We start from the raw sequence: 55,521 nt of genomic DNA on the forward strand, positions 1-55,521 counted from the left end.
ACCATCCCGCAGCCCCTTTTCCCATGTGATTCACCATGACCCGTTTCCTGCTTCGGCGCCTCGCCATCCTGCTGCCGACACTGGTGTTCGTGTCGATCATCATCTTCGGGCTGCAGCAACTGCTGCCCGGCGATCCCGCCATCGCCATGGCCGGCGAGGAACGCGATCCCCAGGCGATTGCCGAGGTGCGGGCCAAGTACAATCTCGACAAGCCAATCTGGGTGCAGTACGGCCTGTGGATCGGCGGCATCCTGCATGGCGATTTCGGCGAATCGATCCGCATCCAGCTGCCGGTGTCGCAGCTGCTGCTGGAAAAGCTGCCGGTCACCATCGAACTGGCGGTCCTGTCGATGCTGGTGGCGCTTGCCATCGGTTTGCCCGCGGGTGTCATTTCAGCACTGCACAACGGCCGCTGGCCGGATTACGTCGCCAATGTCATCGGCCTGTGGGGCCTGTCGACGCCGAATTTCTGGCTCGGCATCATGATGATCCTGTTTTTCTCGGTCGAGCTCGGCTGGCTGCCGGCATCGGGCTACGTCCCGCCGACCGAAGACCTCTGGGCCAACCTGCAGGCGATGATCATGCCGGCCTTCGTGCTGGGCACCGGCATCGCCGCCGTCTTCATGCGCCACACCCGCAGCGCCATGCTGCAGGTTCTGGCCAGCGATTACATCCGCACCGCACGCGCCAAGGGCCTGTATGAGCGCGTGGTGATCGGCAAACATGCCTTCCGCAATGCCGCCGTACCGGTGATCACGCTGGGCGCGCTGGAATTCGGCCAGCTGCTGTCGGGCGCGGTGCTGACCGAGCAGATTTTCTCCATCCCCGGTTTCGGCAAACTGATCGTCGATGCGGTGTTCAACCGCGACTATGCGGTCGTTCAGGGCGTCGTGCTGTGCACGGCCACTGCCTATATCCTGCTGAACCTGCTGGCCGATATCGCCTATTTCCTGGTCAATCCGAGGCTGCGCGCATGACCGCTGTTGAATCCGGCGTCGTGCCGGCTGCTGCTGCTGCCATGCCCAAGACCGAGGAAAGTCCGGCACGACGCGCCTTCCGCCGCCTGCTCAGGCGCAAGGGCGCCGTGGTCGGGCTGGCCGTGGTGCTGACCTTCATCTGCTTCGCGCTGCTGGCCGATTTCGTTGCCCCCTACAGTCCCGTTGAAGCCGACTGGAGCGCCTTGCGCGGCGAACCGACGCTGGAGCATCCCTTCGGCGGCGACGAACTGGGCCGCGACGTGCTGTCGCGCGTGATCCACGGCGCCAGGGCATCGCTGTTTGCCGGGGTCGTCTCCGTCATTCTCGCCCTGCTGATCGGCATTCCGGTCGGGCTTCTGTCTGGATATGCCGGAGGACTTGTGGATGGGGTGATCATGCGATTCACCGATGCCATGCTGGCCGTGCCCTTCCTGATTCTCGCCATTGCCATGGCGGCGTTTCTCGGCCCCAGCCTGACCAATGCAATGATCGCCATCGGCATCGCCGCTGCCCCCATCTTCGTGCGCCTTACACGGGCCCAGGTGCAGTCGGTCAAGATGGAAGACTATGTCGAGGCCGCACGTGCGGTCGGCAATTCGCCGCTGCGCATTGCCTTCCGCCACATCCTGCCCAATATCTGGCCGGCGCTGATGGTGCAGGCCACGCTCACCATCGCCTCGGCCATCATCGCCGAAGCCAGCCTCTCCTTCCTCGGGCTGGGCCAGCAGCCACCGGAACCGAGCTGGGGCAGCATGCTGAATTCGGCCAAGGATTACCTGACCCAGGCCCCCTGGATGGCGGTCTATCCCGGCCTGTCGATCTTCATCGTCGTACTGTCCTTCAACCTGCTGGGCGATGGTCTGCGCGATGCGCTCGACCCGCGACATCGGGAGTGAGACAGTATGGTATGTCGACGACTCGTCCATATGCCGCACTCCTTTTCCTGTTGTTGCCGCTTCTGGCCTTCCTGGCCCTTGCGAACCGCTTTCCGATCCAGGAACCGCTGCTCCAGACGGACTCGGAAGGCTACCTGACCTTCTCCAGTATCCGCACCGGTGGATACCCATTCTTCCTGGCCCTGCTGAAGCCTTTCGTCAGCGATCTGTCAGGCTATATCCCGATACAATTGGCGCTCTACGGCTTCGCCTGCTGTGCATTCGCCTATGTTTTCTGGCGAGCCTATGGCGCAATCCTTCCGGCGCTTCTGGCCGAGATCGTCTTACTCGGGAATCCCCTGGCAAATGCCTTCCATTTTACCATTACGACAGAGTCGCTGTTCCTTACCGTCTCCGTGCTTTTCTTCGCTGCCTCTTTCAGCGCCTTGCATGGCCGCCATATCACCCCCCTGATCTGCGCCAGCCTTCTGGCCGGCATTGCCGTGACAATCAGGCCAACCGGACTGGCCTTGCTGCCAGCGCTTGCAGTGTTGCCATTCATGCTGCGTTCGGATGGCCTCGGGCGGCGCTGCCTCTTCGCCGCGATGCCGTGCCTGGCGGTGCTGGCACTGGAGGCGACCTATTACCGCGCCCATAACGGCCCGGACCGTCAGAGCCTGCTGCCCATCGTTCTGCTGGCCAAGGGCGGCATGGTGTCAGTGCCGGATGCCGACGCCATCATCGCGGCCGCGCCCGAAACGCGGCGCGCCCTCGACCGGGCGCTGGAGACCGATCTGGCCAAGGTGCGCCAGCTGATCGCGGAATCTCCCAACCTGCCGGCAACATGCAGGCTGATCGATGGATATGAGCCGTATATCCAATATCGTTTTGCTCTCACCGAACGAGCAACGGCACAGGCTGCCGGTGGCACGCAGGCCCTCAAGGATGCCGCCATCGCGCGCATGCTTACCGCCCCAACGAGCTACATGGAGAATGTGTGGCAGCACTGGCTTTGCCTGTGGACGCTCTGGGCTGCAACGGGTGCCGAGAAGCAGGCGTTCCGCGTCTATCTGGAACAGAACCAACCGATTCCATACATTCCGGAAATACTCGATCAAATGCGACCCGGTGATACCCTGCCTTTCACACGTCTAGTCATCGCGCTGCTGTGGATGGTTGCGGCGGGCCTGGCCGCGGCGGGCGGTGCCGCGGTCTATGCCGCCTTGCGCGGTCGCTTCGATGCCGGCCTGGCAACGGCAGGGCTGGCCGGGATAGTGGCGCATGGCGCACTGGTCATGACGGCGGCCATGGGGGTCAGCATCCCGCGCTATACGGTTGGGTTCTGGCCCGCCCTTGCCATCGGTGCTGGCATGCTGGTCTGGTTTGGCCTAAAAAGATTTTACCGGCCATCTAGTCAGCCTCTGTATTGATCAACCGTCCGTCACACGCGTCAGGAGCGTCCCCATGACCGACCACCACCACACCGACTGGAAACATGACGGCGTGCGGGTGATTCCGGGCGACCAGCTGGACCCGACTACGGCGGGGCAGACGAGCGGTATGAACCGCGCCACCGCGATCAATTTCGCCCGCGCCGGCGCGCAGAAAATCTGGGCCGGCACCGTGCATATCCACGCCAGTGCCAAGACCGGCGCGCATCACCATGGCGACCTGGAAAGCGTGATCTACGTGGTGAAGGGCAAGGCGCGCATGCGCTGGGGCAACGCCCTGGAATTCGTGGCTGAAGCCGGGCCGGGCGATTTCATCTTCGTGCCGCCCTATGTGCCGCACCAGGAAATCAATGCCAGCAGCGACGAGACACTGGAATGCGTGCTGGTGCGTTCGGGCCAGGATCCGGTGGTGGTGAATCTCGACATCGAGCCGGTCGAGAAGCCGGAAAACGTGCTCTGGGTCGATCCGATCCACGCCGCACCCAAGACATGACAGCCGGCCCCGGCATTCATGCTCTATAACCGGCTGTTCGGCACCGGCAACCGCCGCGGCATCATTTCCTTTTCGCTGGCCGTCTTCCTCTTCGTCATCAACGAGGCGCTGTGCAAGCTGGTCTACGGCGATGTGCCGGCGAGCCAGATCCTTGCCGTGCGCGGCCTGATCGCCACCGTCATCATCCTCGCCATCGCCCATCTGCTGGGCGCCACGCGCCGGATCGCCGCGCTGCTGGACCGGCGGGTCGTCGCCCGCAGCGGGATCGACCTGCTCGGCAGCTATGCCTATATGGTTGCCCTGTTCCATATGCCGATCGCCAATATGACCGCGATCAACATGGCCTCGCCGCTGATGATGACCGCCGTGGTGGCGGTGGTGCTGCACGAACCGGTCGGCTGGCGCCGCTGGAGCGCCATTGTCGCCGGGTTTTTCGGCGTGCTGCTGGTGGTGCAGCCCCAGGCGAGCAATTTCAACGCCTATTCGATCCTCGGCGTCGGCGCCGTCACCTGCATCGTGCTGCGCGATCTGGTGACGCGACGCATCGATGCGGCAATCCCTTCGATCATGGTGACGCTGACCAATGTCGGCATGATGGCTGCTGTGGCGCTGGCCTTCGCCCTGGTCGAGGGCTGGGTGGCGATGGCCTGGGGCGATCTCGGCTTCCTGGCGCTGGCGGCGCTGTTCATCGCGGCCGGCTATCAGCTCGCCGTCGATGCCTTCCGCCATGCCGAGGTGCCGGTGATCGTGCCGCTGCGCTATACCGGCCTGCTCTGGGCGCTACTGATCGGCTATCTGGTCTGGGGTGACGTGCCCAACAGCCTGGCAACCGCCGGAATCATACTGATCGTCGCCAGCGGCCTGTATGTGGTGCATCGCGAACGCGTGCGCGGCAGAGCCATGCCGCCGGTCGAACCGCAGCCCTGATCAGCCCGGCTGCGCGGCGTCTTCCAGCACGAACTGCACGCGCTTTTCGCCGCGCCAGTGATTGGTGCGCAGATGGCCGCCGATATGCAGTGCCGAACCGGTCTGGCGCGCCTGCATCAGCGCCGGGCCAAGATCGGCCTCGACCGAGCGGAAGGCAATCGCAGCCAGCCGCGGCCCGCTGCCATCGCCCGCAGTGATCAGGCAGCGCACATGCTTCTCGCCCACCACATCGGCCTGCACGACGTGGGCGCCGGCGAGTGCGAAACGCGGTTCCGGGTTGCCTGAGCCGTAGGGACCGAGCAGCTCCAGCTTGTCGCAAAGCTCGGCGTTGGCGCCACCGATGCCGAGCGCGCCATCGAAACCCATCGAGGCCGAAGCGCCGGCCTTTGCCACTGCAACTGCCAGCCGTTCGTTGAGGAAGGCCTTCAGCTCGTTCAGCTTGGCGGTTTCCACCGTCAGGCCGGCCGCCATGGCATGGCCGCCGCCATTGACCAGCAGGCCGGCCTGCCCGGCCGCCACCACGGCGGCGCCGAGATCGACGCCGGGGATCGAACGGCCCGAGCCTTTGCCGATCCCGTTCTCATCCAGCGCGATGACAAAGCTGGGACGGCCGGCGGCCTCGCGCACGCGGGCGGCGACAATGCCGATCACGCCGGGATGCCAGCCCTGCCGCGCCACCAGCGCCAGCGCGGCGGTATCGGGCACATGCTCCAGCTCCTGCATGGCCTCCAGCAGCACGCCGGCCTCGATCTCCTGGCGCTCGCGGTTGTAGCGGTCCAGCTCGATGGCGATCTGCTGGGCCAGCCGCGCATCGTCAGTGGAGAGCAGCCGGGTGCCGAGATCCGCCTGGCCGACGCGGCCGCCGGCATTGACGCGCGGTCCGAGCAGGAAACCCAGGTGATAGGCGCCGGGCGGCTCGGCCACGCCGGCGATATCGGCCAGCGCCGCCATGCCGACATTGCTGCGGCCGCGCAGAATCTTCAGCCCCTGCCCGACCAGCGCGCGGTTCAGGCCGGTGAGCGGCACCACGTCGCAGACGGTGCCCAGCGCCACCAGATCGAGCCAGCCCATCAGGTTCGGTTCCGGCCGCTCGCTCGAATAATACCCCATGGCGCGCAGGCGACGGTTGATCGCCACGATCAGCAGGAAGGTGACACCGACCGCCGCAAGCTGGCCGAAGCCGGGCGTTTCGTCCAGGCGGTTGGGATTGACCACCGCGAGCGCCCTGGGCAGTTCCGGCTCGGCGAGATGATGATCGGCGACGATCACGTCCAGGCCAACGCTGGCCGCTTCTTCCAGCGGCGCAAAAGCCAGCGTGCCGCAATCGACCGTCACCACCACTTTCACGCCGTCCTGCGCCAGCCGGCGCAGCGCCGGCGCATTGGGGCCATAGCCTTCCTTCAACCGGTCCGGGATATAGACGCGCAGATCGCGGCCGACCGCTGTGAAGAAGCGGCTGAGCAGCGCCGTCGAGGTGGCGCCGTCGACATCGTAGTCACCGAAGACGGCGACGCTCTCGCCCTTCACGATAGCATGAGCCAGACGTTCTGCCGCCGCATCCATGTCGCGGAAACGCGAGGGATCGGGCAGCAGGCGCCGCAGCGACGGATTGAGATGGTCTTCCAGGTCGTCGAGGCCGATGCCGCGGCCGGCCAGCACGCGGCCGAGGATTTCCGGCAGCCCGGCCTGCTGCGCCAGCGCCAGCGCCAGACGGTCATCGGTGTTGCGCAGACGCCAGCGCCGCCCGCCGATCGAACGGGTCACGCCCAGAAACGCAGGCGCGGAATCGGTCAGCATGTTCAACTCTGGTGTGGAGGACGGATAACAGCCGCGATGCGGCGGATCGTGCCGGTCTGCGAGCGCATGACGATCGAATTGACCATGAAGCCGCCGGGCACCCGCTTGACACCATGCAGCAGCGAGCCGTCGGTGACGCCGGTGGCGGCGAAGATCACATCGCCCGAGGCAAGATCGGCCAGGCTGTATTTACGGTCGAATTTCTCGATGCCGAGCCGGCGGGCGCGGCTGCGCTCGTCCTCATTGCGGAACAGCAGCCGGGCCTGCATCTGGCCGCCGATGCAGCGCAGCGCGGCGGCCGCCAGCACGCCTTCGGGAGCGCCGCCCGAGCCCATATAGATATCGACGCCGGTGGCGGGATCGGTGGTGGCGATGATGCCGGCCACGTCGCCATCGGAAATCAGCGCGATGCGGGCGCCGGTGGCGCGCACCTGGTTGATCAGATCCATATGGCGCGGCCGGTCGAGGATGCAGGCCGTGAGCTCCGAGATCGCGATGCCCTTGGCGGCGGCCAGACGCCTGAGATTGTCCGCCGGCGGCATATCGAGATCGACGACGCCCTCGGGCAGTCCGCCGCCGACCGCGATCTTGTCCATGTAGACATCCGGCGCATTGAGGAAGCAGCCGGCATTGGCGAAGGCGATCACGGTGAGCGCGTTGCTGCCGCCCTTGGCGGTGATCGAGGTGCCTTCGAGCGGGTCGAGCGCGATATCGATGCGCGGCCCCTTCCCGGTGCCGACCTTCTCGCCGATATAGAGCATCGGCGCTTCGTCGCGCTCGCCCTCGCCGATCACGATGGTGCCGTCGATATTGAGGTCGTTGAGCGCCGTGCGCATGGCGTCGACAGCGGCCTGGTCCGCCGCCATTTCGTCGCCCAGGCCGGTCAGCCTGGCTGCCGCGATGGCAGCCGCCTCGGTCACGCGCACGACTTCAAGAGTCAGATTGCGTTCGACCGAGAGGCTGTCAGCCACAACCGCCGTCTTTTCCGGCTTGGCCTTTTTCGCGCTCACTGTCTTGCCTGGCGCCATGATCTGCCTCAGAGCGGTTCGATGCGGATCAGCGCCGGCGCCTGCAGCACCGAACGCAGCTTGCCGATCTTTTTCATTGCCCGGGCCATATCGGCCTCGCGCGCCTCGTGGCTGATCAGCATGACGGCGACCGGCTGGTTCTCGGCTTCCGAACGGCCGCGCTGCACCAGGCTTTCGATGGAAATCTTTTCATCGCGCAGCACGGCGGAGACATCGGCCAGCACGCCCGGCTGGTCGCGCACGATCAGGCGGATGTAATAGCGACCGACATGATCGGCCATCGGGGCGGCCTTGAGCGGCTGCAGCTTCACCGCCGGCACGCCGAAGGCATGCAGGCGACGGCCGGCGGCCAGATCGGCCAGATCAGCCACTACGGCAGATGCGGTCGGGTTGCTGCCGGCGCCGCGGCCCTCGAACATCATGCGGCCGACATAATCGCCTTCGGCGGCCACGGCATTGAACACGCCGTCGACATGGGCGATCGGCGTATCGGCCGGCACCATGCAGGGATGCACGCGCTGCTCGATGCCGCGCGGCGTCCGGCGGGCAATCGCCAGCAGCTTGATGCGGTAGCCGAATTCCCTGGCGAAGGCGATATCGACCGCCGAGACATGGCGGATGCCCTCGACATGCACGGCCTTGAAATCGACCTGGGTATTGAAGGCCAGCGAGGTCAGCACCGCCAGCTTGTGCGCCGCATCGATACCATCGACGTCGAAGCTGGGATCGGCCTCGGCATAGCCGAGCTGCTGGGCTTCCTTCAGCACCACGCCGAAATCGCGGCCGGTCTGGCGCATTTCGGTGAGGATGTAATTGCAGGTTCCATTCAGGATGCCGGTGATGCGCTGGATACGGTTGCCGACCAGGCCCTCGCGCAGGGCCTTGAGGATCGGGATGCCGCCGGCCACCGCCGCCTCGAAGGCGAGCGGCGCATCTTTCGCTTCGGCCATCGCGGCAAGCTTCGCACCATGCATGGCGAGCAGCGCCTTGTTGGCGGTGACCACGCCCTTGCCGGCCTTCAGCGCCGCCTCGACCAGCGCCCGCGCCTTGCCCTCGGAACCGCCGATCAGCTCGACCACCACGTCCACCTCGGGGTCGCCGACCAGATCGAGCGCATCGGCATACCAGCGCCAGCTGCCCTTCGGCATGTCGCGTTTCTTGCGCTTGTCGCGCGCCGACACCGCCACCACCTTGATCGGCCGGCCGGCGCGGGCCGCCAGCATGCCGGCCTGCTGGTCCAGCAGGCGCACCACGCCGGCGCCGACCACGCCCAGACCCGCGATACCCACTTTCAGCGGCGGCGCGGATTTCACATAAGCCTTAACCATGGGCAACTGCCTTATCAGCCTGATCGGAGAGATTGGATGGCGACGCGAGCAGTTTCTTGATGTTCTTCACCGCCTGCCGGGTGCGATGCTCGTTCTCGACGAAAGCAAGGCGCACGAAATTGTCGCCATGCTCGCCAAAGCCGATGCCCGGCGCCACGGCCACCTCGGCCTCGCGCAGCAGCAGCTTGGAGAATTCCACCGAGCCGAGATGGGCATAACGCTGCGGGATCGGCGCCCAGCAGAACATCGACGCATTCGGCATCGGGATGTCCCAGCCGGCGGCATTCAGGCCTTTCACCAGCACGTCGCGGCGCGACTTGTAGGTCTGGCGGATTTCCTCGACGCAGTCCTGCGGGCCGTTCAGCGCCGCGGTGGCGGCAACCTGGATCGGCGTGAAGGCACCGTAATCCAGATACGATTTCATGCGCGCCAGTGCGCCGATCAGGGTGGAATTTCCGGCACCGAAACCGATGCGCCAGCCCGGCATGTTGTAGGTCTTGGACAGCGAGGTGAATTCGATGGCGATATCCCTGGCACCCTTCACCTGCAGGATCGAGGGCGGCGGATTGCCGTCGAAATAGATTTCCGAATAGGCCAGGTCGGAGATCACCCACATGCCGCGCTTCCTGGCGAAATCGACCACGGCCTCGTAGAAGGACAGATCAACCGTCATCGCGGTCGGGTTGGCCGGAAAGCTGACGATCAGCGCGATCGGCTTCGGGATGCTGTGCTGATAGGCGCGATCCAGACCGGCGAAAAAGTCGATGCCCGGGCCGATCTGCACGCTGCGCACATTGGCGCCGGCAATGATGAAGCCAAAGGCATGCATCGGATAGCTCGGGTTCGGCACCAGCACGGTGTCGCCCGGCGCGGAGATCGCCATGGCCAGGTTGGCAAGGCCTTCCTTCGAGCCGAGCGTGACGATCGCTTCTTTCTCCGGGTCGAGCTCGACGCCGAAGCGGCGGCCGTAATAATTCGACAGCGCCTTGCGCAGGCCCGGCACGCCGCGGCTGGAGGAGTAGCGGTGGGCCTTCGGATTCTGCGCCGCCTCCACCAGCTTGGCGACGATATGCGGCGGGGTCGCATTATCCGGGTTGCCCATGCCGAAATCGATGATGTCCTCACCGCGAGCTCGCGCCGCGGCCTTCATACGGTTCACTTCCTCGAACACGTAGGGCGGCAGGCGCTTGATGCGGTAGAACTCGGTATCCATGGTCTTTGGTCCAGTACGAATGAAAAAGAAAACAGGGCCTCAGTTACGCGAAAGCGCGGCAGCTTTTCGCCCCGCGCCTCCGCCGCCGTTCTGCTGAAATCCGTTTAGTTCACGAGATAGATTTCAACCCGGCGGCTATAGTCATCGGTAGCGCCGGCGGCATAGGCGGCCGGTGGCGCGGCGGTCGTCGCGGCAATCTGCGCCGCACCATGCTTGCGCAGTTCGGCCGTGACATTGTCGGTCCGGCGCTGCGCCAGGCCGGTGGCAGCCGGGCCGGCATAGGTGACAACCTTCAGATTGCCCTTGTTGCCCACGCCTTTGTAATACTCGGCCACTTTCTTGATCAGCGCCTTGTCGTCATTGCCAAGACCGCTGGCGCCATTGCCAAACCGCACGATGGCCAGCAGCTGCTGCGCACCGGGCAGTGCGACCGGGCTGTAGCCCGTGCCCTGCGGCTGTGCCAGGCCGGCCGGCAATGCATTGGCCCCGGACTGCGCCAGGCTCTGAGAGTAGGTGTCGGTCATATTGGCGCGTGCACCCTGCGCCGGCGCCTGTTGCATCGGGGCCTGCTGCTGCATCGGGGCAGCCTGGCCGGCAGTGGCCTGACCCGACTGGGCCACCGCCCGCGGCTCGGTGGCGCCGCGCGGCAACGGCGCCTGATTGGCATTCGGCAACTGGGTGACCGGCGCGCGCGGCGACGGCGGCGGCGTATTGCTGTCGGCCGGGCGGGCGCGCAGCTCCTCATCGGTGTAGCGGGCATTGGTGCGGTCGGCGGCCAGATTGTCGATGGCCTGGCGGCGTTCGCTGTTGGCCGACATTTCCACCGGACGCGGCGGGACCCGGGCCAGATTGGGGAAGCGATCGGCATTGGCCCCGGCGTCCCGGGCGATATTGCCGCTCGGCACCGGCGCCGCCGCCTCATCCTCCCCACCGAACAAGCCGGTCGGGTCAGACCATTCCGTCGGGTCGGCCCAGGTGCCGCAGCCGCCAAGCCCCAGCATGGCGGCCAGCAGCGCCGCCGCAGTCATACTGCGCAGCCCGAAACCGCCCGACGCCATTGCGCTGGCGGAACTCTTGCCGATCCGAACCATCCGTAACCCCCTCAACACTCAAAAACCGGCCGATCGCCTGCCGGCGGCTTGTCGGCCTTGCAGGGCGATTCCCTATCCCGTAACCTCAATTCGCAGCGTGAAAATCCGGCCGAAAACCGGAATCGCGCGGCGAGGAAACGGCCCCGAGAATAAGGACTGTCGGATGGCGAAGCAACCGGACAGTGGCAAACCGGATACCGACGTCAAACTGCCCGATCCGGCGGTCTGGGCCCGGAACTGGGCCCGGATTACCGAGCAGAGCCAGAAAATGCTGGCCGAGTTCGCCGCCAAGCAGCAATCCGAGCCCGGCCCAGCCCCGGCCGGCCCCCTCCCGGCCCCGGTGAACCCCGATCCCCTGAATATCGGCGGTGCCTTCATGGAAATCGCCGCCAAGCTGATGGCCGACCCGGCCAAGCTGGCCGAGGCCCAGACCAGATTCTGGCAGGATTACGCCACGCTGTGGGCCAATACCGCCGACCGTTTCCTGGGCCGGGAGGCCCCCCCGCTGGTGCAGCCCGACAAGGGCGACAAACGCTTCAAGGACCCGGCCTGGCAGGAAAGTGCTGTTTTCGACTACCTCAAGCAGTCCTACCTGCTGACGGCGCGCTGGGTGCAGACCACGGTGCAGAGCGCCGAAGGGGTCGACCCCAAGGTGGCCCGCAAGGCCGAGTTCTACACCAAGCAATTCGTCGATGCCCTGTCGCCGTCGAACTTCGCCCTCACCAATCCCGAAGTGGTGCGTGCCACGCTGGACAGCAACGGCGAAAACCTGGTCAACGGCCTGAAGAACCTGCTGGAGGATATCGAGCGCGGCAAGGGCAAGCTCAACGTCAAGATGGTGGATGCCAAGGCCTTCACGGTGGGCGAGACCATCGCCACGACGCCGGGCAAGGTGATCTACCAGAACGACCTGATGCAGCTGCTGCAGTTCGAACCGACCACTAAGCAGGTGTATCGCCGGCCGCTGTTCATCGTGCCGCCCTGGATCAACAAATATTACATCCTCGATCTCAAGCCGCAGAATTCCTTCATCCGCTGGATGGTCGCCAGGGGCTACACCGTCTTCGTCGTCTCCTGGAACCAGCCGGACGAAACCACGGTGGACAAGACCTTCGAAAGCTACATGCGCGAAGGCATCCTCGAAGGCCTCGATGCCGTGAAAAAAGCCACCGGCGAGGACGAGGTCACCGCCATCGGCTACTGTATCGGCGGCACGCTGATGGCCTCGACTCTGGCCTGGATGGCGCAGAAGAAGGACGAACGCATCAAGGCGGTCACCTTCTTCGCCGCCCAGGTGGATTTCGCCGATGCCGGCGAGCTCAGCGTCTTCACCGACGAGGACACGCTGAAATACCTGGAAAATCTGATGTCGGAAAAAGGTTATCTCGACGGCGGCGAGATGGCGACCACCTTCAACATGCTGCGCGCCAACGACCTGATCTGGTCCTTCGTGGTGAACAACTACCTGCTGGGCAAGGAACCTTTCCCCTTCGACCTGCTGTACTGGAATTCCGACTGCACGCGCATGCCGGCCAAGATGCACGGCTTCTACCTGCGCAACATGTATCAGAAGAACCTGCTGTCGCAGCCGGGCCAGCTCGAACTGGCGGGCGAGAAACTCGACCTGCGCAAGATCAAAATCCCGGTCTATTTGCAGGCCAGCAAGGACGATCATATCGCGCCTTACAAGTCGGTCTACAAGGCGACACAGCTCTATGGCGGGCCGGTGCGTTTCCTGATGGCCGGCTCCGGCCATATCGCCGGCGTGATCAACCATCCCGATGCCAGGAAATACCAGCACTGGCGCAACGACACCGCGACCAATCCGGCCAATGTGGAAGACTGGATCAAGGGCGCCAGGGAATATCCGGGCTCCTGGTGGGACGACTGGGATGCCTGGCTGTCGGAAAAATCCGGCGACAAGGTGCCGGCACGCAAGCCCGGCGACGGCAAGCTGAAGGTGATCGAGCCGGCACCGGGCAGCTATGTGAAAAAGCGGATCGTGGATTAGGAGAGCATCTCATTGCCCCACAAGTGTCATGGCCGGGCTTGTCCCGGCCATCCACGTGTTAGGGTTCTCCTGATCGCTGCGGCGAAAAGGCGTGGATGCCCGGGTCAAGCCCGGGCATGACAAAACTAAAGGACAAGGGACAATACAATGCTCGCTCTTATCGACGTCACCTTCAATTTCACCACGCTGGGCGACAAGGCGCAGCAGCTGGTGCGCGCCGAATGGGACGAGGAAGAGCGGCTGCTGGCGAAGGGCCAGTTTGTCGGCATCTGGCGCAAGGCCAATGGCATGGGCACGATGTTCATCCTTGATGTGCCGAACAACGAGGCGCTGGGCAACCAGGTGCGCGCCATGCCGCTCTATCCCTGGTTCACCGATGTGAAGGTCACGCCGCTGATCAGCCATCCGAACTTTCCGCAATTCGCGCGTGGCGCCAGAGAGCATGAGAAGCCGGATACCAAGCCGAAGCCGGACAGCAACCTGTTCCTCTGCGACGTGCGGATCGAATACCTGCGCGCCGGCGACAAGTTCAAGGAACTGGTGCAGGCCGAATGGCGCGAGTCCGAGGCGATGCTGGCCAAGCGGCAACTCGTTGGCATCTGGCGCCGCGCCAATGCGCTCGGCACCTTTGTGCTGTGGAACCTGCCCGATGCCGATGCGGTGGCAACCACCCTGCGCGGGATGCCGCTCTATCCCTGCTTCACCAAGGTGGACGTGATCCCGCTGGCGCTGCACCCGAACTTCCCGCAATTCGCGCGGCCCGCCGAGACGCACGAGAAACCGGCAGCGTAATTTGGCTCCCTGCCCCTGCCAGTCCGGCCAGCCCTTCGAGACCTGCTGCGGCCCGATCCTGGCCGGCACACCGGCGCCCACCGCGCTGGCGCTGATGCGCTCGCGCTACACGGCCTATGCGCGCGGCGATGTGGCGCATCTGGCGCGCACGCTGGCGCCCGAGCAGCGCGCCGGCTTCGATACGGCCGATGTCAGCGCCGGCATGAATAGTACGCAGTGGCTCGGGCTGGAGATCCTCGATACGGAAGCCGGCGGCACGGACGACAGCACCGGCATCGTGGAATTCGTCGCCCGCTTCCAGGCGCAAGGGCAGACCCGCGCATTGCACGAACGCTCGCGCTTCCGCCGCGACGCGACAGACGGCGGCTGGGTCTATATCGATGGCGATACCGATGTTCAGCCGGTGAAAAAGCCCGGCCGCAACGAACCCTGCCCCTGCGGCTCAGGCAAGAAGTTCAAGCACTGCTGCGGGCGAACCTAATAATCAATCTACACTTCACGCATTCCGCCGTTCTCCACGCAATGTCGGCAGACCAATGCCCGTTGAATCAAACCCGCCATCCACGCACAGCACCTGCCCGGTGACATAGCCGGCCTGGTCGCCGCAGAGAAAACAGATCGCATTCGCCAGTTCGGTCTCCAGCCCGTAGCGGTTGAGCGGGATATGGTCGTGATAGTCGGCGCGGATTTCCGGCGTGTGCACCGCCAGCGCCATGGCGGTATCGACCGGGCCCGGCGCCACCGCATTCACCCGGATGCCATACTGGCCGAGTTCGGCCGCCTGCTGCTTGGTCAGATGCGCCAGCCCGGCCTTGCTGGTGCCATAGGCGACCCGCAGGGTCGAGGCACGCAGCCCCGAGATCGAGGTGATGTTGACGATGGCGCCGCCGCCCTGGTCGCGCATGACCGGCGCCACCGCCTGGGTCATCAGGAAAGGGCCGGTCAGGTTCACCGCCATGACGCGCTGCCAGTCGTCCAGCGTCACCTCCAGGATCGGCTTGAAGATGGCGATGCCGGCGTTGTTCACCAGCGCATCGATGCGGCCGAAATGATCTTTCGCCTGTTTCACGGCCCGCTGCACGGCAGCCGGATCGGAGACATCGGCTTCCAGGGTCAGTGTCATACCCGGTCGATCGAGCGATGCTGCCGCCGTCCGCACCGTGTCGCCCAGAATGTCGAGCATGGCGACCTGCCAGCCCTCAGCGAGGAATTTCGTGGCTGCCGCCAGCCCCAGACCGCGCGCCGCGCCGGTGACCAAGGCTACTTTGTTCGATGTACTGGCCATCCTGACGACTCGCTCCCTGCCATTTTCTCAGGCAAGGCTAGCGTGTCCGGTAGCAGTCGGGCCAGTGTTCGCGACAGGATTACGCCCGGCAGACATAGCCGGCCGGGCGTTCCCCGTCTCAGCCACCCATGCAGCTCTTGCCGAGTTTCTGCCCCGCCTCGGCACCCACCGCCTGTGGGTTGCCCTTGATCTTTCCGGCCATGGCCAGGGTCCGTACCTGGGCCGAAACCGCTGACGTGATGCCAGCCGGTCCGCCTTTGCACACATTCGGATCGGCCGCCTTGGTGGCAGCGACAACGGCGTCGACTTCAGCAGGATTTTCCGCTGCCTGCGCCACCTGCATGGTCAGTGCGAGTGCCGCAGCGCCGATCAGTAAACCGAGTTTCATAATGCTGTCTCCCCATCATGGATCGTTATGTCCGCGCCATTCATCCGTGGACGGCGCATGACCCGCCTGATCAGCCTGCCGGAGCGCACGCAGCCGCGCATCGCCCGAACGAGGTATGGGCATAAAGTTCATGTACACGCAGCAGGCGTGCCGTGTTTAGATGGCAGTGGCAGGAAAGAACCGCATCAGACGGTTTGGGGGACGCATGGAGTTACGTCAGTTCTCTGTGTTGGTGGAAGGCCTGTACGAAGCCGCGCTGAATCCGGAAGGCTGGCGTACCATGGCTGCCGACCTCGCCCGTGCCTTTCATTCCGGCAGCTGCGCCATCCAGCTGCGCGATCTGGCGGCCGGACAGACCGTCGTTCTCACGAACACCGCCAATTATGACACCAAGGCAATCGCCGATTACGAAGCGCATTTCCATGCATCGGATATGTATGTTGAAGGCGCGATGAAGATCGGTGTGGGTGTTCCGCTGCTCGGCAGCCAGATCGTCGACGACAACAAGCTGCTTAATTCGGAATACTACGCCGACTGGCTGAAGCATGTCGGGATATTCCATCTCACCGGCGGGATGATGGCCGTCGACAGCAGCGCCATCGCCGGTATCGGCATCCATCGTGCCTATGGCAGCGAAAACTACGATCTTGCCGACCGCGAGGCGATGGGCCTTCTGCTGCCGCACCTGACCCGCGCGCTGCAGATGTACCGCAAACTGAGTGGTCTGGAATGCCAGGGGCAGATCAGTCTCGCCGCACTGGAAGCGCTCAGCCTCGGCGTCATCGTCGTCGATGCGGCGGGCCGGTTGCTGTTCGCCAATACCGTCGCCGAAAGACTGCTGCAGAAAGGCCAGGGCATCACCGTCAGCCATGGACACCTGCGCGCCCAGTTCACAGACCGCAACCTTGTGCTGCAGCATACGATTCGGGAGGCTGTGGCCGGTTTTTCCGGCCGGTCGTCGCATACGGGTATGCTGGTGATGCCGCGACGCGATGCCCTGCCGCTGTCGCTGCTGGTCTGTCCGGCGCCAGGCGACCGGCTGGGCAGCGACCGGCTGAAAGCCGCCGCGATCATCTTCGTGAACAACCCCGACGACCGCATCACGCCGACGGAAGCTTCGCTGATCGCACAATTCCACCTCACGCCGGCTGAAGCCCGCCTGACCGCCGCGCTGCTCGACGGCGAACATGTTGACGACTACGCCCTGCGGACCGGGCTCAGCCTGCATACGGTGAAGACCCAGCTGAAACATGTCTTCGCCAAGACCGGCAGCACGCGGCAATCCGATCTGATCCGCATAGTCCTAGCAAATCCGGTATTGCGCATGTGTCGCGCCGGCTGACAACCCCTGCCTTTTGCGGTATCCTGCGGCGAAACATACCGGATGTTGGGTCGGCATCCGGGTCTTCGCGACTAAGAGTGGTAAATTGGGGGGTAGTGAAACAGCCGCATGGGCCTGATGCTGGAAGGCGCGCCGCAACTGACGCTGGAGACGCTCCGGGCCCTGTATGCCTACTGGGCCGGCAAGCGTGCTGGCCGCGCCCTGCCCGACCGTGCCGATATCGACCCGATCGAGATGAAACCCTGGCTCGGCAACCTGATGCTGGTCGAGCGCAAGGAGGACGGCGACTATTTATACCGTCTCTACGGCTCGACCTTCGTGAACCAGTTCAAGGTCGACATGACCGGCAAGCGGGTCAACGAGCTGCCGGCCCAGCAGGCCGACCTGCTGCGCAGCGAATATGACGCCGTGGTGCATAGCGGCATCCCGATGTCGCGCCGCTACACCGCCACTTTCGACTACACCTCGCGCGACAAGCGTTCCACCTGGCAGGTCGAGCGCAGCTGGGAACGGCTGGCCCTGCCGCTGACCGCCGGCGGCCCGGAAGTGAAGATGCTGCTGGTCGCCGCCTTCCCGCTGGAACCGGCCCCGGAAGACCGCCTGTCGTAAATAATTCCGTAAAATCAATATCTTAATGGAATGTCGCGCCGGTCGGGTTTGACAAGGCGGATTCCATCGCCCATGTTCCGCCTGCCGCGCCGTTCGGGACTCCGCCCAGAACCGGCCCATAACCGGTAAGTGTGTCAGTGTCATTTTTGTTGGAAAACCGAGCATTATGAAAGTCGTTGTCGTCGAGAGCCCGGCGAAGGCAAAGACCATCGAGAAGTATCTCGGCCCAGGCCATACGGTCCTGGCCTCCTTTGGCCATGTCCGCGATCTGCCGGCCAAAGATGGCTCGGTAGAGCCCGATAAAGACTTCATGATGCATTATGAGATGTCCGGCCGCGGTTCGGAATCGATCCGCGCCATCGCCGGCGCGCTCAAGGATGCCGATACCCTGATCCTGGCGACCGATCCGGATCGCGAGGGCGAGGCGATCTCCTGGCATGTGCTGGAAGCCCTGAACAACCGCAAGGTCGTGAAGAGCAAGACCGTGCGCCGGGTGGTGTTCAACGAGATCACCAAGACCGCCGTGCTGGATGCGATGGCGCATCCGCGCGACATCGACATGGACCTGGTCAATGCCCAGCAGGCCCGCCGGGCGCTGGATTACCTGGTCGGCTTCACCCTCTCGCCGGTGCTGTGGCGCAAGCTGCCGTCGGCCAAGTCGGCCGGCCGCGTGCAGTCGGTGGCTTTGCGCCTGATCTGCGAGCGCGAGACCGAGATCGAGGCCTTCCGCGCCCGGGAATACTGGACCATCGGCGCCGATTTCCGCACCCCGCAGAACCAGACCGTGACCGCGCGCCTGGTCGAGCTGGCCGGCAAGAAACTCGACAAGTTCGACATCAACAATGAGGCGGCGGCCAAGGCTGCCGTGGCCAAGCTGGCGGGGCTGAGCTACGCCGTCACCGACGTCTCGATCAAGCCGGCCAAGCGCCATCCCTCGCCGCCCTTCACCACCTCGACCCTGCAGCAGGAAGCCGCGCGCAAACTCGGTTTCTCGGCGCAGATGACTATGCAGATTGCCCAGCGCCTGTATGAAGGCGTCACCATCGGCGGCGAGACCACCGGCCTGATCAGCTATATGCGTACTGACGGCGTCAGCATGGCCGATGAAGCCATCCGGGCCGCCCGCGACGTGATCGCCGAGGATTTCGGCCGCGAAGCGGTGCCGGAAAGCTGGCGCGTCTACAAGACCAAGCAGAAGAACGCGCAGGAAGCCCATGAGGCAATCCGCCCGACCGATTTCCGCCGCCGGCCGAAAGCCGTCGCGCGCTATCTCGACGAAGTCCAGCTCAAGCTCTACGAACTGATCTGGGTGCGTGCGCTCGCCAGCCAGATGGAATCCGCCGAACTGGAACGCACCACCGTCGATATCGCGGACGCCAAAAAGACCGGCATGTTCCGCGTCACCGGCACCGTGGTGCTGTCGCCCGGCTTCCTCAAACTTTACGAAGAAGGCGTCGACGACAAGACCGCCGACGATGAGGAAGGCGCCCGCCTGCCGAAGATGAGCGTCGGCGAGGCGATGAAGGAAGAAGGCGTCAAGCCGGAACAGCATTTCACCGAGCCGCCGCCGCGCTATTCGGAAGCCAGCCTGGTGCGCAAGCTGGAAGAGCTCGGCATCGGCCGGCCGTCCACCTATGCCGCCATCCTGGAAGTCCTGAAGGCCCGCTCTTACGTCAAGCTGGAGAACAAGCGCTTCACGCCGGAAGATGCCGGCTGGCTGGCCTATGCCTTCCTGGTCTGCTTCTTCGAACAGTATTTCGCCTACAGCTTCACCGCCGGGCTGGAAGAAAAGCTCGACGAGATCGCCGAGCATAATCTCGACTGGAAGAAGGTGCTGACCGACTTCTGGCAGGATTTCAGCCAGCACGATCCGAAGGAGCCGAACTTCTCGTCGGTCAAGGATGCCGTCACCCGCATCGACGAGAAGATGGGGCGGCGCGGCGAAGTGCTGGATGCCATCAACGCGCTGCTGGAGCATCATTTCTTTCCGGCGCGCGAAGACGGCAAGGATGCCCGTCTCTGCCCGGCCTGCAACAAGGGCCAGCTGGCGATCAAGGCCGGCCGTACCGGCGCCTTCATCGGCTGCTCGGACTATCCCGAATGCAGCTACACCCGGCCGCTGAGCGCCGGTGGCAACGGCCACGGCGATATCGCCATCTCCGGCCCGCAGGAACTCGGTGCCGATCCGGCCACCGGCCAGATGATCACCCTGCGCCAGGGCCCGTTCGGCCCCTATGTGCAGCTCGGCGAAGCGGAAGGCGAAGGCAAGGCCAAGACCAAGCCGAAGCGCGCCTCGCTGCCCAAGGGCGTGACACTGGAAGACGTGACGCTGGAAATGGCGCTGAAATTACTGGCGCTGCCGCGTGTCGTCGGCATGCATCCCGATACCGGCAAGGAAATCCTCGCCGGCCTCGGCCGTTTCGGACCCTACCTGTTGCATGATGGCGCCTATACCAAGCTGAAGGATGCCATGGAGGCGCTGGAAATCGGCATCAACCATGCCGTCCAGAAGATCGCCGAGGCCGATGCGCGCCGCAAAGGCCCGCGCCAGCGCGCCGAGCTGAAGGTGCTGCGCGAAGTGGGCAAGCATCCCGATGACGGCGAGGCGATCCAGGTGATCGACGGCCGCTATGGTCCCTACATCAAGCACGGTGCCACCAATGCGCCGATCCCGCGCGGCACCGAGGTCGATGCCGTGACCATGGATATGGCGATCCTGGCGATTGCCTCGCGCGCCAAGAAGGGCGGCAAGGGCAAGAAAAAAGCCGCTGCGCCCAAGAGCGCGCCAAAGGCGAAGAAGGCTGCGGCGCCCAAGGCTGAAAAGTCAGGGGCTGAAAAGTCAGGGGCTGAAAAGCCTGTCGCCAAGAAGGCAGCGAAGAAAGCGGCTCCGAAAAAGAAGGCCGCAGCCAAGAAAGCCGCCGCGGCGTAAGCGACGTGGCAAAGAAGAAAATCGTCGCCGGCCTGCCGTCCAAACAGGACATCCTGAAATACATTGCCGACAATCCCGGCATGGTCGGCAAGCGCGAGATCGCCAAGGCCTTCGGTGTCGGCCCGGAGCTGCGCGTCGCGCTGAAAGGCCTGCTGCGCGAACTGAAAGCTGAAGGCGATATCAACCAGGGCCATGGCAAGCGCATGGCGCCGAAGGACAGCCTGCCGGAAGTCACTCTCGTCGATCTGGTCAAGCTCGACCGCGATGGCGACCTGATGGGGCGCCCGGTGGAATGGACCGGCGACGGCGAGGCGCCGCGCATCATCTTCGAGACCGGCGGCAAGGCACGCCGGCGCGAGATGGCCGATGTCGGCGTCGGCGATCGTGTGCTGGCGCGTGTGACCCGCGCCGGCCGTAACCGCTATGTCGGCCGCGTCATCAAACGGCTGGAAAAAGACGAACAGCCGGTGCTGGGCGTCTACGCCCAGACCGAAGACGGCGAAGGCCGCCTGCAGCCGACCGACAAGAAAGTGCGCCACGAATACGTGATCGCACAGGAACACCGCAACAACGCCAAGCCCGGCGAGATCGTGGTGGCGCAACCGATGCAGGGTCGCCGCTTCGGCCTGAAGACGGCGAAAGTGATCGAGGTGATCGGCAGCAGCACCGATCCCAAAGCGCTGAGCCTGATCCCGATCTTCAGCCTCGGCATCCCGACCAAATTCACCGAAGCCGCGCTCCACGATGCCGAGAAAGCCAAGCCGGTCCATCTTGGCCAGCGCGAAGACTTGCGCCCGATTCCGCTGATCACCATAGATCCGGAAGATGCCCGCGACCATGACGATGCGGTATTCGCCGAACCCGACGAAGACCCGAGCAATAAAGGCGGCTGGCATGCCATCGTCGCCATCGCCGATGTGGCGCATTACGTGACACCGGGCGGCGCGCTGGATCATGATGCGCGCCAACGCGGCAACTCCACCTATTTCCCCGACCGCGTGGTGCCGATGCTGCCCGAGGCGCTGTCGGCCGACCTGTGTTCGCTGGTCGAACACAAGGACCGCGCCTGCCTGGCCGTGCATCTGTGGTTCGATGCCGATGGCAACAAGCGGCGGCACAAATTCGTGCGCGGCCTGATGCGCTGCGCCGCCGGCCTGAATTACCGCCAGGTGCAGCAGGCGATCGATGGCGAGCCCGATGAAACCGCCGCTCCCTTCCTCGAAACCGTGCTGAAGCCGCTCTATGCCTGCCATGCTGCTGTGAACAAGGCCCGCGAGGCGCGTCAGCCGCTGGCGATCAACGCGCCGGAACGCCGCGTCGTGATGGGCAAGAACGGTCATATCGCGGCCATCAAACCGCGCGATCATATGCTGAGCCATCAGGTGATCGAGGATTTCATGATCGCGGCCAATGTGGCCGCAGCGGAAGAGCTGGAAAAGCGCAGGCAGCCCTGCATGTACCGCGTGCACGAGCAGCCATCGGACGAGAAGATCGACTCGCTTCGCAAATTCCTCAACACGCTGGATTACAAACTGGCCAAGGGCCAGGGCCTGCGGCCGATGCATTTCAATGCGATCCTGGAAGCTGCCAAAGGCAGCGAGCATGAGCGCCTGATCAATGAGGTGGTGCTGCGCAGCCAGATGCAGGCCACCTACTCGCCCGACAACAAGGGGCATTTCGGCCTCAACCTGCACAAATACGCCCACTTCACCTCGCCGATCCGCCGCTATGCCGACGTGCTGGTGCATCGCGCGCTGATCCGCGGCCTCGGCCTGGGCGACGACGGCCTGCCGCCGGCAGACGATGTGGATTTCGAAAATATCGCCGAGCATATCTCGCTGACCGAGCGGCGCTCGATGCAGGCCGAACGCGACGCGATGGACCGTTTCGTCGCCGCCTTCATGTCCGAGCATGTCGGTGCCCAATTCGACGGCCGCATCACCGGCGTCACCCGCTTCGGGCTTTTTGTCGAACTGGATGAGACCGGCGCCGATGGCTTCGTGCCGATTTCCACCCTGGGCGACGATTTTTACGAGCATGACGAGGCGCATCGCGCGCTGGTCGGCAAGCGCGGCCACAAGCGGTTCCGGCTTGGCGATGGCGTCACCGTGCGGCTGGCCGAGGCCACGCCGGTGACCGGCGGCCTGCGCTTCGAGATCATGGGCGGCGATGGCGCCAGCACCAACACACGACGCGGCGGCACTGGTGGCAAACCCACCATCAAGAAGCCGACCAATCGCGCACCATGGTCGAAGCATCGGAGCAAGAAGCGGAAATGAAATCCGCGATCCTGACGATGGCTCTCATGCTGGCGGCAGGTCCCGCCTTCGCTTTCGACCTGCAGGGCCATCGCGGCGCCCGCGGCCTGGCGCCGGAAAACACCCTGCCCGCTTTCGCCACGGCGCTGACGCTGGGCGTCACCACACTGGAATTCGATGTCAACCTGAGCCGCGACGGCAGGCTGGTGGTCGGCCATGACCCGGTGCTGCTGCCGCATCTGGCACGGCTGGACGGCAAGTGGATCGCCGCTCCCGGCCCGGCAATCTGGCACAGCACGCTGGATGCGCTGCAGCGCTACGACGTCGGTCGTCTCGATCCGGCCAGCCGTTACGGCCAGACCTATCCCGAACAGAAGCCGGTCGACGGTACGCGCATGCCGCTGCTGGAACAGGTCTTCGCCCTGGCGGCGAAAAGCGGCAACGCGGATGTGCGTTTCAATATCGAGACCAAGCTCAGTCCGCTGAAACCCGACGAGAGCGCACCCCCTGCACAGCTCGCCCAGGCCCTTGTACAGGCGATTCGTCAGGCCGGCCTCGGCCATCGCAGCAGCATCCAGTCCTTCGACTGGCGCACGCTGAAGGAAGCCGCGAAGCTGGCCCCGGAGATCCCGCGCGTGCATCTCACCATCGAAGGCACCGGCAGCGACAATGTGCAGCGCGGCCGGCCCGATGCCAGCCCCTGGCTCGGCGGGTTGGATGCCGATGATTTCACTTCCACGCCGGCCCTTATCAAAGCCGCCGGTGGCCAGGTCTGGTCGCCGTTCTGGCGCAATGTCACACCGGCCCTGGTGACTGAGGCGCGGCAACTGGGCCTGCAGGTCATCCCCTGGACGGTGAATGATCCGGCCATGATGGAGCAGCTGATCGCCATGCAGGTCGATGGCCTGATCTCTGACTATCCCGACCGCTTGCGCGCTGTCATGCAGGCCCGCGGCATGGCCCTGCCCAGGGCCACACCGGTATCGCCATAAAACGGCCGTATCCCGCAGGCAGTATCATCTGAGGTAAAATCGCCGCAGGTGAGTTTCAGGGCTTCCCAGGCCCGGCTTCCGGGGCTACAAGGGCGCCGCGCTGCACCGCCGGGGCAGCGCCGGACTATCAGGGACGGCCAGCATGATCACTGCCTACCTGCCGCAAGGCGGCCAGCTGCAACGTATCGAGCTTACCCCCACCTCGACCCTGCCCGAAGGCGTCGTGTGGATCGACCTGCTCGAACCGAGCCAGGCCGAGGAGAAGGCCATCGAAACCCTGCTCGGCATCGAAGTGCCGACGCGCGAGGAGATGCAGGAGATCGAAATCTCCAGCCGTCTGTACCGCGAGGGCGATGCCAGCTTCATGACGGCGAATATCCTGTATCATGCCGAGACGCCGCAGCCGCGGACCACGGCCGTCACCTTCATGCGCACGCCGCGCGCCACCGTGACGCTGCGCTATGCCGATCCGCAATCCTTCCGCCAGTTCGTGGCCCGCGCCCAGCGCCAGCCCGCCCTGCTCGCCTCGCCCGATGCCGCGCTGTGCGGCATCCTCGATGCCGTGATCGATCGCGCCGCCGATGTGCTCGAGATCGGCAGCAAGGACCTCGACACGATTTCGCGCAACATCTTCGGCTACGACAAGACGCCCGATACCCAGCCCGACGATGAATCCGATCTGGAAGACGTGGTGCGCAAGCTCGGTCATATCGAGGATCTGAATTCGCGCATCCGCGACAGCCTGCTGTCGCTGACCCGCCTGATCGCCTTCCTGACCCTGACCATGGCGGAGCAGCGCGGCACCAAGGAAAGCCGCACCTGGCTGAAGACGCTGGCGCGCGACGTGCAGTCGCTGAACGAGCAGGCCGCCTTCCTGGCGCATAAGGGCAATTTCCTGCTCGATGCGACGCTGGGCCTGATCAACATCCAGCAGACCAAGATCATCAAGATCTTCTCGGTGGCCGCCACCGTATTCCTGCCGCCGACGCTGATTGCCAGCATCTATGGCATGAATTTCCAGCATATGCCGGAGCTGAGCTGGCCGGTCGGCTACCCGCTCGCCATCCTGATGATGATCGCATCCGCCATCCTGCCCTACTGGTGGTTCCGGCGAAAAGGCTGGCTGTGATCCCCTCCAGCCTCGACGATCTGACGGAACGTCCGACCGGCGAGGCGATGTGGCGCGGCTGGCGCCAGCGCTGCCCGCGCTGCGGCACCGGCCGTATGTATGGCCGTTATCTGAAAGTCAACGAGGCCTGTGCCTCCTGCGGCCTGGAACTGGCCGGCCACCGTGCCGACGATGCACCGCCCTATTTCACCATCCTGATCGTGGCGCATGTGATCGTGCCGCTGATGCTGATGCTGGAACAGCATTTCTCGCCGCCGGAATGGCTGCATATGGTGCTGTGGCTGCCGCTGACGGTGCTGCTCTGCCTGTGGCTGCTGCCGCGCATCAAGGGCGTGCTGATCGGCCTGCAATGGGCCCGGCGCATGCACGGTTTTGGCAGCGAGCCGCATTAGGCGTATTTGTCCTATACTGGGTCGATGGGAAACGCCGAATCGCCCCCTGCCAAAAAGCTGCCTCAACCGATCAGGGATGCTGCCACGCTGGTGCTCTGGCGCCGGCGCGCGGGCAAGCTGGAAGTGCTGATGGGCGAGCGCCACGGCGCCAGCGCCTTCATGCCGAACCGCTATGTGTTTCCCGGCGGCCGCCTCGATCTCAACGATTACCGCATCCGCCCCTCGGTTGCCCTCAACCCGGTCAGCACGGCGCGGCTCGGCCGCTGCAAGGGCACCGGCCCACGCAAGGCCCTCGCGCTGGCCCTGGCGGCGATCCGCGAGACCTTTGAGGAAAGCGGCCTGCGCATCGCCGGGCCGGCCCAGCACACAAAGGCGCCGCCGCCCAGCTGGGCCGCTTTCTGCGCCGGCGGGCTGGCCCCCGATCCTTCAGCCCTCCTGTACATCTGCCGGGCCATCACGCCGCCGGGCCGGCCGCGCCGCTTCGATGCCCGCTTTTTTGCCGCCCCGGCCGAGCTGGCAAGCGGCGATCTGGTTCCCTCGGCCGAACTCGACAAGCTGAGCTGGGTGACCCAGGCCGATACCGAGGGCCTGCCACTGCCCGGCATCACCCAGTATGTGATCGCCAATCTGGAGCACTGGCTCAACGCGGCACAGGCCGGTGACCCGGCCCAGCGCGTGCCCTTCCATCGCATGCTCCGGGGCGAACGGCAGGTGGACTGGGAGTGACGCCGCCTGTGAAGTCCGCTGTGAAAGCCAGGGATGCCGCCAGCCTGGTGCTGGTGCGGCAGACGGCGGCGGGACCGGAAGTGTTGCTTGGCCGCCGGGCCGGCAAACACCGCTTCCTGCCCAACGTTTATGCCTTTCCGGGTGGTCGGGTCGATTTATCCGATAAATCAGAAATCCCGCTCAAACCATTAAATTTCATTAGTAAACCCCACTTCGAAGCCCTCGCGATTGCTGCCGTGCGGGAAACCTGGGAGGAAACCGGGATCCTGCTCGGCGCGCTCGAAAACGGGCGGCTGCGGCCAGACCTTTCAGGCCTGCACTACCTTTGCCGGGCGATCACCCCGGCCGAAAGCCCGATCCGCTTCCATGCCCGGTTTTTCCTGCAGGATGTCAGCGGCCTGCCGCTCAGCCTGGGCGGCTCGGGCGAACTGCTCGATCTGGCCTTCCGGCCGCTGGAAGCCGCCCTGCGGCTGCCACTGGCCGACATCACCGAGTTCGTCGTCCGGCTGGTCGGGCAACTCGGCCCCAGCCTCACTCCGGAACAAGCGGCGTTCTGGCGCTATCGCCGGGGTAAACCCATGATCCGCTGGCATAATCCTTAAGCGTTGACATCCCGGGGCGAATCCCTATGCTGCGCCGCCAATCCCAGCCGCACGCATTTTTGGAACCGAGTCATGGCCAAGCCGACTACCCTCAAGATCAAGCTTCTGAGCACCGCCGATACCGGCTTCTTCTACGTGACCAAGAAGAACCCGCGCACCAAGACCGAGAAGTTGTCGTTCAAGAAGTACGACCCGGTCGCGCGCAAGCATGTCGAATTCAAGGAAACCAAGATCAAGTAAGGTTTCCCGCGCCGGCATTCCGTCGCCAGGCTGCAGACACTAAAAAGCCCCGCTCGAAAGCGGGGCTTTTCGTTTTGGCTATCCGCTCAGGATCAGGATGCCGTCCGGTAAATGATCCGGTTGCGACCGCCGTTCTTGGCCTCGTACATCGCATCGTCGGCGCGCTTGAGCAGGCTGTCGGCGGTATCGCCGCCCTGCGACGAGGTGCAGCCGATCGAGCAGGTCACCGTCAGGTCGCCGGCGCGCGTCGTCACCGGCTTGCCGCCGATCGCCTGCAGCAGGCGATTGGCCACCACCTCCGAGGATTCCAGGTCAGTATCGGGCATCAGCACGACGAATTCTTCGCCGCCGAAACGGCATGCCATATCGATGCCGCGGATGTTGCGCACGATGCGGTTGCCCACTTCGCGCAATACCTCGTCGCCCACCGGATGGCCGTGGGTATCGTTCACCTTCTTGAAGTAGTCGAGATCGAGGATCGCCACGGCCGTACCATGCTGGCTGGCGCTCTGCGCCAGCAGGGTGGCCAGATGCGAGGCCATGTAGCGGCGATTGTAGAGCCCGGTGAGCGGATCGGTGACCGCCATCTCCATGCTCTGCTGGTAATGCAGGCGCAGGCGATCCTGGTAGCGTTTGCGGCGCACCTGGGCGCGCAGACGGGCGATGAATTCGTTGCGGTCGATCGGCCGCACTACATAGTCGGTGACGCCGATTTCCAGGCCCTTCACCAGCTGCTTCTGGTCGTCCGGCCCCACCAGCAGCAGGATCGGCACATTGCGCGTTTCCTCGGTGGTGCGGAACTGCGAGCAGAGCCGCAGGCCATCTGGATTCTGCAGGCCCAGGCTGACCACGACGGAGTCATATTCGACCTGGCGGGCACGATGCAGCGCTTCGAGACCATCGGCGGTCATCTCGGTACGGAACTGGCCTTCGATCATGCGCTGCAGGCGCAACTGGTCGCGCGGATTGTCTTCCACCAGCAGGATCTGCGCTGCGGCATAGTCCTCATCCAGACTTGGTACTGGCGGCGAAATCACGCCCAGCGAGGCCGAGGTGCGCTCACGCATGCGCAGTTCGTCGAGCATGAGCTTCACGCGCAGCAGCGAGCGCACACGCGCAAACATCGCGATATCGTCTACCGGCTTGGTGAGGAAGTCGTCGGCGCCGGCGCTCAGGCCCTGCACGCGATCCTCGGGGTCGCCCAGAGCCGTCACCATGATCACCGGGATATGTGCGGTGTCAGGGTCGCCTTTCAGGCGGCGGCAAACCTCAAACCCGTCCATGCCCGGCATCATCACGTCGAGCAGGATCAGGTCAGGCTTCAGGTTTACGGCTGCTTCAAGCGCCTCCGGCCCGCTACTGGCGGAGATCACCTCGTAGTATTCACTGGTCAGCTTTGCTTCCAGCACCTTGATGTTGGTGCGGATGTCGTCGACGACCAGAATGCGCGCGGTCATCGGATCACTCGGATGCTAGAGCTTAGGCCTTGGGCTCAAGAAACTGCTTCACCGTCTCGATGAATTTGCCCACCGAGATAGGCTTGGCAATATAGGCGTCACAGCCGCCTTCGCGCATCTTTTCCTCATCGCCCTTCATGGCGAAGGCCGTCACGGCAACGACCGGGATGCTGCGCAGGTTATCGTCTTCCTTGATCCACTTGATCACTTCCAGGCCGGAGACCTCCGGCAACTGGATGTCCATCAGGATCAGGTCCGGCCGGTGCTTGCGCACCATGGCCAGGGCTTCCATGCCATCCTTGGTCTGCAGGGTCTGGTAGCCATGGGCATCCAGCAGGTCGTGGAACAACTTCATATTGAGCTCGTTGTCCTCGACGATCAGTACAGTCTTGCTCATCAGCCCCCATCCCCGGATAGTATCTGCGGCCGTACGCGCCGTTTTCCCTGCGTATCCAGTATTTTGTAGCACCCCCTATCGGCCGGGCCAAGCCGTTTACCATGACATTCCAGCACCAGATGAGCCCCAAATCCCCTGATCCGACTGCGCTTCCCGCCCCGGTAGCCGAGCAACTGGCCGCCCTTGCCCTGAGACGAGGCCGTCCCCTGCTGATTGTCGATGCCGACGAGGTGCTGTTCTACTTCATGCGCGGCCTCGAACGCTTCCTGGAAAGCCGCAATCTCTACTTCGACTGGGCCTCCTATGCCCTGCACGGCAATATCCGCCAGCGCGCGGATAACGCCCCTGTCGCAGCGGAAATCCTCCACCCCCTGCTGCAGCGCTTCTTTGCCGAGGCAACGGAGGAGCTGGAACCTGTGGATGGCGCCGCGCAGGCCCTGGCCGTCCTGAGCGAAACCGCGCAGGTTGTGGTGCTCAGCAATGTGCCGATGCCGGCACGCGCCGCACGCCTTCGTGCGCTGGCCCGCCACGGCATGGATTTTCCGCTGATCGCCAATACCGGCCCGAAAGGCCCGGCAGTGGCCGTGCTGCTGCGGCAGGTAATGGCTCCGGCAGTCTTCATCGACGACATTCCGCACAATCACAAATCCGTGGCCGAGCTGGCGCCGGCCACCCACCGCCTGCATTACATTGCCGATACGCGCCTCGCTGCCCTGCTCGGACCGGCGCCCGACTGCCACCACCGCGCCGAAACCTGGCCCGATATGCAGCAGCATATCCAGGCCCTGTTGACGCAAACGTGACCGGAAGCGCCATGCGTATCGGCATCGATCTGGGCGGCACAAAAATCGAAGCCATCGCACTCGACCGTGATGGCGCGATCCGCGCACGCCGTCGCGTGCCGGCGCCGCGCGGCGACTATGCCGCGACACTCACTGCGCTCCGCGATCTGGCGCAGGCCGTGCAAAGCGAAGCCGGCGCCACCGGACCGATCGGCGTCGGCATTCCCGGCACGATTTCGCCAGCCACCGGCCTGATCAAGAATGCCAATTCGGTCTGGCTGATCGGTCATCCGCTCGACCGCGATCTGGCAGACGCGACCGGACGGCCGGTACGGCTGGCCAATGACGCCAACTGTTTCGCGCTGTCGGAAGCCAGCGATGGCGCAGGCGCCGGCCATGCCGTGGTCTTCGGCGCCATCCTCGGCACCGGCTGCGGCTCGGGCATCGTTGTCGATGGCCGTGCGCTGACCGGGCCGAATGCGATTGCCGGCGAATGGGGCCATAATCCCCTGCCCTGGCCGCAACCCGACGAACTGCCTGGTCCGCTTTGCTATTGCGGCAAGCGCGGCTGCCAGGAGACCTTCCTGTCCGGCACCGGTCTGGAACGCGATTTCCGCGAGCAGACCGGCCGTGACCTGAACGGTGCCGCAATCGTTGCGGCATCCGAGGCCGGCGATGCGCAGGCCGAAGCGGCGTTGCAGCGCTACGAACACCGGCTGGCGCGCGGCCTGGCCACCATCCTGAACGTGGTCGATCCCGATGTCGTGGTGCTGGGCGGCGGCCTGTCGAATCTCGAGAGGCTCTATCGCAATGTGCCGAAACTCTGGGGCGCCTTTGTGTTTTCCGATACCGTCAGCACCCCGCTGGTGAAGAACCGGCATGGCGACAGTTCCGGCGTGCGCGGTGCAGCCTGGTTGTGGCCGCCTGAATAGGGCTAGCAGGCGTCGCGCGGTTTGAGTTCCAGCAGCTTCAGTGTGGCGCGGATCGCATAGTCGCCGTAATCGAAGACGATATCGTCGGCCACGCCGTTTTCATACAGGCGATAGGCGATCTCGTAATCGGGGGTGTCCTGCGTCTTGTCCGAGGTGAAATAGGCCAGCCGGATGCGCCATGAACGCTGGCCCTTCAGCGGCGCCACAATCTCATTGGTGCCGGTTTCCACCGGCAATTCGCTGCCGATAAAACCGCCTACTTCGCTATATGCATCGGCCGAGGCGCCATCATAGACGCTGGCCTGCAACCAGTTGCCGCCGCTGCGCGCCAGCGCCAGCAGGCTCACGGTATGTTCGGTGGGAAACAGCGTCATCGGCGGCAGAGCCAGGTCGGTATCCTCAGGCAGCGTGAAATGCACATTGCCGCCATGGCTGTTCATTTTACCTTCGCCATTCAGCTCCTGCTCGACATCGCCGTTGACTTCGTCCCGCATCTTGAAGCGGAAGCTCTTGCCATCGAGCGCTTCCCAGGAATTCAGCACCATGTTGTTGAGGATCGAGCCATCATCGGTGGTGGTTTCGATCACGAAGCGCTGGTTCAACACGTAGCCGTCGCAGGCATGCACGAATTCCAGGCTGAGGCCGCCGGCGATGCCGCTGCGGTAATTGCGCGGATCGAGCCGGGCGACCGACAGGGTGTAGAGCGCGCGATGACTGACCAGATTGCGGGCAATGGCCTGCTTCTCGGCGCTGTCGACCGCATGGGAATTGCCACCCGGCACGGCAACAAGGCCAAGCAGCAGCAGAACCAGCGCCACGCGATACAGCGGGAATACTCGAATCCGGGCCATCATCCTGCGGCTATACCTGCCTGAACCTGGGGTGGGCAAAAAACGGTGTCCCAGAATAGCCTTAGCCGGAATGGAAAGGAACCGGTCGCTCCGTGTAAGATGGACTCGGCATTTGCTGGAGGTTGCATGGCCCGGCCGGTTGTATTCGTCACCCGCAAGCTGCCTCCCGCCGTGGAGGCCCGTGCCGCGCGCGATTACGACGCCCGGCTCAATGCCGACGACCGGATTTACACGGCCGACGAACTGGCCGCCGGTGCCCTGGGCGCCGATGCGCTGCTGATCTGCACGTCAGAGAAGATCACCGCCGGGCTGGTGGCACGCCTGCCCGGCAGCGTGAAAGCGGTTTCCACCTTCTCGGTCGGGCATGAGCATATCGATGTCGCTGCCTGTCGCGCGCGCGGCATCGTTGCCGCCAACACCCCCGGCGCCATGACCGAGGCGACGGCGAATATTGCCATGCTGCTGATGCTGGGTGCCGCCCGGCGCGGCTACGAGGCGCAGCAGATGGTGCGCCGGGGCGAATGGAGCGGCTGGACCTCGACCATGCTGCTGGGTGTCGATTTCAGCGGCCGGCGGCTCGGCATTTTCGGCATGGGACGGATCGGCCGGGCGGTGGCGCAGCGCGCCCGTGGCTTCGGCCTGACCATCCATTACCACAACCGCCGCCGTCTGCCGGCCGGGGAGGAACAGGGCGCGATCTTCCACGACAGCCTCGACGGCCTGCTGGCGGTCAGCGACATCCTGTCGATCAACGCGCCTTCCTCGGCTGAGACCCGCCATGTCCTGAACGCTGCCGCCATCGCCCGGCTGCCGGACGGCGCCATCGTGGTGAACACCGCCCGCGGCGACATGGTCGATGACGCCGCCCTGATCGCGGCACTGAAATCCGGCAAGCTGCGCGCCGCCGGCCTGGACGTGTTTGCCGGCGAGCCGCAGCTGAATACCGCGTATCTCGACCTGCCCAATACCTATCTGCTACCGCATCTGGGCAGCGCCACGGTGGAAACCCGCGACCGGATGGGCTTCATGGCGCTGGATAATATCGATGCGGTCCTGCAGGGCCGCCCGGCACCGCATGCCCTGTAAAAGCGGCGCTGCCGCGATTCGGCCATCCCGGTAACCATAAATATCCCCGGCAGGCCGGCAATTTCTGCCTCCGGCTTTTATCAATATTGTCAGTTTTCTGCCGTTTATACTCTGGCATATGCCTTGCTAAGTCATAGGCGAGGAATGATTGCCATGATGCCCGCTAACGATACACCGCTGCCAAACTGGACCCTTCCGGCTTCCGCCGGGCAGGCCAACAGCACCGCTCAGTCTGCCGGCCAATCGGCTGGTTTTGCCAGCCTGGTGCTGCGGCTGCGGCTGGCGCTTCGGCGCGACCCCGATCCGCTCAAGCGCAATCTGGTTGAGCAGATTCTCACGGCAGCGGCCGAGAGCGAACAGCAACTGATCGACCAGGCCGACCGCATCGCCGAGCTGGAAGCCCTTTCCACCACTGACGAACTGACCGGCCTGCCGAACCGCCGCGCCTTCGAAAGCTTCATGACCAGCGACCTGGCCCGCGCCCGCCGCGACGGCCATGGCGGCACGCTGGCCTTCCTTGATCTCGACCGTTTCAAGGCTATCAACGACCGTCACGGCCATGCCGCCGGCGATGCGGTGCTGTGTCAGATCGCGCTGCGCCTGCACCCGATCGCCCGCACCACCGATTGCCTCGCCCGTCTGCATGGCGACGAGTTCGTGCTGGCCATGCCCGGCGCGGCCCGCGAACAGGCGGAAACCCGTCTGGCCGAGCTGGCCATGCGCGTGGAACGGCAGCCGCTGCGCTTCGGCGATGCCCTGATCCCGGTCGGCATCAGCTACGGCCTTGCCGGTTACGACGGCAATACCGAATTGCAGACCCTGCTGCGCGAAGGCGACCGTGCCATGTACCTGCGCAAGCAGGATCGCCGCCGCGACTGACCCCTCCTCGACGACCGCTGCGCGTTGCCAGCCGCGCGCCATCCGGGCTAGACAGTATCATCCGTACTGCTCCACCCCAGGATAGCGCCAAGGACTGCCACCATGAGCCACGACGCCCGCCTCGCCGCCCTCAAGATCGACCTGCCCAATCCTGCCGCGCCGGCGGCCAATTACGTGCCGACCGTGATCGCCGGCAACCTGCTGTTCGTGGCCGGCCAGATCACCATCTTCAACGGCGAGGTGCGCCATATCGGCAAGCTGGGTGCCGGCCTCGACGTGGAAACCGGCAAGCAGGCGGCACGCCTGTGCGGCCTCAATATTATTTCGCAGGCCCGCAACGCCCTGGGCGGCAGCCTCGACCGCATCAGGCGCTGCGTGAAGGTTGGCGGTTTCGTCAACTGCACGCCCGACTTCATCGACCACCCGCAGGTGATCAACGGGGCCTCCGATCTGATGGTGGAAGTGTTCGGCGATGCCGGCAAGCATGCGCGCTTTGCCGTCGGCGCCGTGTCGCTGCCGCGCGGCGTGGCCGTGGAAGTCGACGCCATCTTCGAGATCGCCTGAGCCGATGAACGGTATGGTCGCCGCCCGGCTGCATGCCAGCGGCCTGAGCCTGCCGCCGGCGCCGCCGCCGGTGGCGACCTATGTCGGTTTCGTCACCGTCGGCAAGCTGGTGCATGTCGCCGGTGTCGGCCCGACCTGGGGGCCGGAGATTCGCTATCGCGGCAAAGTCGGGCGCGAACTCAGCTTCGAGCAGGGTTATGCCGCGGCACGACTCACTGCGCTGAATCTTTTGGCCCATATGGAGGTGGCCTGCGGCGGTGACCTTGACCGCATTGCCTGTTGCGTCAAACTGCTGTGCCTGGTCAACACGGTGCCGGATTTCATCGACGCGCAGAAGGTCGCCAATGGCGCCACCGACCTGCTGACCGATCTGTTCGGCGTCGAGAACCGGCCGGCGCGGACCACGACGGCAGCCCCTTCGCTTCCCTTCGACATCGCCTTCGAGGCCGATGCCGTTTTTCTTCTGCATTGAGAGCATCGCATGCCACGCATGGATACCCCGAAATGGCTGACCAAAACGCCGGTGGCGCACCGCGGCCTGCATGACATCGCCAAGGGCGTGCCGGAGAATTCGCTGCTCGCTTTCCGCAAGGCGATGGAAGCCGGCTACGCCATCGAGACCGATGTGCGCATCACCGGCGACAAGCAGGTGGTGGTGTTCCATGACCCCGACCTCAAACGGCTTTGCGGCCGCGATGGCATCGTCTGCCGGATGCCGCTGGCCGATCTGAAGCCGCTCACGCTGCTCGGTACCGCGGAAACCGTGCCGAGCTTCCGCGATCTGCTCGACCTGGTGCAGGGTGCTGTCCCGCTGGTGGTGGAGATCAAGAAGGACAAGGGCGAGCCGGTCGGTCCGCTGGAAACCAGCGTCGCCCGCATGCTGCAGCATTACCCCGGCCCTTTCGTGGTGCAGTCCTTCAATCCCCGCACCGTGAAGTGGTTCGAGAAGCATGCGCCGCAGATCGTGCGCGGACAGATCTCGACCGACCTTGCCAATATGACCAAGGGCCTTAACTGGTTTACCCGGATGCAGCTGAAACGCGCCCTGATGACCGGTTACGGCAATCCTGATTTCCTCGCCTATGACGTGCGCGACCTGCCGTCGGAGATCACCGCGGCAGCGCGGCGGCGCGGCCTGCCGATCCTGAGCTGGACGGTGCGCACGCCTTCCGAACGCGCCCGGGCCGCCGCCCATGCCGATAATGTGATCTTCGAGGATTTGTCGACCCAGGCATGATTGTATTGGCATGACAGGTCGCGCAGCGGGGGCAGCAAGAAAAATCACGGTTCGGGCGCTGGGGCAGATCGCCGAACTGCCGGCGGCCGACTGGGACCGCTGCGCCGGCGACGAGAATCCCTTTGTCGCCCATGCCTTTCTCGATGCCCTGGAACAATCGCGCTGCGTCACGCCGCGCACCGGCTGGCAGCCCACGCATCTGGTGGCTGCGGATGAAGCGGGCTGCGTCATCGGCGCGCTGCCGCTCTATATCAAGGGCCACAGCCAGGGCGAATACATCTTCGATCACGGCTGGGCCGAAGGCTATGCCCGTGCCGGCGGACAGTATTACCCCAAGCTGCTCTCGGCCGTGCCTTTCTCCCCTGTCACCGGACCGCGGTTTCTGGTCGCGCCGGGGCAGGATTTCGCCAGCGTGGCCGGAGCCCTGCTGCAAGGTGCGCGCGAGATCGCCACGCGCTATGGCCTGTCGTCGCTGCATGTGAATTTCCTCACCGAGCGCGAAGCCATCTGGGCCGAAGGCAATGGCCTGCTGCTGCGGATCGGCGAGCAGTTTCACTGGAACAACGACTCTTACGCCGATTTCGATGCATTTCTGGCGCAGTTGGCCTCGCGCAAGCGCAAGGCCATCCGCAGGGAGCGCCGCGAGGCGATCGAGACCGGTATAGAGATCCAGGCCCTGCAGGGCGATGCGCTGACCGATGAGCACTGGGATGCGTTTTTCGACTTCTACATGGATACCGGCAGCCGCAAATGGGGCCGCCCCTATCTGAACCGCGATTTCTTCCGCCGCCTCCATGCCACGATGGCCGACCGTATCGTGCTGGTAATGGCGCGGCGCAAGGGGCACTGGATCGCCGGCGCCTGGAACATGCTGGGCCGCGATACGCTCTATGGCCGCAACTGGGGCTGCATCGAGTATCACCCCTGCCTGCATTTCGAATGCTGCTATTACCAGGCCATCGACTATGCGATTGCGCATGGCCTCGCCCGCGTCGAGGCCGGCGCCCAGGGCGAGCATAAACTGGCGCGCGGCTACCTTCCCGTGCCGATCCATTCGGTGCACTGGATGGCCGAGCCGGCCTTCCAGGAGGCCGTCGCCCGCTTTCTGAAGGAAGAGCGCGCCTACATGACCGGCATGATTGCCGCACTGGACCAGCATTCACCCTTTCGTCAGGTGACGGAGCCTCAGGAAAGCGAATAGTCTGTCCCCCGGACCCGGGATAACATCGGGCAATGGCTGGGAGGAACAGGACATGGCGGGATTACCGCACGACGGCGGCTGCATCTTCTGCAAGATCGTCCGGGGCGAGGCCCCGAGCTTCAAACTCTACGAAGACGATCTCAGCTTCGCCATCATGGATATCAACCCGTTCAATCACGGCCATGCGCTGGTGCTGAGCAAGGGCCACTTCCCCAATCTGTTCGAGGCCAGCGACGAAAGCGTTGCCGCCGTGGCACGCACCGCCAGGAAGATCGCGGTCGCCGTGGCCGACGCGGTGACCAACGACGGCATCAACATCGTGCAGGCCAACGGCCCGGGTGCGGCACAATCGGTGCCGCATTATCACGTCCATGTGCTGCCGCGCCGGCTCGGCGACAATGCGAAATTGAACTGGAGCCTGGCACCCGGCGACCACGAGGCCATCGCCAGGCAGGCGGCGGATATCAGGGCCAGGCTCTAGGCGCGCCCCGTGATGAGGGACGCGCCGTGAAACTCCGGCCGCTTCTGGTGCTGCCGTTCCTGCTGCTGACTTTGCCCGCGGCAGCCGAAGATTATGCCGCGCTCTGCCGCGAGGAGGCGCAGCGCGGCCTGACCAAAGCCTGCCAGAAAGCCATTGCCGCCAGCCCGCGTGACCCGGAACTGCATGCCCTGCTCGGCCATGCCTATTTCGCCAGCGGCTTCTACGCCGAGGGCCTGCAGGCCCTGCGCGATGCGGTCGCGGTCTCCAATGGCGCAGCGGCCTATCGTTACCGCTTTGCCGGCTTTGCCGCGCTGATCAACGAATATCCGCAGGCCGCGCAGGAACTGGAACTGGCAGTAGCCGATGAGCCGGGCAACCTGAAGGCCTGGACCCTGCTGGCCGACTGCTATCGTTATATGAAGGATCAGAAGCAGGCCCTGCGCGCCGGCCGCAAAGCCGCCGAGCTGGGCGATCCGGCGGAGGCGTATGTGCTTGCCAGCCGCTACAGCAGCGGCGATGGCGTGACCGCAGATCCGGCCCAGGAACTGCGCTGGCTGGAGCGCGCCGCCAGGGCCGGCTATGTGGCGGCGATGCAGGATCTGGCCCGCCTCTATGCCGATGGCCGCTCCGGCATCCCGCCCGACGCCGACAAACGCAAATACTGGGAAAAGAAAGCGCGCAAACTGGAATGACGCCCGGCGCGGGCGTCAGCCCTAATGCGCGTATTCGGGTACCTTGCCGTCCGGCGCGCCGTCGGTGCCGCCGCCGCCTTTGGCGCCCTTTTCAGCAGTAAATTCGAAGGTCAGCTTGTCGTCCTCGACCTTGACCTGGACGTGACCACCCTTGGCCAGCTGCCCGAACAACAGCTCGTCGGCCAGCGGCTTCTTGATATGCTCCTGGATCACCCGGCCGAGCGGACGCGCGCCATAGAGCTTGTCGTAGCCGCGCTCGGCCAGCCAGGCGCGGGCCTCGTCGGTCAGCGCGATGGTGACGTTGCGGTCGGCCAGCTGGCCTTCGAGCTGGGCGACGAACTTGTCGACCACCTTGTTGATCACTTCCGGTGCCAGCGCCGCGAAGGGGATCACCGCATCCAGACGGTTGCGGAATTCCGGCGTGAACATCTTCTTGATCGCCTCTTCGTCCTCGCCTTCCTTCATGCCGCGACCGAAGCCGATGGCATTCTTGGACATCTCGGACGCACCGGCATTGGTGGTCATGATCAGGACCACATTGCGGAAGTCGACATGCTTGCCGTTATTGTCGGTCAGCTTGCCGTGGTCCATCACCTGCAACAGGATGTTGAACAGGTCGCCATGGGCCTTTTCGATCTCGTCGAGCAGCAGCACGCAATGCGGATGCTGGTCGACCGCATCGGTCAGCAGGCCGCCCTGGTCGAAGCCGACATAGCCCGGCGGCGCGCCAATCAGACGGCTCACGCTGTGGCGTTCCATATATTCCGACATGTCGAAGCGGATCAGCTCGACCCCCATGATCTGGGCAAGCTGGCGCGCCACCTCGGTCTTGCCGACGCCGGTGGGGCCCGAGAACAGGTAGTTGCCGATCGGCTTCTCCGGTTCGCGCAGGCCGGCCCGGGCCAGCTTGATCGCGCTGGACAGAGCGTCGATGGCCTGGTCCTGGCCATAGACCACGCGCTTCAGTTCGGCATCGAGATTGCGCAGCGATTCCTTGTCCTCGCGCGACACCGACTTGGGCGGGATGCGGGCGATCTTGGCGACGATGGCCTCAATCTCCTTCACGCCGATGGTCTTGCGGCGCTTGCTTTCCGGCTTCATCAGTTCGGCCGCGCCGACTTCGTCGATCACGTCGATCGCCTTGTCGGGCAGTTTGCGGTCGTTGATGTACTTCGCCGACAGTTCGACGGCCGCCTTGATCGCATCCTCGGTGTAACGCACGCCGTGATGCTGCTCGTAATAGCCCTTGATACCCTTCAGGATCTTGACGGCATCGGCTGGCGACGGCTCGTTGACATCGATTTTCTGGAAGCGGCGCAGCAGGGCGCGATCCTTCTCGATGTAGGACCTGAACTCTTTGTACGTCGTCGAGCCGATGCAGCGCAGCGCACCCGAAGCCAGCGCCGGCTTCAGCAGGTTGGAGGCATCCATGGCACCGCCAGAGGTGGCGCCGGCGCCGATCACGGTATGCATCTCGTCGATGAACAGGATCGAGCCGGGCTGACCTTCCAGCTCCTGCATCACCTGCTTGAGGCGTTCCTCGAAATCGCCGCGATACCGCGTGCCGGCCAGCAGGCTGCCCATATCGAGCGCGTAGATGGTGGAATCCTTGAGAATCTCCGGCACCTCGCCGCGCACGATGCGGCGCGCCAGGCCTTCGGCGATGGCGGTCTTGCCCACGCCCGGATCGCCGACATACAGCGGATTGTTTTTGGTGCGACGGCACAGGATCTGGATGGTGCGCTCGATCTCGGCCTCGCGGCCGATCAGGGCGTCGATCTTGCCGGCCTTGGCCTTCTCATTGAGATTGACGCAGTAGGCGCTGAGCGCCTCCTTGTCCTTGCCGGCATTGCGGTCGGCAGCACCACGGTCGCGCTCGCCACGGTCGGCCCGCTCGGCACGCTGCTCCACATCGCTGTCGGCACCGCGCACCGGCCGGCGGTCGCCGCGGCCCGGCGCCTTGGCAACGCCATGGCTGATATAGCTGACGGCATCGAGGCGGGTCATGTCCTGCTCCTGCAGGAAATGCACGGCATGGCTTTCGCGTTCGGAGAAGATCGCCACCAGCACATTGGCGCCGGTCACTTCCTCGCGGCCAGACGACTGCACATGGAACAGGGCACGCTGCACGGCGCGCTGGAAACTCAGCGTCGGCTTGGCATCCTGCGGGATGCTGACCACCAGGCCGCGCAGCTCTTCGTCGATGAAAGTGCCGACGCGCTGGCGCAGCTTTTCGACATCGACATTGCAGGCACGCAGCACCGCGATGGCATCCTGGTCTTCGGTCAGGGCGAAGAGCAGATGTTCCAGCGTGGCGAATTCATGCTTCTTGGCACCGGCGAGCGACAGGGCGCGATGCAGGGTCTGTTCAAGCGTGCGGGAGAAAGATGCCATTCGTACGAAGCCTCCCTCAGTCGCGTTCCATGGTGCATTGCAGCGGGTGCTGATGCTGGCGCGCGAAATCAATCACCTGGGTTACTTTGGTCTCAGCCACTTCGTAGGTAAAGACGCCGCAGATGCCGACGCCCTTCTGGTGGACATGCAACATGATGCGGGTTGCGTCCTCGGCCGCCTTGTTGAAAAAGCGTTCGAGCACATGCACGACGAACTCCATCGGCGTGTAGTCGTCGTTCAGCAGCAGCACTTTGTACATGGGCGGCTTCTGCGTCTTCGGCCGGGTCTTGGTGACCACGCCGACCTCGGTACGCCCGCGCCCGTCACGTCCATCCCGTTCGCTCATGCCTCAGACCCAGCAACAACAGCGGCACCGGAAAACAATTGGTGCACAGACGGATGATATGGCCTCACTGGTTAAAAATACCAGTAGCCTTGGGACAAAAAAAGAGCCCGGTTTTTCAACCGGGCTCCAATCATACTCTGCTGGGGAGGAAACTATGACAGCGGCAACCCGCTGATTACGCAGCCAGCGGCTTGACGAACTTCTCGACCGAGGCCTGGACCTGGGCGTTGATCGGGGCGAAGGCATCCTGCGCCACCTTGGTAGCCACTTCGCTCAGCTTGGTGGTGTGGGCGGTGTAGGCCTCGAAGGCGCTCTTGGCGAAGCCGTTCTGCAGCTCGATCAGCTCCTGCAGGGTCTTGGCGCCCATCATCGCCTTGGCGGCGGAAATCTGGTCTTCGATCTGGGTCTTGGTGAAGGCCATCACTTCGGCATTGATGGTCTCAAAGCCCTTGGTGGCAACGTTGCCGGCCGTGACGCAGGCTTCAACCTGGTCTTTGCCCATCTTGGCAGCGTCTTCGAAACGGTCCTTGCTCATCGAGAAGGCCTTTTCCAGCGCTTCGGTGCTGGCGGAGATCGCCTTTTCGACCTGCTCCTTGGAAGCGAAAATCGCCGCTTCGAACGGATTGGCGGTCAGGGCTTCGGTTTCGGTTCCGTCGATCTTCTTCTTGGTAGCCATGGGGTGCTGTCCTTGCTGTGTCCGGGTTTGTAACGGGGCCAGACCCGCCTTGGCGGGGACGGCGGAAATTCACGCAAATGGTGCGCTGCAACACCTTCAATCTAGGCGGGAAACCCCGAGTCGTCAATGGAAAAATTGTGCGCTGCACAAAAATCTTGTGCAGCGCACCAGAATCGGCGGAAAAGCGTAAAATTTGATCAGTTGAACAGGATGCCCTGGCTGTAGCGCAGCCCGTTCTTGCCGACAATATACCGGTGCGGGATGGCGTTTGGCTGGTTGCCGCCCTGGCTGAGGTAACTGCTGTAAGGCGGCAGCGGCACCTCATAAGGCTCGATCGGCTTCTCGGCCGTTTTGTCGAACGGCGCCAGGGCACGGAGCAGCGGCACCGCCATGCGGTCGAATTCCGGTGACGGCCAGACCCAGGCATGGAAATGGAACTGCCCGTCCCGGCAGGCGCTGGCGGCCCAGTAGAAACTGTCGCCGCGCAGGAACGTCCCCTCCGGCGCCGGGGCCTCGAAACCGGTGGCCGTAATGGCGGCCTTCAGCTGCGTGAATTCCGCCGGGGTCAGCCGGTAGAGCGCCTGCTCGCCGTTCCAGGGCTTCAGCGGATCGCTCAGCAGGATGGTGTTGAGATAGCCCCGCCCCAGCACCCGGGCCTCCATCATGGCGCCGCCATCCGGCTGGGCCGAGATGTCATAACTGCGCTGCTGATCATTCTGGCGGGCGTTGTAGACCAGCCTGTAACGGGCCGGCTGACCCGCGGCGCAGGACCGGGCCATGTCATCGCCGCCGACATACCGATCCCAGGTCAGATTGCGCCGGATCGGGTTGTCGGTCGGCCCCTGCGAGGCGCAGGCCGTCAGGCCGGCGGCCAGGCCGAATACAATCGCAACCGCCAACACTTTGTTAAAGCTCTTTGCCATAGTCTGGGTTTTCCTGCGTTTCCGGCCCATGGGGACCCGGTGAATCCATGCAGATTCAATTTGTTAGTGAACATTGCGCTGGACAAGGGGTAGGTCTGGTTAATATTCTTCTCCCGATTCGCGGCCTGGGGGGCACCCGGTCGTTACCCGTCGTTAGGGAAACCGAGGTAAGGCATAATGATGCGAAGTGATTTGGCCAAGGGGCGGATTCTGCCGGCCATTGTAACAATCTGTTTCACTTTCCTCTTCCTGGTCTTCGCCGCTGCCCCGGCCGAAGCCGGTCCCTATTCCGCCATCGTGGTCGATGCCAATACCGGCCGGGTGCTGCACGCCCAGGAGCCCGATGCCTCGCGCTACCCGGCGTCGCTGACCAAGATGATGACGCTGTATATGGCCTTCGATGCCCTGAAGGACGGACGGCTGAAAATGGACCAGCGCCTGACCGTGTCCAAGCATGCCGCCGCCCAGCCCTACGGGATCGCCCTGCGGGCCGGCCAGACCATCACCGTGCGCGATGCCATTCTGGCCTCAATTACCAAATCTGCCAACAATGCCGCCGCCGTGCTGGGTGAAGCCATTGGCGGCAGCGAGAAGCAGTTCGCCGTCATGATGACCCGCCGGGCGCATCAGCTCGGCATGAACAGCACCGTATTCCAGAACGCCTCGGGCCTGCCCAATACCAAGCAAAAAAGCACTGCCCGCGACATGGCCATCCTGGGCATCGCTCTGATCAAGAACCACCAGAACTACTACAGCTATTTCTCCACGGCCCAGTTCGAATGGCAGGATGCGGTGATCCGCAATCACAATCATGTGCTGGCGCGCTATGAAGGCGCCGACGGCATCAAGACCGGCTTCATCGCTGCCTCGGGTTTCAACCTGGTGGCCTCGGCCAAACGTGACGGCCGCCGGGTCGTGGCGGTTGTGTTCGGCGGCACCAGCGTGACCGCCCGCGACAATCGCATGATCCAGCTGCTGGATATCGGCTTCGACAAGATCGATGACCGCAACGGCACCGATGCCCCGCTGCTGATGGTGGAAGCCCCGCAGAAGTCGCGTCAGGGCCTGAGCCTGATTTCCGATGCCGAGGCTGCCACGACCGCGCCGAGCCCGGCCAAGGCCAAACAGATCAAGAAGGCGACCCAGGCCGCTGCTCCGCGTGATGCTGCTGCCAGCGCTACAGCTCCCGCCGGCGAATGGGCGGTGCAGCTCGGCGCCTTCAAGCAGGCCGCCGCCGCCGAGAAGCTGCTCGACCGGGTCCGCGGCAAGCTGCCCGCCGCCGAGCCGCTCGTCGATGCCGTCGACGCGGGCAGGATGACACTCTATCGCGCCCGCCTGACCGGTCTGACTCAGACCAGCGCGCGCCAGGCCTGCGAACAGCTCAAGCGCGAAAAGATGACCTGTTCGGTCGTCTCGCCGGACGCCTGATCGATATCCGGTCTCCGCCTTCCGACGTCGCAGTGACCGCCATCACCGCGACGTTTTCATTTTCGACCCAGAATTCTGTCCGTTTCCCGGGGCCCTCCCGGCGGCCGACAATGCCGTGCCTCTGCTGATCCCGACCACCACATGACCTCCCCCAATCTCCAGCGCCGCTACCAGAAGACCCTGGCCTATGTGCTGGCGGTTTCAGCCGTTGCCGGCGCGATCTATGGCGGCGTCATCACCTACATCCTGGCCTATGCCGAGCCGCATGAACTGCTGGAGGACGTCATCCGCGGCATCCTGCGCGGCATATTCACCGGCCTGCTGATCGGTGGCCTGATCGGCTGGTTCGACATTTTCCTGGTCAATAGCGGCCGCGCGCGACTGCGCAGGCTGCCCTTCCTGTGGCTGATCCTGACCAAGGGGACCTATTACACCGTCGTGATCCTGGGCAGCATCTGGCTGGGCGGGCAGCTCTTCCGGATCGAAGGCGATCCCGGCACCGGCTTCAACCGCACAACGATCATCACGGTCACTTTCGCCCTGATCTTCAGTACGATCTTTTCGTTCATGATGGAGATGTCGCAGTTGCTCGGGCCGGGCGTGCTGCGCGACGTGCTGCGCGGCCGCTATCACCATCCGCGCCGGGAAAAACGCCTGTTCGTCTTCTTCGACATGCGCGGATCGACCGCCATCGCCGAACGCATCGGCGACCTGGCCTTCCACCGTCTGCTCAACCGGTTCTTCTCCGATCTCACCGAGCCGGTGCTGAGTTGGCGCGGCGTGATCCACAAATATGTCGGCGATGAGATGATCGTGACCTGGCCGCTGGACGGCAGCCGGGATCCCTCGGGCGCCTTTGCTGCGGTGGCCGAGGCCCATGCCCGGCTGGATAGCCTGCGCGAGGACTATCTGCGCGATTTCGGCGTCGCCCCGCAATTCCGCGCCGTGCTGCATGCCGGTGAGGTGGTGACCGGCGAAATGGGTGAAGTGAAGCGCGAGATCGTATTGCTGGGTGACACCATCAACACCACGTCCCGCATCGAACAGCTCGCCAAAAGCCTGCCCGAATACGCCACCATCGCCTCGGCCGAAGCGATTGCCGCCGCCCCGCCGCCGCCGGGCCTTGCCGCAGCCCCGCTCGGGCAGTTCTCGCTCCCGGGCAAAAGCGCTGCTATAAACCTGTTCGCCGTCTCCTAGGCAATACAAAAAAGTTTGAGGAAATGTCCGTCGTTCCGCTGCTGACAAGCCGCTGTCGGTTGGCTATTTTCGCCACCGCCCGAAGCCCTGATTTGCCGCCCCTGTCCTGTGAGCGGCATGGCATCCCGCCCCTTGGTTGCTTCCCTCTGTCTGGTCATCCGGACCGACAGGACGGCATAACCAAAGAGGATTGAGGCAGATGCCCCTTTCTAATCAAAGCATGTCCGTTCCCACCATGGCCTTCGTGGCCTTCCGCGTGCTGCTGCCGTTCGCCTGCGGCTATTTCATGTCCTACCTGTTCCGCAGCGTGAATGCGGTGATCGCGCCGAACCTGCAGCGCGACCTCGGCATCGGCGCCGCCGATCTCGGCACGCTGACCGCCGCCTACTTCCTCTCCTTCTCGCTGTTCCAGCTGCCGCTCGGCATCCTGCTCGACCGTTTCGGGCCGCGCCGGGTACAGGCCTGCCTGCTGCTTTCGGCTGCCCTGGGCGCCGTGGTCTTTGCCGTCGGCAGCGGCCTGAGCCATCTGGTGATCGGCCGGGCGCTGATCGGCTTCGGCGTCGCCGGCGGCCTGATGTCGGCGATGAAGGCCATTGCGCTCTGGCTGCCGAAGGAACGCTGGGCGCTGGCCAACGGCGTGTTCATGACCGCCGGCGGCCTAGGCGCCCTGGCCGCCACCCTGCCCGTCGAGCTGGTGCTGGAGCATGCACACTGGACCATGCTGTTCTGGGGGCTGGCGGTGCTGACTGTCATAGCCTCCACCCTGATCTTCTTTGTCGTGCCCGAGCGCGAAGCCGCGGCCACCGTTCCCAGCAACCTGGGGACCCAGCTGCGCGAATGCGGCCGCTTTCTGATCGACGCACGCTTCTGGCGTATCGCGCCGGTCTCGATGATGGGCATGGCCAGCGGCATGTCGATCCAGGGCCTGTGGGCCGGACCTTATCTGCGCGATGTCGGCGGCCTCGACCGCGCCGCCACGGCGCAGGTGCTGTTCATCGTTGCGGCCGCCCTGACCGCCGGCTTCACACTCACCGGCATCGCCGCCGACCGGCTGCAGCGCCGCGGCTTTCCGTTAAGCCGCACCATGGTCTGGGGCGTCGTGCTGTATGCCTGCGTGCTGGCCACGCTTGCCAGCGGCTGGACGCCGACCAACCCGCTGCTGTGGATCGCCTTCGGCATCCTGAGCAACACCACGGTGCTGGCTTACCCGATCCTGAGCGGGCAGTTCGCACCGGAGCAGGCCGGGCGGGTCAATACCCTGCTGAACGGCGTGGTGTTCGGCTTCACCTTTTTCGCCCAGGCCGGCATGGGCTGGCTGATCGGCCTGTGGCCGTCCGGCGCTAATGGCGACTACCCGCCCGAGGCCTATCAATGGACCTTCGGCCTGGCGCTGGCGCTGCTGCTGCTCGGGCTGGCCTGGTATCTGGCGCCGCGCCGGAAAGCCTGATTTAGAGGACTGGCGGGCGCCCGACCGAGTAATAGCGGAAGCCCGCCTGCTTCATCTCGGCCGGCTTATAGATGTTGCGCATGTCGACCATCACCGGCTGGCGCAGCAGGGCCTTGAGCCGGTCGAGATCCAGCGCGCGGAACTGGTTCCATTCGGTGATGATCACCAGGGCATCGGCGCCGGTGGCGGTCTCGTAGCTATCGCCGCACCAGGTGACATCCTTGAGCAGCTTCTTCGCCTCGTGCATGCCTTCGGGGTCGAAGGCCCGCACCGTGGCACCGGCGGCCTGCAGCGCCGGCACGATCTCCAGGCTGGGGCTGTCGCGCATGTCGTCGGTTTCCGGCTTGAAGGTCAGGCCCAGCACGGCAATCGTCTTGCCCTTGGCCGAACCGCCCAGGGCAGCGACCACCTTGTCGGCCATATGGCTCTTGCGGCGGTCGTTGACCTCGATCACCGTCTCGACGATGCGCAGCGGCGCCTCGTACTTACGGCCGGTTGCCGCGAGCGCGTTGGTATCCTTCGGGAAGCACGATCCGCCATAACCCGGACCGGCATGCAGGAACTTGCCGCCGATGCGACCGTCCAGGCCGATGCCGCGCGCCACGTCCTGCACGTTCACATTCACCTTTTCGCACAGATCGGCGATCTCGTTGATGAAGGTGATCTTGGTCGCCAGGAAAGCATTCGCCGCGTATTTGATCAGCTCCGCCGTTTCCAGCGCGGTGAACAGAATCGGCGTTTCGTTGATGTAGAGCGGCCGGTACAGCGCCCGCAGCAGCTCCTTTGCCCGGTCGCTGCCGGCGCCGCAGACCACGCGGTCGGGCCGCATGAAATCCTCGATGGCCGCACCTTCGCGCAGGAATTCCGGATTGGAGGCAACCTCGAATTCGGCATCGGGCCGGGTTTCGCGGATGATGCGCTCGACCTCGCGGCCGGTGCCGACCGGCACCGTCGACTTGGTCACCACCAGGGTATAATGCGTCATCGCCTCGGCGATTTCCCTGGCGGCGGCATAGACAAAGGACAGGTCAGCCTCACCATCGCCGCGCCGCGACGGTGTGCCGACCGCGATGAAGACCGCATCGGCATTGCCGACCGCTGCCTTGATATCCTGGGTGAAGGACAGCCGGCCGGCCTTGACGTTGCGCGCCACCAGGTCTTCCAGTCCGGGCTCGAAGATCGGGCTTTCGCCGCGCAGCAGGCTGTTGATGCGGTCGGGGTTCTTATCGACGCAGACGACGCTGTGGCCGAATTCGGAGAAACAGGTCCCTGACACCAGGCCAACATAACCGGTGCCGATCATGGCTACGCGCATTCTCTACCCCCCGGCACTCCGGCCGTCCTGAACTAAAGCGTCTTGTGAATTTCGCGCACGATCTCGGCCGCATCCTTGCGCATTTCCGGCCGGTCGAGCGCGAAGGCAATATTGGCATGCAGGAAACCGATCTTGTCGCCGCAGTCATAGCGTGTGCCGCTGAAACGCAGGCCATGGAACGGTACCTCGCCGATCATGCGGGCCAGCGCGTCGGTCAGCTGGATTTCGCCGCCGGCGCCGCGCTGCACCTTGTCGAGATGATCGAACACCGAGGGCTGCACGATATAGCGGCCGATCACGGCGGTGCGGCTGGGTGCCTTGTCGGGGCTCGGCTTTTCCACCAGGCCCTTCACTTCCACAAGCGTATCGGCATCCTTGCCCGGCTGCACGATGCCGTAGCGCTTGGTATGCTCATGCGGCACATCCATGGCGGCGATCAGGTTGCCGCCGACCTTGTTATAGGCCTCGACCATTTCAGCCAGGCACCCCTTCTCCGACAGGATCAGGTCGTCGGCCAGCAACACAGCAAACGGCTCGTCGCCGATCAGCGACTTGGCGCATCGCACGGCATGACCCAGCCCCAGCGGCTCCATCTGGCGGGTGTAGGACACCGCGCCGGCCTTGGGCATCCAGCTGTTGATCAGATCGAGCATGTCCTGCTTGTCGCGCTCGCGCAGCACGTCCTCCAGCTCGTAGGAGCGGTCGAAGTGGTCTTCGATCGCCTGCTTGCCGCGGCCGGTGACGAAAACGAATTCCTCGATGCCGGCGGCCTGCGCCTCTTCCACGGCATACTGGATCAGCGGCTTGTCGACGACCGGCAGCATTTCCTTCGGCATCGCCTTGGTGGCGGGCAGGAAGCGGGTGCCGAGGCCACCGACGGGGAACACGGCTTTGCGGATCGGACGGATCATGCGGCAGGGACTTTCTTGTTGTTGGGCGATGGGCGATTCGGGCCCGGGCCACTTCGCGGTTTTACGCTGCCGCCCCTGTCTCTTGCAACTGGGGCAACCCTGCCCGGCCTGCCTTTCATGGCCCGGTAATGGGGCGAAAATACGACCCCCGCCGCCCCCTGGGCCGGTTCGGAAACCGCCTGCGGCCGGGCAAGCTTTCCCTGCCCGGTACAGCACCTTATCATGGCCCCCGACTTGTTAAAAAACACCCCCGGGAGACGCCCGTGTCCGCCGCAGCCGATCTCAAAACCGCCGATGCCGCCCCTGTCCTGCTCACCCAGCCCGAGGCCGGCATTGTCCGCCTGACCCTGAACCGGCCCAGGGCCTATAACAGCCTTTCCACCGGGATGATGGCTGCCCTGCAGGCCGAGCTGGATGCAGTGAAGGCCGACCGCAATGTCAAAGCGGTGATCATTGCCGCCAACGGTCCCGGCTTCTGCGCCGGCCATGACCTGAAGGAAGTGCGGGCCAATCCGGGCCGCCCGCAGTACGAGGCGCTGTTCCGCCAGTGCTCGATGCTGATGCAGTCCATCGTCGCCCTGCCCCAGCCGGTGATCGCCCAGGTACATGGCGTGGCCTCGGCCGCCGGCTGCCAGCTGGTGGCGAGCTGCGACTTGGCGGTGGCGGCCGAAACTGCCCGCTTCGCCACCCCGGGGGTCAATATCGGCCTGTTCTGCTCGACCCCGATGGTGGCGCTGTCGCGCAACGTATCGCGCAAGCATGCGATGGAAATGCTGCTGACCGGCGACCTGCTGCCGGCCGGTCGTGCCGCCGAGATCGGCCTGGTCAACCGTGTGGTGCCCGAGGGCGCCCTGGCTGAAACCGCCCTGGTGCTGGCCAGACAGATCGCGGCCAAATCGCCGCTGACCGTGAAGATCGGCAAGGAGGCCTTCTACCGCCAGCTCGATATGCCGCTGGCGCAGGCTTACGACTATGCCAGCCGGGTGATGACGGAAAACATGCTGGCCCGCGATGCAGAGGAAGGCATCGACGCCTTTATCGAAAAACGCGAACCCCGGTGGGAAGGTCGCTGACCATGAGTGCCGTTTTGGAAAAAATCGATCACGACGCTTACGACGACGACTACATCCGCGGCATCCTGCGGCAGGTGAATGTCATCGCCATGGTGGGCGCCAGTTCCAACTGGAACCGTCCGTCGTATTTCGCGATGAAATACCTGCAGCAGAAGGGCTACCGCGTCATCCCGGTGAATCCCAAGGATGCCGGCACGGAAATCCTCGGCGAAAAGGTCTACGCCGCGCTGTCGGAGATTCCGGTGAAGGTCGACATGGTCGACTGCTTCCGCAATTCCGATGCCATCCCGCCGATTGCCGACGAGGCGATCAAAATCGGCGCGAAGATGCTATGGCTGCAGCTCGGCGTGCGCCATGACGAGGCCGCGAAAAAGGCCGAGGCCGCCGGGCTGAAGGTGGTGATGAATCGCTGCCCCAAGATCGAATACGGCCGCCTCAGCCAGGAGATCGGCTGGATGGGCGTGAACACCCGCGTCATCAATTCCAAGCGCAATCGCAGGATTTAAGCGTATGGCTGACACGAACAAAGCTGCTGCGGAATCAGGAACGCCTCCTGGCCGCGCGGCGGACAACACCTCGCCCTACGGGTTCGATACCCTGCAGGTGCATGCCGGCACCGCGCCCGATCCGGTGACCGGCGCGCGCTCGACACCGATCTACCAGACCACGGCCTTTGTCTTCGAGGATGCCGACCAGGCCGCCTCGCTGTTCAACCTGCAGAGCTTCGGCAACATCTACACCCGCCTGACCAACCCGACGACCGCCGTACTGGAGCAGAAAGTCGCCGCGCTGGAAAACGGCCGCGCCGCCACGGCAGTGGCGACCGGCCATGCCTCGCAGCTGGTCGCCTTCCACATGCTGATGAGCCCGGGCGATCATATCGTGGCCTCCAGCAAACTCTACGGCGGCTCGATCACCCAGCTCGGCGTCAGTTTCCAGCGCTTCGACTGGCATACCACCTTTGTCGACCCGGACGACCTTGCCGGTTTCGAAAAAGCCATCACACCGAAGACCAGGGCGATCTATGCCGAAAGCCTGTCCAATCCGGGCGGTGTGATTGCCGATATCGCGGCCCTGGCCGGGATTGCCCATCGTAACGGCATTCCGCTGATCATCGACAACACCATGGCCTCGCCATATCTCTGCCGCCCGATCGAGCATGGCGCCGACATCGTGCTGCATTCGGCCACCAAGTTCCTCGGCGGTCATGGCAATTCCATGGGCGGCGTGATCGTCGATTCCGGCAAGTTCGACTGGGGCCAGAACGACAAATTCCCGCATCTCTCCAAGCCTTCGCCGGCCTATCACGGCCTCACCTTCTGGGAGACCTTCGGCGACATGGCCTTCGCCGTCGCCTGCCGCGTGATCTCTTTACGCGATCTCGGCCCCGCGATCTCGCCCTTCAATGCCTTCATGATCCTGACCGGCATGGAAACGCTGAGCCTGCGCATGCGCAAGCATTGCGACAATGCGCTGGCGGTGGCGGAATTCCTGTCGAAGCATCCCCGCGTGGCCTGGGTGAACTATGCTGGCCTGCCGGGCGACAAGCATCACAAGCTGGCGCAGCGCTACCTGCCCAAAGGCGCCGGCTCGGTCTTCACCTTCGGCCTGAAGGGCGGCTATGAAGCCGGACTGAAATTCGTCGACACCGTGCAGATCTTCTCGCATCTGGCCAATGTGGGCGACACGCGCAGCCTGGTGATCCATCCGGCCTCGACCACCCATCGCCAGCTCAGCCCTGAGCAGCGCACGGCGGCCGGCTCCGGCGACGATGTGATCCGGCTATCGATCGGCATCGAGGATGTCGCCGACCTGATCAAGGACCTCGATCGGGCCCTGAACGCAGTCTGATTACTCGGCCGCTGCCGGCATGGTTGCCTGCTGTGCAGCGGCAGCTTTCTCGCGCGGCAGCAGCAGCGCGAAGATGCCAGCGCCCGCGGCCGCCACCGCCAGCAGGATGAACAGCATGTCGAGCGTGCCGGTGACGCGGTAGATCACCGGGATCACCGCGACGCCGAGCGAGGAGACGCCGAGCGTCAGCACGAACTTGGCGCCGAAGGCACGGCCGCGCCATTGCGGCGGGGTATATTTCGCCAGCAGCGAATTCTCCGCCGCCTGCCCCGCCACATTGAGGCTGACCATCAGCGCCGCCACCGGCACCAGCGCCGGATGGATCAGCAGCATGGCAATGACAATCACCGGGATCTGCAGCCACTGCACGGTGGCATAAACGCTGCGCAGATTGTAGCGGTCGGCCAGTTCGCCGCCGACCAGCTGCGACAGCGCCGAGGCCGTATAGACCAGCGTGACCATGCCGCCGATGCCCAGCATGCTGTCGTTGAACAGGCCGGACAGCCGCGTGTCGAACACCTTGGGCAGAGCAAAAGCGGTCGCCTGGAAAATCAGCCCGGTGCACAGCATGGTGGCCGACATGACCCAGAAGACGCGCCAGATGTCGCTCTTGCCCGGCGCTGGCGTCGGCACGGCATCTTCGCCGCGATCCAGCAGCAGCCCGGACTGCCGAGCCCAGACGAAGGCGGCGCCGGTGATCAGGCAGAGGATGCCCGGGATAATGAAAGCGGCACGCCAGCCATAGAGATCGGCGAGGAAGCCGGCGACAAGCGCCGCCGCCGCCGTGCCGACCGAGCCGAACACGCCGTTGATGCCGAGCGCGCGGCCGCGATTGACGGCATTGCGCACCAGCCAGGGAATCCCGACCGGATGATAGATCGCGGCGAACAGCCCGATGCCGGCTAGCCCCAGGCCGATGGTGAGCGGGGTATCGGCCAGGCCGGTGAGGATCGAGCAGGCGCCGACGCCGAGGAAGAACAGCGCCATCATGCCGGACGCGCTCCACTTGTCGCCCAGCCAGCCGGCCGGCAGCGCGGCGGCGCCGAACAGCACGCTCATCGGAATCGACAGCGCGAACAGCGTGTCGTAGCCCAGCCCCCATTCGCGCTCGAGCACCAGCACCACGGTGGCATAAAGCAGCGTGAACAGATGGGAATAGGTATGGGCGAGACTGGAAAACACCAGCGTCAGAAAACCGGCAAACCGCGACATCGGGAGACTCCTGGGGAGGCCTGAAAGCCTACTCCCCGGATCGCGTCAGGCAAGCCCGAAAATGTACCGCGACAATCAGGATCCGGCCTTCACCAGCACCGGCTTCTCGCGATAGGCCGCCGGGAAGAACTTCTTCAGCTCGCCGATCTTGGGCAGGTCGTTGAGGGCGATATAGGGCTGGGTCGGATGCAGGGTCATGTAGTCCTGGTGATAGGCCTCGGCCGGGTAGAAAGCCCTGTCGGTCTCGATGGTCGTCACCACGGGCCGGGAATAGGCCTTGGCCTGGTTCAGCTGGGCGATATAGGCCCGGGCCACGCCAGCCTGCTCTGCATCGACCGGGAAGATGGCCGAACGATACTGCGGCCCGACATCGGGGCCCTGGCGATTCAGCTGGGTCGGGTTATGGGCGACCGAGAAATAGATCTGCAGCAGCCCGCCGTAGCTGATCTTGCGCGGATCGTAGGTGATCTCCACCGCTTCGGCATGGGGCGTGGCGCCGCTGCTGACCTTCTTGTAGTCGGCCGAGGCCTTGTCGCCGCCGGCATAGCCGGAAACAGCATTGATGACGCCCTCGGTATGCTGGAACACGCCCTGCACGCCCCAGAAGCAGCCGCCGGCGAAAACGGCCACCGCAGACGGCGCGTCCTGCGCGGCTACATCCATCGCCGGCGCCGGGATCGCGCGGCCGGCCTCGAAGGCAGACGCCGGCCCGGCGGCAAACAGCATCAGGGTGGCAAGAGCGGCGGCGATTTTCAGGCGGGACATGGCAGGCTCCAATGCACAGGCTTGTCTGCTATGTAGTCTGCGCCCATGCCGGAGAAAAGCCGGATCACGATCTTGTGGTCTCGCCCAGCAGCCAGGCGATGTAGTCCGCGTTGCCGCCCGGCCCCACGCTGAGCGGCAGTACGCAGGGCACACTATAGCTATGGACGGCTTTCACGGCCGCCGTTGCCGCTTCGACCAGATCCGGGCGGGTCTTGAGGATCAGCACGGCCTCCTCGCCCTTCTCCAGTTTGCCCTGCCACCAATACAGGGACCGCATGCCCGGGATGATATTGGCGCAGGCGGCGAGCCGCTGGCCCACCACGGCCTCGGCAATCGCCTCGGCTTCGACGACGCTTGCGGCCGTGCAGTAGAGCAGGACGATCTCAGTCATACCTGGCCAGCGACCGGTCATGCCACAAGATGACTGCAACGCCGAGCACCATCACGGCACCGGCCTGGTGCAGGGTGCCGAGCGCGACCGGCACATGCGCCAGCAGAGTGGCGATGCCGAGCCCGGCCTGCACCAGCACGGCCGTCAGCAGGCCATGGCGCAGACCGACCGGCGCCCTGCCCTTCAGCAGGATCGTGGTAACCAGCGCCAGCACGAAAACGGTGTAGGCCAGCATGCGATGCTGGAACTGCACGGTCATCGCATTCTCGAAAAAGTTGATCCACCACGGATTGGCGATCAGCAGGCCATCGGGGATGAAGGCGCCATCCATCAGCGGCCAGGTGTTATGCGCCAGACCGGCATTCATGCCGGCAACCAGACCGCCGGACAGCACCTGCAGGAAGATCGCCGCGGTGAGCAGCGCCGCGATGCCGCCGCCTCTGGCCGAGACCATGCGGCCGTGACGCAGCAGCGACAGCGCGCCCCACAGCAGATAGGCAAAGATCAGGAAAGCGAGGCCCAGATGGGCGGTGAGCCGGTAGTGGCTGACATCGGGATGATCGACCAGGCCGCTGGCGACCATGAACCAGCCGAGCGCGCCCTGGCTGCCGCCGAGCAGGAGCATCAGCAGCAGATGCGGTTTCATGCCGGAGGGAATGCGGCCGGCGATCCAGAAGCCGATCATCGGCAGCGCGAAGGCAACGCCGATCAGGCGGCCGAGCAGGCGGTGGATATATTCGAGCCAGAAGATGCTTTTGAAGCCGTCCAGCGTCATGCCGATATTGATCTTCTGGTATTCGGGGAACTGTTTGTATTTCTCGAACTCGGCCGCCCAGGCGGTATCGGACAGCGGCGGCAGCCAGCCGGTCACCGGTTTCCATTCCACCATCGACAGGCCGGACTCAGTCAGCCGCGTCAGACCGCCGATCACCACCATCAGGGCCACCAGACCGGCAACGGCAAACAGCCACAGCGCCACTGCCTGGGCATCGCCCTCGCGCCGCGCCGCCACTGCCTTCAGGGCCGTCATTGCCTGCATGTCGAATCCTCAAGAAAACCAGTGCTCATCGGGCAAAAAGAAAGACCGCACCCTGCCCGGGGTCAAGCCCGGCCGACTGCGACATTTTACCGTTTCTTGCGGCCGCGGAAGTCGTAAATCCCCGGCCGCTGGCGCGGATCCTCGCCGGGTTTGAAAATCTGCGTCTTCTGCACCTTCTGGGTGCCGGTGGTGGGCAGGCTGTCGACGAACAGCAGCCAGCCCGGCGCCTTGAAATAGGCCAGCCGGTCGAAGCACCAGGTAAACAGCGCCTCGGCCAGCGCCGGCGTCGGCGTCTGTCCGCTCATGGGCACGATGCAGGCCATCACTTCCTCTTCGCGAATCTCATCAGGTGCGGCCAGCACCGCCACCTGCGCCACGGCCTCATGCGCCTGCAGGCAGGCCTCGATCTCGGCGGCGGCAATATTTTCGCCCGAACGGCGGATGATGTTTTTCATGCGGTCGACGAAATACAGCATGCCGTCTTCCGACTGTCGCACCACGTCGCCGGTATGGAACCAGCCGCCGGCCCAGGAGTCTTCCGTCGCCTTGTCATTCTTCAGATAGCCGGAGAAGAATCCGCGGCGCGGATCGGCAGCGCTGCAGCGCACCAGCAGTTCGCCTTCCTGCCCGCACGGCACTTCGCGGCCATCATTGCCGGCGACCATGGCTTCCAGCCCCGGCAGCGGCCGGCCGAAGGCACGGGTGTCGATCTGGCGCGGCGCGTGGCAGTCAGCAAAGATGCGGCCGGTCTCGGTCATGCCCCAGACCTCGATCAGCGGGAAGCCATAGCGCTGCTCGAACACGCCGTGTAATTGCGGTTCTACACCGGCACCTAAACCGAAACGCACGCTGTGCTGTTTCTCCTCCGGCGTCTCCGGCTGGTTGAGCAGCAGCGGCGGCACGATGCCAAGATAATGGATGATGGTGGCGCGGGTCTGTACGACTTCCTGCCACCAGCGGGTCGGGCTGAAGCGTTCGGTGAGAATCAGGCAGTTGGCGGTCAGCATGGCGCAGGTGGCCGTGACCGCCCCGTGATTCATGTGGAACAGCGGCAGCGGATTGTAGATGCGGTCCTGTCCCGGCCTGATGGTGAGCATGCCGCCGAGACTGCGATACCAG

General features: G+C 64.5%; 55 protein-coding genes (1 of these 55 only partly in view). 34 read left to right on the forward strand and 21 right to left on the reverse strand.

Annotated features, from left to right (window positions below; genetic code table 11):
* Positions 1-35 precede the first annotated feature (35 nt).
* Genes OJJ21_RS07145 through OJJ21_RS07165 form a run of 5 tightly spaced genes read left to right on the forward strand, consistent with a single transcriptional unit; the run spans position 36 to position 4,723 of the window.
* On the forward strand, positions 36-977 hold the full coding sequence (locus OJJ21_RS07145) for an ABC transporter permease (protein ID WP_297684572.1): 942 nt from the start codon (positions 36-38) through the stop codon (positions 975-977).
* Complete coding sequence (locus OJJ21_RS07150) at positions 974-1,873, forward strand: ABC transporter permease (protein WP_297684574.1); 900 nt, start codon at positions 974-976, stop codon at positions 1,871-1,873. Before OJJ21_RS07145 ends, OJJ21_RS07150 begins: the two co-directional genes overlap by 4 nt.
* Positions 1,874-1,884: 11 nt before the next feature.
* Positions 1,885-3,282: a hypothetical protein gene (locus OJJ21_RS07155; RefSeq protein WP_297684576.1), complete on the forward strand. Its 1,398-nt coding sequence runs from the start codon at positions 1,885-1,887 to the stop codon at positions 3,280-3,282.
* A 34-nt stretch (positions 3,283-3,316) separates the two neighbouring features.
* A complete protein-coding gene (locus OJJ21_RS07160) occupies positions 3,317-3,796 on the forward strand; it encodes a cupin domain-containing protein (RefSeq protein ID WP_297684577.1) in 480 nt (159 codons plus the stop codon).
* Positions 3,797-3,814: 18 nt separating this feature from the next.
* Entirely contained in the window at positions 3,815-4,723 is a 909-nt protein-coding gene (locus OJJ21_RS07165; protein WP_297684579.1) for a DMT family transporter, read from the forward strand.
* On the opposite strand, the gene recJ is transcribed toward OJJ21_RS07165, so the two are convergent.
* The 5 genes from recJ to OJJ21_RS07190 all read right to left on the reverse strand — a co-directional run bounded on the left by recJ (position 4,724) and on the right by OJJ21_RS07190 (position 11,180).
* Entirely contained in the window at positions 4,724-6,520 is a 1,797-nt protein-coding gene (gene recJ / locus OJJ21_RS07170) for a single-stranded-DNA-specific exonuclease RecJ (protein ID WP_297684581.1), read from the reverse strand.
* 2 nt (positions 6,521-6,522) lie between these two features.
* Positions 6,523-7,548, reverse strand: coding sequence for a class II fructose-bisphosphatase (glpX, locus tag OJJ21_RS07175; RefSeq protein ID WP_297684583.1), 1,026 nt, complete (start codon positions 7,546-7,548; stop codon positions 6,523-6,525).
* Between the two features lie 8 nt (positions 7,549-7,556).
* Positions 7,557-8,876, reverse strand: a complete 1,320-nt coding sequence (locus tag OJJ21_RS07180; RefSeq protein WP_297684585.1) for a homoserine dehydrogenase — start codon at positions 8,874-8,876, stop codon at positions 7,557-7,559.
* Complete coding sequence (locus tag OJJ21_RS07185; RefSeq protein WP_297684587.1) at positions 8,869-10,089, reverse strand: LL-diaminopimelate aminotransferase; 1,221 nt, start codon at positions 10,087-10,089, stop codon at positions 8,869-8,871. The genes OJJ21_RS07180 and OJJ21_RS07185 overlap by 8 nt, the downstream gene beginning before the upstream one ends.
* A gap of 104 nt (positions 10,090-10,193) precedes the next feature.
* Positions 10,194-11,180 (reverse strand): hypothetical protein, encoded by a 987-nt coding sequence (locus OJJ21_RS07190; RefSeq protein WP_297684589.1) that lies wholly within the window; start codon positions 11,178-11,180, stop codon positions 10,194-10,196.
* A 163-nt stretch (positions 11,181-11,343) separates the two neighbouring features.
* Here OJJ21_RS07190 and phaC point away from each other — a divergent pair, with 163 nt between their 5' ends.
* From phaC to OJJ21_RS07205, 3 genes are all read left to right on the forward strand, one after another.
* On the forward strand, positions 11,344-13,191 hold the full coding sequence (phaC, locus tag OJJ21_RS07195) for a class I poly(R)-hydroxyalkanoic acid synthase (protein ID WP_297684591.1): 1,848 nt from the start codon (positions 11,344-11,346) through the stop codon (positions 13,189-13,191).
* A gap of 147 nt (positions 13,192-13,338) precedes the next feature.
* A complete protein-coding gene (locus tag OJJ21_RS07200) occupies positions 13,339-13,983 on the forward strand; it encodes a muconolactone Delta-isomerase family protein (RefSeq protein WP_297684593.1) in 645 nt (214 codons plus the stop codon).
* 1 nt (position 13,984) lies between these two features.
* Complete coding sequence (locus OJJ21_RS07205) at positions 13,985-14,464, forward strand: YchJ family protein (protein ID WP_297684595.1); 480 nt, start codon at positions 13,985-13,987, stop codon at positions 14,462-14,464.
* A gap of 15 nt (positions 14,465-14,479) precedes the next feature.
* On the opposite strand, the gene OJJ21_RS07210 is transcribed toward OJJ21_RS07205, so the two are convergent.
* Positions 14,480-15,268: an SDR family oxidoreductase gene (locus tag OJJ21_RS07210; RefSeq protein WP_297684597.1), complete on the reverse strand. Its 789-nt coding sequence runs from the start codon at positions 15,266-15,268 to the stop codon at positions 14,480-14,482.
* A gap of 118 nt (positions 15,269-15,386) precedes the next feature.
* Positions 15,387-15,656 (reverse strand): hypothetical protein, encoded by a 270-nt coding sequence (locus OJJ21_RS07215; protein ID WP_297684599.1) that lies wholly within the window; start codon positions 15,654-15,656, stop codon positions 15,387-15,389.
* Positions 15,657-15,861: 205 nt separating this feature from the next.
* Between OJJ21_RS07215 and OJJ21_RS07220 the strand changes: the two genes are divergently transcribed.
* The 10 genes from OJJ21_RS07220 (at position 15,862) to rpmG (ending at position 26,875) form a co-directional block, all read left to right on the forward strand.
* Positions 15,862-16,998, forward strand: coding sequence for a hypothetical protein (locus tag OJJ21_RS07220; protein WP_297684601.1), 1,137 nt, complete (start codon positions 15,862-15,864; stop codon positions 16,996-16,998).
* 108 nt (positions 16,999-17,106) lie between these two features.
* The gene (locus OJJ21_RS07225) at positions 17,107-17,607 is read left to right on the forward strand and encodes a PAS domain-containing protein (RefSeq protein WP_297684603.1); all 501 of its coding nucleotides are present in this window, start codon (positions 17,107-17,109) and stop codon (positions 17,605-17,607) included.
* Between the two features lie 166 nt (positions 17,608-17,773).
* The gene (gene topA / locus OJJ21_RS07230; protein ID WP_297684605.1) at positions 17,774-20,536 is read left to right on the forward strand and encodes a type I DNA topoisomerase; all 2,763 of its coding nucleotides are present in this window, start codon (positions 17,774-17,776) and stop codon (positions 20,534-20,536) included.
* 5 nt (positions 20,537-20,541) lie between these two features.
* Positions 20,542-22,815, forward strand: coding sequence for a ribonuclease R (gene rnr / locus OJJ21_RS07235; RefSeq protein WP_297684607.1), 2,274 nt, complete (start codon positions 20,542-20,544; stop codon positions 22,813-22,815).
* The gene (locus tag OJJ21_RS07240) at positions 22,812-23,786 is read left to right on the forward strand and encodes a glycerophosphodiester phosphodiesterase (RefSeq protein WP_297684609.1); all 975 of its coding nucleotides are present in this window, start codon (positions 22,812-22,814) and stop codon (positions 23,784-23,786) included. Before rnr ends, OJJ21_RS07240 begins: the two co-directional genes overlap by 4 nt.
* Before the next feature lie 142 nt (positions 23,787-23,928).
* Positions 23,929-24,915 (forward strand): magnesium transporter CorA family protein, encoded by a 987-nt coding sequence (locus OJJ21_RS07245; RefSeq protein ID WP_297684611.1) that lies wholly within the window; start codon positions 23,929-23,931, stop codon positions 24,913-24,915.
* Entirely contained in the window at positions 24,912-25,307 is a 396-nt protein-coding gene (locus tag OJJ21_RS07250) for a DUF983 domain-containing protein (RefSeq protein ID WP_297684614.1), read from the forward strand. The genes OJJ21_RS07245 and OJJ21_RS07250 overlap by 4 nt, the downstream gene beginning before the upstream one ends.
* A 24-nt stretch (positions 25,308-25,331) precedes the next feature.
* Entirely contained in the window at positions 25,332-26,033 is a 702-nt protein-coding gene (locus OJJ21_RS07255) for an NUDIX hydrolase (RefSeq protein ID WP_297684616.1), read from the forward strand.
* A 20-nt stretch (positions 26,034-26,053) separates the two neighbouring features.
* Entirely contained in the window at positions 26,054-26,635 is a 582-nt protein-coding gene (locus OJJ21_RS07260) for an NUDIX domain-containing protein (RefSeq protein ID WP_297684698.1), read from the forward strand.
* A 72-nt stretch (positions 26,636-26,707) separates the two neighbouring features.
* Positions 26,708-26,875 carry a 50S ribosomal protein L33 gene (gene rpmG / locus OJJ21_RS07265; RefSeq protein WP_297684618.1) on the forward strand — a complete coding sequence of 56 codons (168 nt, stop codon included), beginning with the start codon at positions 26,708-26,710 and terminating at the stop codon, positions 26,873-26,875.
* 92 nt (positions 26,876-26,967) lie between these two features.
* On the opposite strand, the gene OJJ21_RS07270 is transcribed toward rpmG, so the two are convergent.
* The gene (locus OJJ21_RS07270) at positions 26,968-28,332 is read right to left on the reverse strand and encodes a PleD family two-component system response regulator (protein ID WP_297684620.1); all 1,365 of its coding nucleotides are present in this window, start codon (positions 28,330-28,332) and stop codon (positions 26,968-26,970) included.
* Positions 28,333-28,354: 22 nt separating this feature from the next.
* Positions 28,355-28,729 carry a response regulator gene (locus OJJ21_RS07275; protein ID WP_290808765.1) on the reverse strand — a complete coding sequence of 125 codons (375 nt, stop codon included), beginning with the start codon at positions 28,727-28,729 and terminating at the stop codon, positions 28,355-28,357.
* A 101-nt stretch (positions 28,730-28,830) separates the two neighbouring features.
* Here OJJ21_RS07275 and OJJ21_RS07280 point away from each other — a divergent pair, with 101 nt between their 5' ends.
* Positions 28,831-29,532, forward strand: coding sequence for a hypothetical protein (locus tag OJJ21_RS07280; protein WP_297684625.1), 702 nt, complete (start codon positions 28,831-28,833; stop codon positions 29,530-29,532).
* A gap of 11 nt (positions 29,533-29,543) precedes the next feature.
* Entirely contained in the window at positions 29,544-30,443 is a 900-nt protein-coding gene (locus tag OJJ21_RS07285) for an ROK family protein (RefSeq protein ID WP_297684627.1), read from the forward strand.
* Between the two features lie 2 nt (positions 30,444-30,445).
* Here the strand turns inward: OJJ21_RS07285 and OJJ21_RS07290 are convergent, their stop codons facing one another.
* Complete coding sequence (locus tag OJJ21_RS07290) at positions 30,446-31,297, reverse strand: DUF1849 family protein (protein WP_297684629.1); 852 nt, start codon at positions 31,295-31,297, stop codon at positions 30,446-30,448.
* 123 nt (positions 31,298-31,420) lie between these two features.
* On the opposite strand from OJJ21_RS07290, the gene OJJ21_RS07295 reads away from it, so the two are divergent.
* The 8 genes from OJJ21_RS07295 (at position 31,421) to OJJ21_RS07330 (ending at position 37,434) form a co-directional block, all read left to right on the forward strand.
* Positions 31,421-32,380 carry a D-glycerate dehydrogenase gene (locus OJJ21_RS07295; protein ID WP_297684631.1) on the forward strand — a complete coding sequence of 320 codons (960 nt, stop codon included), beginning with the start codon at positions 31,421-31,423 and terminating at the stop codon, positions 32,378-32,380.
* A gap of 153 nt (positions 32,381-32,533) precedes the next feature.
* Positions 32,534-33,259, forward strand: coding sequence for a GGDEF domain-containing protein (locus OJJ21_RS07300; RefSeq protein WP_297684633.1), 726 nt, complete (start codon positions 32,534-32,536; stop codon positions 33,257-33,259).
* Between the two features lie 102 nt (positions 33,260-33,361).
* A complete protein-coding gene (locus OJJ21_RS07305; RefSeq protein WP_297684635.1) occupies positions 33,362-33,823 on the forward strand; it encodes a RidA family protein in 462 nt (153 codons plus the stop codon).
* 4 nt (positions 33,824-33,827) lie between these two features.
* A complete protein-coding gene (locus OJJ21_RS07310) occupies positions 33,828-34,295 on the forward strand; it encodes a RidA family protein (protein WP_297684638.1) in 468 nt (155 codons plus the stop codon).
* 18 nt (positions 34,296-34,313) lie between these two features.
* Positions 34,314-35,060: a glycerophosphodiester phosphodiesterase gene (locus tag OJJ21_RS07315; RefSeq protein ID WP_297684640.1), complete on the forward strand. Its 747-nt coding sequence runs from the start codon at positions 34,314-34,316 to the stop codon at positions 35,058-35,060.
* 10 nt (positions 35,061-35,070) lie between these two features.
* Positions 35,071-36,261: a GNAT family N-acetyltransferase gene (locus tag OJJ21_RS07320; RefSeq protein ID WP_297684641.1), complete on the forward strand. Its 1,191-nt coding sequence runs from the start codon at positions 35,071-35,073 to the stop codon at positions 36,259-36,261.
* Between the two features lie 52 nt (positions 36,262-36,313).
* A complete protein-coding gene (locus OJJ21_RS07325; RefSeq protein WP_297684643.1) occupies positions 36,314-36,742 on the forward strand; it encodes an HIT family protein in 429 nt (142 codons plus the stop codon).
* A 26-nt stretch (positions 36,743-36,768) separates the two neighbouring features.
* On the forward strand, positions 36,769-37,434 hold the full coding sequence (locus tag OJJ21_RS07330; protein WP_297684645.1) for a hypothetical protein: 666 nt from the start codon (positions 36,769-36,771) through the stop codon (positions 37,432-37,434).
* A 21-nt stretch (positions 37,435-37,455) separates the two neighbouring features.
* Here OJJ21_RS07330 and clpA read toward each other — a convergent pair whose 3' ends face one another.
* The 4 genes from clpA to OJJ21_RS07350 form a co-directional block, all read right to left on the reverse strand.
* Positions 37,456-39,828: an ATP-dependent Clp protease ATP-binding subunit ClpA gene (gene clpA / locus OJJ21_RS07335; RefSeq protein ID WP_297684647.1), complete on the reverse strand. Its 2,373-nt coding sequence runs from the start codon at positions 39,826-39,828 to the stop codon at positions 37,456-37,458.
* Between the two features lie 16 nt (positions 39,829-39,844).
* Entirely contained in the window at positions 39,845-40,174 is a 330-nt protein-coding gene (gene clpS / locus OJJ21_RS07340) for an ATP-dependent Clp protease adapter ClpS (RefSeq protein ID WP_297684649.1), read from the reverse strand.
* 175 nt (positions 40,175-40,349) lie between these two features.
* Complete coding sequence (locus tag OJJ21_RS07345; protein ID WP_297684651.1) at positions 40,350-40,850, reverse strand: phasin family protein; 501 nt, start codon at positions 40,848-40,850, stop codon at positions 40,350-40,352.
* Between the two features lie 197 nt (positions 40,851-41,047).
* Positions 41,048-41,773, reverse strand: coding sequence for a hypothetical protein (locus OJJ21_RS07350; protein WP_297684653.1), 726 nt, complete (start codon positions 41,771-41,773; stop codon positions 41,048-41,050).
* Between the two features lie 177 nt (positions 41,774-41,950).
* Between OJJ21_RS07350 and OJJ21_RS07355 the strand changes: the two genes are divergently transcribed.
* From OJJ21_RS07355 to OJJ21_RS07365, 3 genes are all read left to right on the forward strand, one after another.
* Positions 41,951-43,201 carry a D-alanyl-D-alanine carboxypeptidase gene (locus OJJ21_RS07355; protein WP_297684655.1) on the forward strand — a complete coding sequence of 417 codons (1,251 nt, stop codon included), beginning with the start codon at positions 41,951-41,953 and terminating at the stop codon, positions 43,199-43,201.
* 141 nt (positions 43,202-43,342) lie between these two features.
* On the forward strand, positions 43,343-44,398 hold the full coding sequence (locus OJJ21_RS07360) for an adenylate/guanylate cyclase domain-containing protein (protein ID WP_297684657.1): 1,056 nt from the start codon (positions 43,343-43,345) through the stop codon (positions 44,396-44,398).
* Positions 44,399-44,618: 220 nt separating this feature from the next.
* Complete coding sequence (locus OJJ21_RS07365; RefSeq protein ID WP_297684660.1) at positions 44,619-45,845, forward strand: MFS transporter; 1,227 nt, start codon at positions 44,619-44,621, stop codon at positions 45,843-45,845.
* Between the two features lies 1 nt (position 45,846).
* On the opposite strand, the gene OJJ21_RS07370 is transcribed toward OJJ21_RS07365, so the two are convergent.
* Together OJJ21_RS07370 and galU are read right to left on the reverse strand one after the other, a co-directional pair.
* Positions 45,847-47,160 carry a UDP-glucose/GDP-mannose dehydrogenase family protein gene (locus OJJ21_RS07370; RefSeq protein WP_297684662.1) on the reverse strand — a complete coding sequence of 438 codons (1,314 nt, stop codon included), beginning with the start codon at positions 47,158-47,160 and terminating at the stop codon, positions 45,847-45,849.
* Between the two features lie 32 nt (positions 47,161-47,192).
* Entirely contained in the window at positions 47,193-48,071 is an 879-nt protein-coding gene (gene galU / locus OJJ21_RS07375) for a UTP--glucose-1-phosphate uridylyltransferase GalU (RefSeq protein ID WP_297684664.1), read from the reverse strand.
* 263 nt (positions 48,072-48,334) lie between these two features.
* On the opposite strand from galU, the gene OJJ21_RS07380 reads away from it, so the two are divergent.
* From OJJ21_RS07380 to OJJ21_RS07390, 3 genes are read left to right on the forward strand one after another with little or no spacing between them, the layout of a single operon-like run.
* Positions 48,335-49,144, forward strand: coding sequence for an enoyl-CoA hydratase (locus OJJ21_RS07380; RefSeq protein ID WP_297684666.1), 810 nt, complete (start codon positions 48,335-48,337; stop codon positions 49,142-49,144).
* Between the two features lie 2 nt (positions 49,145-49,146).
* On the forward strand, positions 49,147-49,650 hold the full coding sequence (locus tag OJJ21_RS07385; protein WP_297684667.1) for a CoA-binding protein: 504 nt from the start codon (positions 49,147-49,149) through the stop codon (positions 49,648-49,650).
* 4 nt (positions 49,651-49,654) lie between these two features.
* Positions 49,655-50,995 carry an O-acetylhomoserine aminocarboxypropyltransferase gene (locus OJJ21_RS07390; protein ID WP_297684669.1) on the forward strand — a complete coding sequence of 447 codons (1,341 nt, stop codon included), beginning with the start codon at positions 49,655-49,657 and terminating at the stop codon, positions 50,993-50,995.
* Here OJJ21_RS07390 and OJJ21_RS07395 read toward each other — a convergent pair whose 3' ends face one another.
* The 5 genes from OJJ21_RS07395 to OJJ21_RS07415 all read right to left on the reverse strand — a co-directional run.
* A complete protein-coding gene (locus OJJ21_RS07395; protein WP_297684671.1) occupies positions 50,996-52,207 on the reverse strand; it encodes an MFS transporter in 1,212 nt (403 codons plus the stop codon).
* Between the two features lie 75 nt (positions 52,208-52,282).
* On the reverse strand, positions 52,283-52,972 hold the full coding sequence (gene msrA / locus OJJ21_RS07400; protein WP_297684673.1) for a peptide-methionine (S)-S-oxide reductase MsrA: 690 nt from the start codon (positions 52,970-52,972) through the stop codon (positions 52,283-52,285).
* A gap of 64 nt (positions 52,973-53,036) precedes the next feature.
* A complete protein-coding gene (gene cutA / locus OJJ21_RS07405; protein ID WP_297684675.1) occupies positions 53,037-53,363 on the reverse strand; it encodes a divalent-cation tolerance protein CutA in 327 nt (108 codons plus the stop codon).
* Complete coding sequence (locus OJJ21_RS07410) at positions 53,356-54,402, reverse strand: COX15/CtaA family protein (protein ID WP_297684677.1); 1,047 nt, start codon at positions 54,400-54,402, stop codon at positions 53,356-53,358. The genes cutA and OJJ21_RS07410 overlap by 8 nt, the downstream gene beginning before the upstream one ends.
* An 86-nt stretch (positions 54,403-54,488) precedes the next feature.
* A protein-coding gene (locus OJJ21_RS07415) for an AMP-binding protein (RefSeq protein ID WP_297684679.1) crosses the window boundary here: on the reverse strand, positions 54,489-55,521 show its 3' portion. The gene runs 590 nt beyond the window's last position; 1,033 of the gene's 1,623 nt are visible here — the last part of the coding sequence; its start codon lies beyond the right edge, outside the window; the stop codon is at positions 54,489-54,491.

It is taken from the genome of Ferrovibrio sp., from assembly GCF_025869515.1.
In the GTDB taxonomy this organism is placed as follows: domain Bacteria; phylum Pseudomonadota; class Alphaproteobacteria; order Ferrovibrionales; family Ferrovibrionaceae; genus Ferrovibrio.

Excerpts from the sequence above, each read along its gene's own strand:
- OJJ21_RS07145 (WP_297684572.1), top strand. The coding sequence starts at position 36 with ATGACCCGTTTCCTGCTTCGGCGCCTCGCCATCCTGCTGCCGACACTG.
- OJJ21_RS07150 (WP_297684574.1), top strand. The coding sequence starts at position 974 with ATGACCGCTGTTGAATCCGGCGTCGTGCCGGCTGCTGCTGCTGCCATG.
- OJJ21_RS07155 (WP_297684576.1), top strand. The coding sequence starts at position 1,885 with ATGTCGACGACTCGTCCATATGCCGCACTCCTTTTCCTGTTGTTGCCG.
- OJJ21_RS07160 (WP_297684577.1), top strand. The coding sequence starts at position 3,317 with ATGACCGACCACCACCACACCGACTGGAAACATGACGGCGTGCGGGTG.
- OJJ21_RS07165 (WP_297684579.1), top strand. The coding sequence starts at position 3,815 with ATGCTCTATAACCGGCTGTTCGGCACCGGCAACCGCCGCGGCATCATT.
- recJ (WP_297684581.1), bottom strand. The coding sequence starts at position 6,520 with ATGCTGACCGATTCCGCGCCTGCGTTTCTGGGCGTGACCCGTTCGATC.
- glpX (WP_297684583.1), bottom strand. The coding sequence starts at position 7,548 with ATGGCGCCAGGCAAGACAGTGAGCGCGAAAAAGGCCAAGCCGGAAAAG.
- OJJ21_RS07180 (WP_297684585.1), bottom strand. The coding sequence starts at position 8,876 with ATGGTTAAGGCTTATGTGAAATCCGCGCCGCCGCTGAAAGTGGGTATC.
- OJJ21_RS07185 (WP_297684587.1), bottom strand. The coding sequence starts at position 10,089 with ATGGATACCGAGTTCTACCGCATCAAGCGCCTGCCGCCCTACGTGTTC.
- OJJ21_RS07190 (WP_297684589.1), bottom strand. The coding sequence starts at position 11,180 with ATGGTTCGGATCGGCAAGAGTTCCGCCAGCGCAATGGCGTCGGGCGGT.
- phaC (WP_297684591.1), top strand. The coding sequence starts at position 11,344 with ATGGCGAAGCAACCGGACAGTGGCAAACCGGATACCGACGTCAAACTG.
- OJJ21_RS07200 (WP_297684593.1), top strand. The coding sequence starts at position 13,339 with ATGCTCGCTCTTATCGACGTCACCTTCAATTTCACCACGCTGGGCGAC.
- OJJ21_RS07210 (WP_297684597.1), bottom strand. The coding sequence starts at position 15,268 with ATGGCCAGTACATCGAACAAAGTAGCCTTGGTCACCGGCGCGGCGCGC.
- OJJ21_RS07215 (WP_297684599.1), bottom strand. The coding sequence starts at position 15,656 with ATGAAACTCGGTTTACTGATCGGCGCTGCGGCACTCGCACTGACCATG.
- OJJ21_RS07220 (WP_297684601.1), top strand. The coding sequence starts at position 15,862 with ATGGAGTTACGTCAGTTCTCTGTGTTGGTGGAAGGCCTGTACGAAGCC.
- OJJ21_RS07225 (WP_297684603.1), top strand. The coding sequence starts at position 17,107 with ATGGGCCTGATGCTGGAAGGCGCGCCGCAACTGACGCTGGAGACGCTC.
- topA (WP_297684605.1), top strand. The coding sequence starts at position 17,774 with ATGAAAGTCGTTGTCGTCGAGAGCCCGGCGAAGGCAAAGACCATCGAG.
- OJJ21_RS07240 (WP_297684609.1), top strand. The coding sequence starts at position 22,812 with ATGAAATCCGCGATCCTGACGATGGCTCTCATGCTGGCGGCAGGTCCC.
- OJJ21_RS07245 (WP_297684611.1), top strand. The coding sequence starts at position 23,929 with ATGATCACTGCCTACCTGCCGCAAGGCGGCCAGCTGCAACGTATCGAG.
- OJJ21_RS07255 (WP_297684616.1), top strand. The coding sequence starts at position 25,332 with ATGGGAAACGCCGAATCGCCCCCTGCCAAAAAGCTGCCTCAACCGATC.
- rpmG (WP_297684618.1), top strand. The coding sequence starts at position 26,708 with ATGGCCAAGCCGACTACCCTCAAGATCAAGCTTCTGAGCACCGCCGAT.
- OJJ21_RS07270 (WP_297684620.1), bottom strand. The coding sequence starts at position 28,332 with ATGACCGCGCGCATTCTGGTCGTCGACGACATCCGCACCAACATCAAG.
- OJJ21_RS07275 (WP_290808765.1), bottom strand. The coding sequence starts at position 28,729 with ATGAGCAAGACTGTACTGATCGTCGAGGACAACGAGCTCAATATGAAG.
- OJJ21_RS07280 (WP_297684625.1), top strand. The coding sequence starts at position 28,831 with ATGACATTCCAGCACCAGATGAGCCCCAAATCCCCTGATCCGACTGCG.
- OJJ21_RS07285 (WP_297684627.1), top strand. The coding sequence starts at position 29,544 with ATGCGTATCGGCATCGATCTGGGCGGCACAAAAATCGAAGCCATCGCA.
- OJJ21_RS07290 (WP_297684629.1), bottom strand. The coding sequence starts at position 31,297 with ATGATGGCCCGGATTCGAGTATTCCCGCTGTATCGCGTGGCGCTGGTT.
- OJJ21_RS07295 (WP_297684631.1), top strand. The coding sequence starts at position 31,421 with ATGGCCCGGCCGGTTGTATTCGTCACCCGCAAGCTGCCTCCCGCCGTG.
- OJJ21_RS07300 (WP_297684633.1), top strand. The coding sequence starts at position 32,534 with ATGATGCCCGCTAACGATACACCGCTGCCAAACTGGACCCTTCCGGCT.
- OJJ21_RS07305 (WP_297684635.1), top strand. The coding sequence starts at position 33,362 with ATGAGCCACGACGCCCGCCTCGCCGCCCTCAAGATCGACCTGCCCAAT.
- OJJ21_RS07310 (WP_297684638.1), top strand. The coding sequence starts at position 33,828 with ATGAACGGTATGGTCGCCGCCCGGCTGCATGCCAGCGGCCTGAGCCTG.
- OJJ21_RS07315 (WP_297684640.1), top strand. The coding sequence starts at position 34,314 with ATGGATACCCCGAAATGGCTGACCAAAACGCCGGTGGCGCACCGCGGC.
- OJJ21_RS07320 (WP_297684641.1), top strand. The coding sequence starts at position 35,071 with ATGACAGGTCGCGCAGCGGGGGCAGCAAGAAAAATCACGGTTCGGGCG.
- OJJ21_RS07325 (WP_297684643.1), top strand. The coding sequence starts at position 36,314 with ATGGCGGGATTACCGCACGACGGCGGCTGCATCTTCTGCAAGATCGTC.
- clpA (WP_297684647.1), bottom strand. The coding sequence starts at position 39,828 with ATGGCATCTTTCTCCCGCACGCTTGAACAGACCCTGCATCGCGCCCTG.
- clpS (WP_297684649.1), bottom strand. The coding sequence starts at position 40,174 with ATGAGCGAACGGGATGGACGTGACGGGCGCGGGCGTACCGAGGTCGGC.
- OJJ21_RS07345 (WP_297684651.1), bottom strand. The coding sequence starts at position 40,850 with ATGGCTACCAAGAAGAAGATCGACGGAACCGAAACCGAAGCCCTGACC.
- OJJ21_RS07350 (WP_297684653.1), bottom strand. The coding sequence starts at position 41,773 with ATGGCAAAGAGCTTTAACAAAGTGTTGGCGGTTGCGATTGTATTCGGC.
- OJJ21_RS07355 (WP_297684655.1), top strand. The coding sequence starts at position 41,951 with ATGATGCGAAGTGATTTGGCCAAGGGGCGGATTCTGCCGGCCATTGTA.
- OJJ21_RS07360 (WP_297684657.1), top strand. The coding sequence starts at position 43,343 with ATGACCTCCCCCAATCTCCAGCGCCGCTACCAGAAGACCCTGGCCTAT.
- OJJ21_RS07365 (WP_297684660.1), top strand. The coding sequence starts at position 44,619 with ATGTCCGTTCCCACCATGGCCTTCGTGGCCTTCCGCGTGCTGCTGCCG.
- OJJ21_RS07370 (WP_297684662.1), bottom strand. The coding sequence starts at position 47,160 with ATGCGCGTAGCCATGATCGGCACCGGTTATGTTGGCCTGGTGTCAGGG.
- galU (WP_297684664.1), bottom strand. The coding sequence starts at position 48,071 with ATGATCCGTCCGATCCGCAAAGCCGTGTTCCCCGTCGGTGGCCTCGGC.
- OJJ21_RS07385 (WP_297684667.1), top strand. The coding sequence starts at position 49,147 with ATGAGTGCCGTTTTGGAAAAAATCGATCACGACGCTTACGACGACGAC.
- OJJ21_RS07390 (WP_297684669.1), top strand. The coding sequence starts at position 49,655 with ATGGCTGACACGAACAAAGCTGCTGCGGAATCAGGAACGCCTCCTGGC.
- OJJ21_RS07395 (WP_297684671.1), bottom strand. The coding sequence starts at position 52,207 with ATGTCGCGGTTTGCCGGTTTTCTGACGCTGGTGTTTTCCAGTCTCGCC.
- msrA (WP_297684673.1), bottom strand. The coding sequence starts at position 52,972 with ATGTCCCGCCTGAAAATCGCCGCCGCTCTTGCCACCCTGATGCTGTTT.
- cutA (WP_297684675.1), bottom strand. The coding sequence starts at position 53,363 with ATGACTGAGATCGTCCTGCTCTACTGCACGGCCGCAAGCGTCGTCGAA.
- OJJ21_RS07410 (WP_297684677.1), bottom strand. The coding sequence starts at position 54,402 with ATGCAGGCAATGACGGCCCTGAAGGCAGTGGCGGCGCGGCGCGAGGGC.